Annotated in this window: 49 protein-coding genes and 1 pseudogene (1 of these 50 only partly in view); 26 read left to right on the top strand and 24 right to left on the bottom strand. The window is 66.9% G+C overall.

Annotated elements, in window-relative coordinates; translation table 11 throughout:
• Positions 1-3: 3 nt before the first annotated feature.
• The 5 genes from ACSQ3N_RS17775 to ACSQ3N_RS17795 form a co-directional block, all read right to left on the bottom strand.
• Complete coding sequence (locus ACSQ3N_RS17775) at positions 4-141, bottom strand: CcoQ/FixQ family Cbb3-type cytochrome c oxidase assembly chaperone (protein WP_056169607.1); 138 nt, start codon at positions 139-141, stop codon at positions 4-6.
• A gap of 29 nt (positions 142-170) precedes the next feature.
• Positions 171-803, bottom strand: coding sequence for a cytochrome-c oxidase, cbb3-type subunit II (gene ccoO, locus ACSQ3N_RS17780; RefSeq protein WP_436146981.1), 633 nt, complete (start codon positions 801-803; stop codon positions 171-173).
• A 17-nt stretch (positions 804-820) separates the two neighbouring features.
• Positions 821-2,260 carry a cytochrome-c oxidase, cbb3-type subunit I gene (gene ccoN / locus ACSQ3N_RS17785; RefSeq protein ID WP_056169613.1) on the bottom strand — a complete coding sequence of 480 codons (1,440 nt, stop codon included), beginning with the start codon at positions 2,258-2,260 and terminating at the stop codon, positions 821-823.
• A 64-nt stretch (positions 2,261-2,324) separates the two neighbouring features.
• Positions 2,325-2,462: a cbb3-type cytochrome oxidase assembly protein CcoS gene (ccoS, locus tag ACSQ3N_RS17790; protein WP_056169616.1), complete on the bottom strand. Its 138-nt coding sequence runs from the start codon at positions 2,460-2,462 to the stop codon at positions 2,325-2,327.
• Complete coding sequence (locus ACSQ3N_RS17795) at positions 2,462-4,882, bottom strand: heavy metal translocating P-type ATPase (protein WP_436147971.1); 2,421 nt, start codon at positions 4,880-4,882, stop codon at positions 2,462-2,464. The genes ccoS and ACSQ3N_RS17795 overlap by 1 nt, the downstream gene beginning before the upstream one ends.
• Before the next feature lie 107 nt (positions 4,883-4,989).
• On the opposite strand from ACSQ3N_RS17795, the gene ACSQ3N_RS17800 reads away from it, so the two are divergent.
• The gene (locus ACSQ3N_RS17800) at positions 4,990-5,433 is read left to right on the top strand and encodes a universal stress protein (RefSeq protein WP_436146982.1); all 444 of its coding nucleotides are present in this window, start codon (positions 4,990-4,992) and stop codon (positions 5,431-5,433) included.
• A gap of 84 nt (positions 5,434-5,517) precedes the next feature.
• Here ACSQ3N_RS17800 and ACSQ3N_RS17805 read toward each other — a convergent pair whose 3' ends face one another.
• The 6 genes from ACSQ3N_RS17805 to ACSQ3N_RS17830 all read right to left on the bottom strand — a co-directional run bounded on the left by ACSQ3N_RS17805 (position 5,518) and on the right by ACSQ3N_RS17830 (position 11,385).
• On the bottom strand, positions 5,518-6,249 hold the full coding sequence (locus ACSQ3N_RS17805) for an ABC transporter ATP-binding protein (protein WP_436146983.1): 732 nt from the start codon (positions 6,247-6,249) through the stop codon (positions 5,518-5,520).
• A complete protein-coding gene (locus ACSQ3N_RS17810; RefSeq protein WP_436146984.1) occupies positions 6,246-7,007 on the bottom strand; it encodes an ABC transporter ATP-binding protein in 762 nt (253 codons plus the stop codon). The genes ACSQ3N_RS17805 and ACSQ3N_RS17810 overlap by 4 nt, the downstream gene beginning before the upstream one ends.
• Complete coding sequence (locus tag ACSQ3N_RS17815) at positions 7,004-7,885, bottom strand: branched-chain amino acid ABC transporter permease (RefSeq protein ID WP_056418579.1); 882 nt, start codon at positions 7,883-7,885, stop codon at positions 7,004-7,006. The genes ACSQ3N_RS17810 and ACSQ3N_RS17815 overlap by 4 nt, the downstream gene beginning before the upstream one ends.
• 12 nt (positions 7,886-7,897) lie before the next feature.
• Positions 7,898-8,773, bottom strand: coding sequence for a branched-chain amino acid ABC transporter permease (locus ACSQ3N_RS17820; protein WP_436146985.1), 876 nt, complete (start codon positions 8,771-8,773; stop codon positions 7,898-7,900).
• Between the two features lie 104 nt (positions 8,774-8,877).
• Positions 8,878-10,098, bottom strand: a complete 1,221-nt coding sequence (locus ACSQ3N_RS17825) for an ABC transporter substrate-binding protein (RefSeq protein ID WP_436146986.1) — start codon at positions 10,096-10,098, stop codon at positions 8,878-8,880.
• 54 nt (positions 10,099-10,152) lie between these two features.
• On the bottom strand, positions 10,153-11,385 hold the full coding sequence (locus tag ACSQ3N_RS17830) for an amidohydrolase family protein (RefSeq protein WP_436146987.1): 1,233 nt from the start codon (positions 11,383-11,385) through the stop codon (positions 10,153-10,155).
• Between the two features lie 218 nt (positions 11,386-11,603).
• Here ACSQ3N_RS17830 and ACSQ3N_RS17835 point away from each other — a divergent pair, with 218 nt between their 5' ends.
• On the top strand, positions 11,604-12,569 hold the full coding sequence (locus ACSQ3N_RS17835; RefSeq protein ID WP_436146988.1) for a LysR substrate-binding domain-containing protein: 966 nt from the start codon (positions 11,604-11,606) through the stop codon (positions 12,567-12,569).
• A gap of 150 nt (positions 12,570-12,719) precedes the next feature.
• On the opposite strand, the gene ACSQ3N_RS17840 is transcribed toward ACSQ3N_RS17835, so the two are convergent.
• The 7 genes from ACSQ3N_RS17840 to ACSQ3N_RS17870 all read right to left on the bottom strand — a co-directional run bounded on the left by ACSQ3N_RS17840 (position 12,720) and on the right by ACSQ3N_RS17870 (position 21,191).
• Positions 12,720-13,691, bottom strand: coding sequence for an alpha/beta hydrolase family protein (locus ACSQ3N_RS17840; protein WP_436146989.1), 972 nt, complete (start codon positions 13,689-13,691; stop codon positions 12,720-12,722).
• Between the two features lie 195 nt (positions 13,692-13,886).
• The gene (locus tag ACSQ3N_RS17845; RefSeq protein WP_436146990.1) at positions 13,887-15,452 is read right to left on the bottom strand and encodes a malonate--CoA ligase; all 1,566 of its coding nucleotides are present in this window, start codon (positions 15,450-15,452) and stop codon (positions 13,887-13,889) included.
• Positions 15,453-15,585: 133 nt separating this feature from the next.
• Positions 15,586-16,407, bottom strand: coding sequence for an enoyl-CoA hydratase/isomerase family protein (locus tag ACSQ3N_RS17850; protein ID WP_436146991.1), 822 nt, complete (start codon positions 16,405-16,407; stop codon positions 15,586-15,588).
• Positions 16,408-16,546: 139 nt separating this feature from the next.
• Complete coding sequence (locus ACSQ3N_RS17855) at positions 16,547-17,560, bottom strand: Bug family tripartite tricarboxylate transporter substrate binding protein (RefSeq protein WP_056169651.1); 1,014 nt, start codon at positions 17,558-17,560, stop codon at positions 16,547-16,549.
• 172 nt (positions 17,561-17,732) lie between these two features.
• Positions 17,733-19,244, bottom strand: a complete 1,512-nt coding sequence (locus tag ACSQ3N_RS17860; RefSeq protein ID WP_436147972.1) for a malonyl-CoA decarboxylase — start codon at positions 19,242-19,244, stop codon at positions 17,733-17,735.
• A complete protein-coding gene (locus tag ACSQ3N_RS17865) occupies positions 19,244-19,912 on the bottom strand; it encodes a GntR family transcriptional regulator (RefSeq protein WP_056169658.1) in 669 nt (222 codons plus the stop codon). The genes ACSQ3N_RS17860 and ACSQ3N_RS17865 overlap by 1 nt, the downstream gene beginning before the upstream one ends.
• A 361-nt stretch (positions 19,913-20,273) precedes the next feature.
• Positions 20,274-21,191 (bottom strand): LysR family transcriptional regulator, encoded by a 918-nt coding sequence (locus tag ACSQ3N_RS17870; RefSeq protein WP_436146992.1) that lies wholly within the window; start codon positions 21,189-21,191, stop codon positions 20,274-20,276.
• Positions 21,192-21,297: 106 nt separating this feature from the next.
• Here ACSQ3N_RS17870 and ACSQ3N_RS17875 point away from each other — a divergent pair, with 106 nt between their 5' ends.
• Both ACSQ3N_RS17875 and ACSQ3N_RS17880 read left to right on the top strand, forming a co-directional pair.
• On the top strand, positions 21,298-22,215 hold the full coding sequence (locus tag ACSQ3N_RS17875) for a DMT family transporter (protein WP_436146993.1): 918 nt from the start codon (positions 21,298-21,300) through the stop codon (positions 22,213-22,215).
• Between the two features lie 27 nt (positions 22,216-22,242).
• Positions 22,243-22,674 carry a GNAT family N-acetyltransferase gene (locus tag ACSQ3N_RS17880; RefSeq protein WP_436146994.1) on the top strand — a complete coding sequence of 144 codons (432 nt, stop codon included), beginning with the start codon at positions 22,243-22,245 and terminating at the stop codon, positions 22,672-22,674.
• Between the two features lie 80 nt (positions 22,675-22,754).
• Here ACSQ3N_RS17880 and lgt read toward each other — a convergent pair whose 3' ends face one another.
• Positions 22,755-23,582: a prolipoprotein diacylglyceryl transferase gene (gene lgt / locus ACSQ3N_RS17885; RefSeq protein ID WP_436146995.1), complete on the bottom strand. Its 828-nt coding sequence runs from the start codon at positions 23,580-23,582 to the stop codon at positions 22,755-22,757.
• Positions 23,583-23,766: 184 nt separating this feature from the next.
• Here lgt and ACSQ3N_RS17890 point away from each other — a divergent pair, with 184 nt between their 5' ends.
• The 11 genes and pseudogenes from ACSQ3N_RS17890 (at position 23,767) to ACSQ3N_RS17940 (ending at position 37,757) form a co-directional block, all read left to right on the top strand.
• The gene (locus ACSQ3N_RS17890) at positions 23,767-24,246 is read left to right on the top strand and encodes a sigma-70 family RNA polymerase sigma factor (RefSeq protein WP_056418606.1); all 480 of its coding nucleotides are present in this window, start codon (positions 23,767-23,769) and stop codon (positions 24,244-24,246) included.
• A 38-nt stretch (positions 24,247-24,284) separates the two neighbouring features.
• Positions 24,285-25,253 (top strand): FecR domain-containing protein, encoded by a 969-nt coding sequence (locus ACSQ3N_RS17895; protein WP_436146996.1) that lies wholly within the window; start codon positions 24,285-24,287, stop codon positions 25,251-25,253.
• A gap of 184 nt (positions 25,254-25,437) precedes the next feature.
• Positions 25,438-27,930 (top strand): TonB-dependent siderophore receptor, encoded by a 2,493-nt coding sequence (locus tag ACSQ3N_RS17900; protein WP_436146997.1) that lies wholly within the window; start codon positions 25,438-25,440, stop codon positions 27,928-27,930.
• A gap of 120 nt (positions 27,931-28,050) precedes the next feature.
• The gene (locus ACSQ3N_RS17905) at positions 28,051-30,264 is read left to right on the top strand and encodes a TonB-dependent receptor (protein ID WP_436146998.1); all 2,214 of its coding nucleotides are present in this window, start codon (positions 28,051-28,053) and stop codon (positions 30,262-30,264) included.
• Between the two features lie 175 nt (positions 30,265-30,439).
• Positions 30,440-30,907, top strand: a complete 468-nt coding sequence (gene bfr, locus ACSQ3N_RS17910) for a bacterioferritin (RefSeq protein ID WP_436146999.1) — start codon at positions 30,440-30,442, stop codon at positions 30,905-30,907.
• Positions 30,908-31,388: 481 nt separating this feature from the next.
• A complete protein-coding gene (locus ACSQ3N_RS17915; RefSeq protein ID WP_436147000.1) occupies positions 31,389-31,742 on the top strand; it encodes a T6SS immunity protein Tdi1 domain-containing protein in 354 nt (117 codons plus the stop codon).
• 908 nt (positions 31,743-32,650) lie between these two features.
• Positions 32,651-32,968 (top strand): annotated as a pseudogene (locus ACSQ3N_RS17920) (transposase); the annotation flags it as partial.
• A 75-nt stretch (positions 32,969-33,043) separates the two neighbouring features.
• Positions 33,044-34,480, top strand: coding sequence for an IS1182 family transposase (locus ACSQ3N_RS17925; protein WP_056171779.1), 1,437 nt, complete (start codon positions 33,044-33,046; stop codon positions 34,478-34,480).
• Between the two features lie 459 nt (positions 34,481-34,939).
• Positions 34,940-35,188 carry a hypothetical protein gene (locus ACSQ3N_RS17930; RefSeq protein WP_436147001.1) on the top strand — a complete coding sequence of 83 codons (249 nt, stop codon included), beginning with the start codon at positions 34,940-34,942 and terminating at the stop codon, positions 35,186-35,188.
• A gap of 303 nt (positions 35,189-35,491) precedes the next feature.
• Positions 35,492-36,505, top strand: a complete 1,014-nt coding sequence (locus ACSQ3N_RS17935) for a GlxA family transcriptional regulator (protein ID WP_436147002.1) — start codon at positions 35,492-35,494, stop codon at positions 36,503-36,505.
• Positions 36,506-36,581: 76 nt separating this feature from the next.
• Positions 36,582-37,757: an MFS transporter gene (locus ACSQ3N_RS17940; protein WP_436147003.1), complete on the top strand. Its 1,176-nt coding sequence runs from the start codon at positions 36,582-36,584 to the stop codon at positions 37,755-37,757.
• Here the strand turns inward: ACSQ3N_RS17940 and ACSQ3N_RS17945 are convergent, their stop codons facing one another.
• Positions 37,758-38,726, bottom strand: coding sequence for a LysR family transcriptional regulator (locus ACSQ3N_RS17945; RefSeq protein WP_436147004.1), 969 nt, complete (start codon positions 38,724-38,726; stop codon positions 37,758-37,760).
• Between the two features lie 168 nt (positions 38,727-38,894).
• Here ACSQ3N_RS17945 and ilvD point away from each other — a divergent pair, with 168 nt between their 5' ends.
• On the top strand, positions 38,895-40,601 hold the full coding sequence (ilvD, locus tag ACSQ3N_RS17950; protein WP_436147005.1) for a dihydroxy-acid dehydratase: 1,707 nt from the start codon (positions 38,895-38,897) through the stop codon (positions 40,599-40,601).
• A 194-nt stretch (positions 40,602-40,795) separates the two neighbouring features.
• Here ilvD and ACSQ3N_RS17955 read toward each other — a convergent pair whose 3' ends face one another.
• Positions 40,796-41,038 (bottom strand): TIGR04438 family Trp-rich protein, encoded by a 243-nt coding sequence (locus tag ACSQ3N_RS17955; protein WP_436147006.1) that lies wholly within the window; start codon positions 41,036-41,038, stop codon positions 40,796-40,798.
• 115 nt (positions 41,039-41,153) lie between these two features.
• On the opposite strand from ACSQ3N_RS17955, the gene ACSQ3N_RS17960 reads away from it, so the two are divergent.
• Positions 41,154-41,459: a c-type cytochrome gene (locus tag ACSQ3N_RS17960; RefSeq protein WP_056169700.1), complete on the top strand. Its 306-nt coding sequence runs from the start codon at positions 41,154-41,156 to the stop codon at positions 41,457-41,459.
• Between the two features lie 149 nt (positions 41,460-41,608).
• Here the strand turns inward: ACSQ3N_RS17960 and ACSQ3N_RS17965 are convergent, their stop codons facing one another.
• Together ACSQ3N_RS17965 and acs are read right to left on the bottom strand one after the other, a co-directional pair.
• Positions 41,609-42,091 (bottom strand): hypothetical protein, encoded by a 483-nt coding sequence (locus ACSQ3N_RS17965; protein WP_056169702.1) that lies wholly within the window; start codon positions 42,089-42,091, stop codon positions 41,609-41,611.
• A 592-nt stretch (positions 42,092-42,683) separates the two neighbouring features.
• On the bottom strand, positions 42,684-44,678 hold the full coding sequence (gene acs, locus ACSQ3N_RS17970) for an acetate--CoA ligase (RefSeq protein ID WP_436147007.1): 1,995 nt from the start codon (positions 44,676-44,678) through the stop codon (positions 42,684-42,686).
• A 308-nt stretch (positions 44,679-44,986) separates the two neighbouring features.
• Here acs and ACSQ3N_RS17975 point away from each other — a divergent pair, with 308 nt between their 5' ends.
• The 8 genes from ACSQ3N_RS17975 to ACSQ3N_RS18010 all read left to right on the top strand — a co-directional run bounded on the left by ACSQ3N_RS17975 (position 44,987) and on the right by ACSQ3N_RS18010 (position 53,577).
• Positions 44,987-45,595: a TIGR00645 family protein gene (locus ACSQ3N_RS17975; protein WP_056169707.1), complete on the top strand. Its 609-nt coding sequence runs from the start codon at positions 44,987-44,989 to the stop codon at positions 45,593-45,595.
• 459 nt (positions 45,596-46,054) lie between these two features.
• Positions 46,055-47,098 carry a YiiG family protein gene (locus ACSQ3N_RS17980; protein WP_436147008.1) on the top strand — a complete coding sequence of 348 codons (1,044 nt, stop codon included), beginning with the start codon at positions 46,055-46,057 and terminating at the stop codon, positions 47,096-47,098.
• Positions 47,099-47,205: 107 nt separating this feature from the next.
• Entirely contained in the window at positions 47,206-48,123 is a 918-nt protein-coding gene (locus ACSQ3N_RS17985; protein WP_436147009.1) for an intradiol ring-cleavage dioxygenase, read from the top strand.
• Positions 48,124-48,374: 251 nt separating this feature from the next.
• Positions 48,375-48,668, top strand: a complete 294-nt coding sequence (locus ACSQ3N_RS17990; protein ID WP_056169719.1) for a hypothetical protein — start codon at positions 48,375-48,377, stop codon at positions 48,666-48,668.
• A 28-nt stretch (positions 48,669-48,696) separates the two neighbouring features.
• Positions 48,697-50,373: an ATP-binding protein gene (locus tag ACSQ3N_RS17995; protein ID WP_436147010.1), complete on the top strand. Its 1,677-nt coding sequence runs from the start codon at positions 48,697-48,699 to the stop codon at positions 50,371-50,373.
• Between the two features lies 1 nt (position 50,374).
• Positions 50,375-51,082: a response regulator gene (locus tag ACSQ3N_RS18000; protein ID WP_436147011.1), complete on the top strand. Its 708-nt coding sequence runs from the start codon at positions 50,375-50,377 to the stop codon at positions 51,080-51,082.
• 308 nt (positions 51,083-51,390) lie between these two features.
• On the top strand, positions 51,391-52,602 hold the full coding sequence (locus tag ACSQ3N_RS18005) for a DNA topoisomerase IB (RefSeq protein WP_436147012.1): 1,212 nt from the start codon (positions 51,391-51,393) through the stop codon (positions 52,600-52,602).
• Positions 52,603-52,785: 183 nt separating this feature from the next.
• The gene (locus tag ACSQ3N_RS18010; protein WP_056418659.1) at positions 52,786-53,577 is read left to right on the top strand and encodes a Crp/Fnr family transcriptional regulator; all 792 of its coding nucleotides are present in this window, start codon (positions 52,786-52,788) and stop codon (positions 53,575-53,577) included.
• Between the two features lie 104 nt (positions 53,578-53,681).
• Here ACSQ3N_RS18010 and fumC read toward each other — a convergent pair whose 3' ends face one another.
• Entirely contained in the window at positions 53,682-55,067 is a 1,386-nt protein-coding gene (gene fumC, locus ACSQ3N_RS18015; RefSeq protein WP_056169737.1) for a class II fumarate hydratase, read from the bottom strand.
• A gap of 469 nt (positions 55,068-55,536) precedes the next feature.
• On the opposite strand from fumC, the gene ACSQ3N_RS18020 reads away from it, so the two are divergent.
• Positions 55,537-56,571, top strand: the 5' portion of a protein-coding gene (locus ACSQ3N_RS18020; protein ID WP_056169740.1) for a putative bifunctional diguanylate cyclase/phosphodiesterase. 1,128 nt of this gene lie beyond the right edge of the window; the window shows 1,035 of its 2,163 coding nt (coding positions 1-1,035); its start codon is at positions 55,537-55,539; its stop codon lies off the right edge, out of view.

The following is a 56,571-nucleotide window of genomic DNA, read 5'->3' on the forward strand; positions in this document are numbered from 1 at the left end:
AGGTCAATCTTGTTCGAACGGCAGCTGTGCGGCCTCGTCGAACCGGGACTTGTTGCGGCCCATGTACGCCCAGACCCAGATACCGATGAAGCAAACCATCGATGCCAGGGTGGCGACGATGCGCATGGTGGTGATGTCCATGGCGGATCTCCTAAAGGGTTCTGTGTTGCTTACTTCAGCGCGCGGCCCATGACCTGCAGGTAGGCGATGAGGGCCTCCAGCTCGGTCTTGCCCTTGACGTCTTCGGCCGCGGCCTGGATCTGCTCGTCGGTATAGGGCACGCCCACGGTGCGCAGGGCCTTCATGCGGGGCGCCACGCCGGCGGGGTCCACAGCGTTCTTTTCCAGCCAGGGGTAGGCAGGCATGTTCGACTCGGGCACCACGTCGCGCGGGTTGTTCAGGTGGATGCGGTGCCATTCGTCGCTGTACTTGCCGCCCACGCGGTGCAGGTCGGGGCCGGTGCGCTTGCTGCCCCACTGGAAGGGGTGGTCGTACACGAACTCGCCCGCCACCGAGTAGTGGCCGTAGCGCAGCGTCTCGGCGCGGAAGGGGCGGATCATCTGCGAGTGGCAGTTGTAGCAACCCTCGCGGATGTAGATGTCGCGCCCCACCAGTTGCGTGGCGGTATAGGGCTCCACGCCCTTGACGGCCTCGGTGGTGGACTTCTGGAAGAACAGCGGCACGATCTCCACCAGGCCGCCAATGGCGATCACGAGCAGGATCAGCACGATCATCAGGAAGTTGTTGGTCTCGATCTTCTCGTGGGAGAAGCCGGTCGAAGGGTTGGTGTTGTTGTTGGACATGAATGGACTCCTTCGGCTCAGGCGTGCGCCGCAGTCACGGCAGGAATGGTCACCTTGACCGAACGGCCCGAGATGGCGGTCATCCAGACGTTCCAGGCCATCACCACCATGCCGCCCAGGTACAGCAGGCCACCGGCCACGCGGATCACGTAGAACGGATAGGTCGCCTTGACGCTCTCGACAAAGGTGTAGGTGAGCGTGCCGTCAGGGTTGATGGCGCGCCACATCAGGCCCTGCATCACACCGGCGATCCACATCGCGGCGATGTACAGCACGATGCCGATGGTGGCCATCCAGAAGTGCAGCTCGATCGCCTTGATAGAGTGCATCTTGTCGCGGCCGAACAGGCGCGGCACCAGGTAGTACAGCGAGCCCATCGAGATCAGCCCCACCCAGCCCAGCGCGCCGGAGTGCACGTGGCCGATGGTCCAGTCGGTGTAGTGGCTCAATGCGTTGACGGTCTTGATGGACATCATCGGACCCTCGAACGTGGACATGCCGTAGAACGACAGCGACACGATCAGAAAGCGCAGGATGGGGTCGTCGCGCAGCTTGTGCCAGGCGCCCGACAGCGTCATCACGCCGTTGATCATCCCGCCCCAGCTGGGAGCCAGCAGGATCAGCGAGAACACCATGCCCACCGATTGCGTCCAGTCCGGCAGCGCGGTGTAGTGCAGGTGGTGCGGGCCGGCCCACATGTAGGTGAAGATCAGCGCCCAGAAGTGTACGATGGACAGGCGATAGCTGTACACCGGACGGCCGGCCTGCTTGGGAATGAAGTAATACATCATCCCAAGGAAGCCCGCCGTGAGGAAGAAGCCCACCGCGTTGTGCCCGTACCACCACTGCACCATCGCGTCCTGCACACCGGCGTAGGCCGAGTAGCTCTTCATGAAGCTGACCGGAATGGCTGCGCTGTTGACCACGTGCAGCAGTGCCACGGCCAGGATGAACGCGCCGAAGAACCAGTTGGCCACGTAGATGTGCTTGACCTTGCGCACGCCGATGGTGCCGAAGAACACGATGGCATACGACACCCACACCAGCGTGATCAGGATGTCGATGGGCCATTCGAGTTCGGCGTATTCCTTGCCGGACGTGTAGCCCATCGGCAGGCTGATGGCCGCGGCCACGATGACCAGTTGCCAGCCCCAGAAGGTGAAGGCCGCCAGCGGCCCGGCGAACAGGCGGACCTGGCTGGTGCGCTGCACGACGTAGTAGCTGGTGGCGAACAGCGCGCAGCCGCCGAACGCGAAGATCACCGCGTTGGTGTGCAGCGGGCGCAGGCGCCCGTAGCTGAGCCAGGGAATGCCGAAGTTGAGCTCGGGCCAGGCCAGCTGGGCGGCGATGACCACGCCCACCAGCATGCCAACCACCCCCCAGACCACGGCCATGATCGAGAACTGCCGCACCACGGTGTCGTTGTAGTGCGCAGCCACTGTTTTTGGAGAATCCATCGGGCACCTCTTTGTATTGCGATCTGAGTTTCTTGCAGTCAGCACCGGTGCGCATTGACCCAAGTCAATCGTCCCGGAGAATCCGCTCGCCTTCTTGTTCGACGCTCTCGAACTGGCCGTGGTGCACGGCCCACCACAGCCCCGCCAGCACCATCAGCACCAGCACCACGGACAACGGGATCAGCAGGTACAGGATGTCCATCAGGCAGGCTCCAGGGGGTGGGTTGGCACGGGCGTTGCGACCGGGCCCTGCGCCAGCGGCGCGGCGTGGTCGGCCCCGCCCAGCGCCGGCAGCTCGCGCGCCAGGCGCGACGCGTTGAGCACCACCAGCAGCGAGCTCAGCGCCATGCCCAGCCCCGCCAGCCACGCGGGCATCCAGCCCGCCACGGCCAGGGGCACGCACAGCGCGTTGTAGAGCGCGGCCCACCACAGGTTCTGGCGCACCACGCGAAGGGTGCGGCGCGCCAACAGCACCGTCTGCGGCACCAGCGCCAGGCTGTCGCCCAGCACCACGAAGTCGGCGCGCGACTGTGCAAGCGGCACGGCGCGGCCAAAAGCAAACGAGACATGGGCCCCCGCGAGCACCGGACCGTCGTTGAGCCCGTCGCCCACCATGGCCACGTGGTGACCCTGTGCTTGCAATGCCTGCAGGGCGGCCAGCTTGCCCTGGGGTGTGCACTCGCCGCTGGCGTGCGCAATGCCGGCCTGCGCGGCCACGCGTTGCACCGCCGCGCCGCGGTCGCCCGACAGCAACTGCACAGCCACGCCCGCCTGCTCCAGGGCGCGCACCACCGGTGCGGCTTCGCTGCGCAGATCCTCGGCCAGATCGAAACGTGCAAGCTCTTGCAACTCCCCATCCGCCCGCTGCTCCGACAGCACCACCTGCAGCACGTCGCCAGCCGTCTGTGGCGCCATGCCCGCATGGAGGGCCGAGCCCAGGCGCAAGCGGCGTGTGGCCTGCCCTGCCCCCACGCACTGCACCGTGGCGGTCAGGCCGAGGCCGGCGTCCTCCTGCAGGTCCGTCACCGCCCATTGCAGGTTGCTTGTCGGCATGCGGGCGGCGGCCGCCACCAGCGCACGCGATGCGGGGTGCACCGACTGCACCGCCATGGCGGCAGCGAGGGCCAGTGCCTCGCCGGCCGCCATGTCGCCGGACGTACGCGTGTCCGATAGCGCCATGCCGTCGCGCGTGAGCGTGCCGGTCTTGTCGAACACGATGGTGTCCACCGCCGCCAGCGCCTCCAGCCCCTGCAGGTTGCGCACCAGCACGCCGTGGCGCGCCAGCGTGCCCGCAGCGGTGAGCATGGCGACGGGCGTGGCCAGCGACAGCGCGCAGGGGCAGGTCACGATGAGCACGGCCACGCCCACCATCAGCGCATGGCCGGGGGCGGACGGCCACCACCATGCCACCGCCAGCGCGGCAGCCAGCAGCACGGCGACGAGAAACGGCCGGGCGATGCGGTCTGCCAGCTGGGCCAGGCGCGGCTTTTGCAGCGAGGCGCTTTCCATCAGCGCAACGATCTGCGCAAAGCGGGTCTGCGCGCCGGTGCCCTGCACCAGCACTTCCACCGGCGACTGCAGGTTGTAGCTGCCGGCGGTGACTGTGCTGCCCAGCGGGCGCGCCACGGGCGTGGACTCGCCGGTGAGCAGGGCTTCGTCGGCCTGTGTGCTGCCGCGGGTGATGCGGCCATCCGCCGGAAAAGCCTCGCCCGGCAGCACGCGGATGGTGTCGCCGGGCACCAGGCGGCGCGTGGCCACGCGGGTGAAATTACCTTTTGCTCCGCGACGCTCCACACTGTCGGGCAGCCGGTTCATCACCGCCTCCAGCGCGCCGGCGGTGCGGTCGCGCAGGCGCAGCTCCAGCCAGCGCCCGGTCAGCAAAAAGAATACGAACATGGTCAGGGAGTCGTAGTACACCTCCCGGCCGAAGAGGCCCGTGGGCTCGAACGTGCCCGCCGTGCTGACCACGAAGGTGATGGCCATGCCCAGGGCCACCGGCAGGTCCATGCTCACGCGGCGCAGGCGCACGTCGCGCAGTGCGCTGCCAAAGAAGGGCCCGCACGAGAACACCACCATGGGCAGCGTGATGACCCACGACGCCCAGCGCAGCAGTTGCTCCATCTCGAGCGTCAAGTCGCCCGGCTGCGCCACGTACGCAGGCCACGCGTACATCATCACCTGCATCATGCAAAAGCCGGCCACCAGCCAGCGCCACAGCGCGCGGCGGCTCTCGCGCTGGCGCTGCTCGCGGGCCAGGGCGTCCATGGCGGGCATGGCGCGGTAGCCGGCCCGGTGCACCGCCGCCATCCACTGCGAGGGCAGCACCTGCCCGGGGTGCCAGACCACACGCGCCCGGCGGGTGGCCGCACTCACGTCGGCCTGCTGCACGCCGGGCACGGCGCGCAGGGCGTCTTCGATGGTCAGGGCACAAGTCGCGCAGTGCATGCCTTCGAGCACCACCTGCGAGTCCCAGCCGCAGGTGGCAGGGTCCTGCGGGATGCTGCCGGTCGGCGTGAGCGGCCGACCGAAGGCCGACCACTCCTGCGGGTCGTCCAGCAGCAGGGCCTGCGCGGCGGCAGGGGCATCCGCCGGGGGCAGAACCGGGGCGTCGGCTTGAAACATTGACATGGTTCAAGGCTATCGCCCTGCCCCGCACGCCACATTGACCTGGATCAAGTCGCGGAACATGATCGGTCCTAAGCTGATGGCGTCACTTCAAGGAGCACACCATGTACAAGCGTATCCTGATCCCCACAGACGGCTCGCCGCTGTCGGACAACGCAGTCAACCACGGCCTGGCGCTGGCGGCCCTGTCGGGTGCCACGGTGGTGGCGCTGAAGGTGGTGCCGCGCTACCCGCGCAGCTACTTCGAAGGCGGCATGTCGGTGGACCTGAACGATGCCCAGCGCATCGAGGCGCAGTGGGCGGCCGAAGCCCAGGCCATGGTGGACAAGGTGAAGGCCGAGGGCGGCGCCCAGGGCGTCACGGTGAAGGCCGTGGTCGCCAAGTCCGACCTGGTGGCCGAAGCCGTGATCTCGGCTGCCAAGAAGCACAAGTGCGACCTGATCGTCATGGCGTCGCACGGCCGCAAGGGCCTCAAGCGCCTGCTGCTGGGCAGCGAGACGCAGCACGTGCTGACGCACTCGCACATCCCGGTGCTGGTGCTGCGCTAAGGCCCCAAAGTGCTGCTACCGCTTGATGGAAAAGCGCCAGCAGCTATCAAATCAGTAGCAAACGCTCCACTGGCCGACATCCGGTCAGTGGTTGCCCAGGTAGAGCTGCGCCATGCGCTGATCGTCGAGCAGGCCCTGTGCCGGGCCATCCAGCACGCAGCGGCCCTGGTCCAGGATGTAGCCCTGCTGGCTGATGGTGAGCGCCTGGCGCGCGCGCTGCTCCACCATCAGCACCGCCACGCCCGCGGCGGGGAGCTTTCGCACCATGTCGAACACCTTGCCGACCAGCGATGGCGCGAGCGCCGCAGTGGGCTCGTCCAGCACCATGATGCGCGGCGAAGGCATCAGCGCACGGGCGAAGGCCAGTTGCTGGCGCTCGCCGCCCGACAGGTCGCTGGCGGGTTGCGACAGGCGCTCCACCAGCGCCGGGAAGTCGGCCAGCACCTCGTCCATGCGGCGCTTGACGTGCGGCACGCGGCGCACCACCAGCAGGTTGTCGCGCACGGTGAGCGACGGGAACACGTTGGCCACCTGCGGCACGTAGGCCAGGCCCGCGTCGAACCGGTCTTCGGCCGACAGCGTCGTGATGTCGCGGCCATCCAGATGGATGCTGCCCGTGACCCGCGGCAACAGGCCCAGCAGCGCCTTGACCAGCGTGGACTTGCCGGCCCCGTTGGTGCCCGCGATGGTGACGATCTGCCCTGGCGCCACGGCCAGGTCGATGCCGTGGATGATGTCCACGTCCGAGTAGCCGCCGCGCAGCTGCTCGATCTGCAGCAGATTGGTCTTATTGGTTTTGTTGTTCGCCTCGCTCATACCACCCCTCCCATGTAGGCTTCCTGCACGCGGGGATCGTCCAGTACCGTGTGCGGATCGCCCTCGGCCAGGATGCGCCCGCGGTCCATCACGATCATGCGGTTGGACAGCGCCTTGAGCGCCTGCAGGTGGTGCTCGATCACGATGAATGCGATGCCCTGGCCATGCAGCTCGCGCACGCGGTCGCAGATTTCTTCGATCAGCACCGGGTTGACCCCGGCGAAGGGTTCGTCCAGCAGGATGCAGCGCGGGTCCAGCATGAGCACGCGGCCCAGCTCCACCAGCTTCTTCTGCCCGCCCGACAAGCCGCCCGCCTGCACATCGCGCACGCGGGCCAGGTTCAGGAATTTCAGGACGCCGTCGGCTTTGGCGGCCAATTGCTGCTCGTGCTCACGCAGGCTGCGCGTTTGGAAGAAGGCATTGACCAGCCGCTCGCCCTGCGGGTTGGCGGCCGCGGCCAGCAGGTTCTCGTGCACGGTGAGGCTCTTGAACTCGCGCGGGATCTGGAAGGTGCGCACCAGGCCCAGGCGGGCGCGGCGGTACGGCGGCACGCGGGTGATGTCCTGCCCATCGAAGGTGATGCGGCCGGCGTCGGCCGGCTGCTGGCCCGCGATGGCGGCGAACAAGGTGCTCTTGCCCGCGCCGTTGGTGCCGGCAATGCCCAGAATCTCGCGGTCGGCCAGTTGCAGCGAGACATCGTCCACCGCCTTGAAGCCGCCGAACAGCCGCGTCACGGCCTCTACGTTGAGGAGTGTCATTTCGAAGGCCCTCCAAAAAGGCCGTTCGGCCGGTACAGCGTCACCAGGATCAGCGCCAGGCCCACCGCGGCCAGGCGCAGACTGGCCATGCCCACTTCGGACACGCCCGGCACCCAGTCCTTGGCAAAGCGCGAGCCTTCCAGGAACACCATCAGCAGCAGCGAGCCGAACATGGCGCCGCGCACCGAGCCCGAGCCGCCCATGACCAGCCCCATCCACACATAGAAGGTGATGAGCGGAATGAACTGCTCCGGCGTGATGAAGGTGATGAAGTGCGCGTAGAACGCGCCCGCCACGCCGGCCAGCGCCGCGCCCACCATGAACACCTGCACCTTGAACCAGGCCGGGTCCTTGCCCAGGGCCGACAGCGCCGCCTCGTCGTCGCCGATGGCTTTGAGCAGCCGGCCGAACGGGCTGCGCGTGAGCCGCACCGTGCCCCAGCACACGAGGCCCACGATCACCGCCAGCACGGTGAAGATCGCCACGTCGGACATGCCGCCGGCCAGATGGGCAAACAGCTTGGGCAGGCCCGGCAGGCCCTGCACGCCGTTCGTGAGCCAGCTTTCCTGCTGGATGGTGATGCGCACGGCTTCCGAAAAACCCAGTGTCACGATGGCCAGGTAGTCGTCGCGCAGCCTGAGCGACAGCAGGCCGATGGGCAGCGCGAGCAGCCCCGACAGCACGCCCGCCGCGATGAAACACACCACCAGCGGCACGCCCTGCAGCGACAGCAGCCCCGACGTGTAGGCGCCCACGGCGAAGAACGCTACGACGCCGAAGTTGACCAGCCGCGTAAGGCCGAACTGCAGGTTCAGCCCCAGCGCTAGCAGGCAGTAGATGAGGGCGATGATGCCGATGGCACAGAGATAAGCGATCATGGTCCGTACCCCTTAGCGCACCAGTTGCACGCGGCCCATGATGCCGGCCGGGCGCAGCAGCAGCACCAGCGCGAGCACCACGAACGACAGCACCAGCTTGTACGACGGCCCCAGCAGCGGCACCGACAGCTCTTGCACCATGCACAGCAGCAGCGCGCCCAGCACCGCACCCAGCGGGCTGCCGATGCCGCCCAGCACCATGGCGGCGAAGGCGGGGATCAGGCTCTCCCAGCCCATCTCGGGCGTGACCACGGCCTTCATGCCCAGCAGCACCCCGCCGATGGACGACAGCGCGCCCACCAGCAGCCACAGGCTCAGCATGAGCCCGCCGGCGCGGATGCCGCTGGCGCGCGCCAGGTCGGCACTGTCGGACACGGCGCGCAGCTGGCGGCCGAAGCTCGTGCGGTAGATGAGCGCGAACACCACCAGCAGGCACACCGCGGCGATGGCAGCGATGAGCAGGTCGGTGGGCAGGATGCGGATGCCGCCGAAGTTCCACGCGCGCACCAGCGGCATGTCGAAGGTGCGCTGGTCGTGCCCGGCAAAGAACGAGATCAGGCTGCGCAGCAAAAACCCGAGCCCGATGGCCGCGAGCATCGACGCGACCATGGGCCGCCCCACCAGCTTGCGAAAGATCAGCTGGTACGACCCGGCCGACACCACCGCGGTGATGGCCACGCTGGCAATGGCCGCCAGCCACAGCGGCAGGCCGCCCAGCATCTGCACGGCCACCGCGGCGTACGCGCCGGTCGTCAGGAAGTCGCCGGTCGCGGCATTGGGAAAGCGGTTGACGCCCATCACCAGGGTCATGGCCAGCGCAGGCAGCGCCACCACCAGGCCTTCGATCCATCCGTTGATCAAGAGGTTTGTGAAATCGATCCAGGTCATTGCGTCATCTCGTTCTTGCTCTCGTTCTTACCCTTGCGTTGCCAGAAAGCCCCCTGTGCCGCGACGACCGCAGCCGCCGGGGACGAACAGGGGGATGAGGGCCGTCACGCGGCGATGGACACCACGTCGCGGCGCACCAGCTGGCCCTTTTCGATGATGAACACACCGAAGTCGGGGGTGGCGTCGCCGAACTTGTCGAAGTCGAGCTTGCTGGACGCGCCTTCGTAGTTGACCTTGGCCTTCTTGCCCAGCTGGGCCTTGCCTTCGGCGAACGAGTACACGGCGGTGCCCGGGGCGTTGGACACCTCGCGCAGCTTGGCGTTGACCTGCTCCACCGTGGCCTTGGGGCCCGCGGCTTCCATGGCCAGGGCCAGCGAGATCACCATGTCGTACGCCATGGCGGCATAGATGTTGGTGGACGCGGCCTTGCCCGTGGCCTTGGTGAAGGCGGCATCGAACTGCGCGTACGAGGTGCTCTTTTCGTTGGAGACCGTCTCCACCGAAATGATGCCTTCGCACACTTCGGGGCCCAGGGCCTTGACCAGGTCGGGGTTGGCCGCCCAGCCGGGGATGACCCATTGGTTGTCGGCGCCGGACTGGAACCATTCGCGCAGGATGATGGTGGTGTCGGGCAGGTACGAGCCCATCACGATCACATCGGGCTTGGCCGCCAGGATCTTCTGCAGCTCGCTGCGGTAGCTGGGGCGGCTGGGCTCGTAGGTGACGTGTGCGGCCACCTTGCCGCCGCGCTTTTCCCACACCTTGGTGAAGCCTTCGACATTGCCCAGGCCCGAGGCGTTGTTGAACGCCATGGTGGCCGGGCGCTTGAAGCCGCGCTTGGCGCAGATCTCGGCAAAGGCCGCGCCGAAGCGGTCGTTGGTGGCCTGAAAGCGCCACACCAGGTCCTTGGTGTCCTGCGTGGAGATGGCGGGCGCACCCGAGACGTTCATCTGGATGATGCCGGCCGCATCGGTCAGCGGCATCACTGCCAACGTCACGCCCGAGGCCCAGGTGCCCAGCACAGCCTGCACCTTGTTCACTTCGATCAGCTTCTTGGCGGCCAGCACGGCGGCGTCGGGCTTGGTCTGGTCGTCTTCGGTGAAGAGTTCGAGCTTGCGGCCGCCCGCGCCACCGGCGGCATTGACCTCGTCCACCGCGAGGCGGATGGCCTGCTGCATGCCCGGGCCGTACGGGCTGCCCGCGCCGGTGATGGGCGTGAGCGAGCCGATGCGGAAGACCTCGCCCTGCTGGCTGAAGCCGATGGAGGGAAGGCACTGCAGGGCGGCTGCTGCGCCGCCGAGCTTGACGAAATTTCTACGTTGCATGGTGTTCTCCGGTCAGGTCAGGTCAGGTCAGGGGGGAATGTGGAGGGGTCGGGGTCACAGGGTGTTCTTGGCGAACGCGCCGTCCTTGACGATCGCGCGGATGTGCTCGCCCTGGTTGAGCAGGCAGGTGATGTCGGTGAGCGGGTTGCCATCGACCAGCAGCAGGTCGGCGATGGCGCCCGCCGTGACTTCCCCCAGCTGGCCTTGCTGGCCCAGGATCTCGGCGCCGATCAGCGTGGCCTGCTGCAGCACCGGGCCGTTGCCCAACACGTCGGCACGCAGGCGCAGCTCGTCGGCCTGCAGGTAGTGCGTTTCGGCCAGCAGGTCGCTGCCCAGGCCCATTTTCACGCCGGCCTTGGCCAGGATCTCGATGGCCGCCTTGCCCTGGCCGCGCACCGAGTCGATCTTGGCGATGGACACGGCCGGCAGGCCGTAGCGCTCGCCCTCGTTGGCCAGGCCTTCGTAGGTGATGAGCGTGGGCACCATGAAGGCACCCAGTTCGGCCATCAGCTCGGCCGTGGGGGCGTCGACCAGGTTGCCGTGTTCGATGGTGCGCACGCCGCAGCGCACGGCGCGGGCGATGGCGCGGGGCGTGTAGGCGTGGGCCATCACGTAGGTGTTGGCGTTGGTGGCCTCTTCGACGATGGCGCGCAGCTCGGCCTCGGAATAGCCCAGATTGTTGATCGGATCGTTGGGCGAGGCCACGCCGCCCGAGGCCATGACCTTGATCTGCGTGGCGCCCTTCAGGATCTCTTCGCGCACCGCCAGGCGGCAGGCGTCCACGCCATCGACCACTCGGCCGATGTTGCCCAGCTTGTACGCGCACGAGCACACGTCCAGGTTGTCGTTGCGCTCACGAAAGTCCGCATGCCCGCCCGTCTGCGACAGCGCCTTGCCCGAGGGGAAGATGCGCGGGCCCTGCACCAGGCCCGTGCGCACCGCCTCGGCCAGCGACCAGTCGCCGCCGCCCGCGTCGCGCACCGAGGTGAAGCCGCGCGCGAGCATGCCCTTCATGATGGGCAGCGAGCGCAGCATGGTGAACACATTGGGCATCCGCGCCACGCTGCCCAGGTTGAACGAGGAGGCCACGACGTGCACGTGGCAGTCGATCAGGCCGGGCATGAGCGTCATGCCGCGCGCGTCGATGCGGTGCGCGCCCTCGGGCGCCTGCACGTCGGCACCGACGGCGGCAATGCGCCCGTCCTGCACCAGCACCGAGAGACCGTCGCGCAAGCTCAGGCCATGGACATCCAGCACGCGGCTGTTTTCTATCAACAAGGTGTTCATGAAATCGATGAAGAGGTCAAAACGGGAGGATCTCAAATACTCATGCCCAGCAGGCCGTCCGCATGGGCGGGCCGAACATCCCAAAAATGGTGCATCGCATCACTTCCCGAAGGAGGAATCTGTCACGCTGCCGTCACGGGTTGCATTTAACGGGCCAACCGGGTGCCACTGCAACACCTAAAATCTCACCATCCCATGACCTGTACTCATACCCCCACATGCGCCGCCTGTGCCCGACCATCTCTGAGCTGAACGCCTTTCACTCCGCGGCCAAGCACCAGGCCTTCACCATGGCCGCCAAGGAGCTGTGCGTGACGCAAAGCGCCATCAGCCGCCACATCGCCGCGCTGGAGGACTACCTGGGCCAGAAGCTGTTCATCCGCAAGGCGAGCGGGCTGGAGCTGACCGATGCGGGCGCCACCTATCTCAACGCCACGCGGCCGGCGATGGCCGCGCTGGAGTCGGCGACCTCGCAGCTCATGTCGTACGGTGGCAGCGGCGGCGCGCTGAACCTGTCGGTGCCGCCCACGTTCGCGGCGCAATGGCTCTTTCCGCGGCTGGGCCACTTCAAGCGCACGCTGCCCCAGGTGTCGCTGAACTTCGTGCGCTACCAGCACGCGCACGACTTTGCGGTGCCGTACGAGTTCGACGCGGCGATCCAGTATGGCTACGGCAACTGGCCCAGCGCCAATGCGCGCTACCTGATCGGCAAGGAGACGAGCATCGTCTGCAGCCCGCAGCTGCGCGACGCCCTGCCCCTGCGCACGCCCGCCGACCTGCAGCAGGCTACGCTGCTGCAGCACATCGAGGTGCCCCTGGCATGGCATGACTGGATGGAGGCGAACCAGTGCGACACCAGCGGCAGCCGCTTCGGGCCCGGGTTCAACCTGTACTCGCTGATCATCCGCGCCGCGGTGTCAGGGTTCGGCGTGGGCATCGTGCCGACCTGCCTCGTGGAAGACGAGCTGCAGGCGGGGTCACTGGTGGAGCCGCTGGGCGAGCGTTTTCAAAGCCCGCTGGGCTACTACCTGTGCGCCCCCACCGCACGCACCAATCTGTCGGTCTACAAACTGGTGGCCGCGTGGCTGGAGCATTGCTGCAGCCATGGGGCGGTGGAGAGCGGGGGCGTTGCGGTGCCCGCCGCAGCGTGCATTTTTTGCGCCGACGAACCCAAGGCGGTGTGAGGGCACAGGGGGTTGAGAGCGACCGCGCCCGCGACAGCAGGCGCTGCGCAACCCCGCCGAAGTAGCCGTTGTGGCCCTCACGCCCGGTGGAGGCCGGTGTGAGTTCGACCGGTGCAGGTCCTCCGTGTGTCCGGTGTCCGGTGTCCGGTGTCAATCCTCACCGTTGTCCTGAGGGGGCGCAGTCTTTTCCGGCTGCAGCTGTGCAGCAGGCGCCCGTGCCGAAGGCGCCGGTGCAGGAAAGCCGTTGCGGTCCAGAAAGTCAGCCACGCGCGGTTGCCACAGTTGCGGTGCGCGGGAGAAGACCAGGTGCCCATCCTCGCCGTGCGGAGGGAACTGGATGAACTCCCCCGTTCCCCCCGCTGCGCGAAAGGCGGCGAACCACTCCCGGGGGTGCGTGGCGCCCATGTAGAGATCGTTTTCCGTGTAGACCCAGAGCGAAGGGATGCGCAGCGTGGCGCCGTACCGCGCGAACATCTGCTCCAGCTGCTGCGGTGCACAAGGCCTGCCGGGCTGCGTCTCCGGGTTGCCGCCGCCACCGCCTGCAAAGTTGATCACGGCCTGCACTCCGGCGGGCTGCAGGGCGCCCACCGCAATGGCGGTAGCCCCACCGTAGGACTGGCCCATCACCACCGCTTTGTCCTTGGCGGCGTCCGGCCTCTGGCGCACCACCTGCAGCACTTGCAGCGTCTGCTGCGCGGCAGCGGCGTACCCGGGCGAGTAGCGTTTGCTCTGGCACGGGCCGCTGTTTTCGATGTCTTCACCGCCGCTGACGCCATAGCCCACGCGGGTGGGCACAGCCACGATGAAGCCGCGGCGTACGAAAAATGCCGACTCCTTGGACAAGCGTGCGCGGCCCAGGCCGGCGCGCTTTTCGGGCTGGGCCGACCGGCCATGGCCCAGCACCATCACGGGTGCCGGGGTCGGGTTGGCATCGTCCGACCACACGGTGACGCGGATCGGCTGCGCGATGCGCTTGCCGTAGCCATCGACCACCTCGACGGGCACGTCGATCTGCGATTCCTGCAGCCGCGCGTGCACCGGCTGTGCAGCCAGTGCCACCGTGAGCAGTGCCACTGCTGCCAGGCCAAGGGACGGGGACGGGTGTGCGCGCAGGAAGGGCATGGTGGCGGCTCGATCAAATGGTGGTGCGATGCGCGCCACTGTAGAGCTCCGTCAGCGAAACGCCGATGCAAAAAACGGCGCCGTGCGAGTCATTCGCAGCGACGCCGTTCCTTCTTCAGCACACCACGCTGCCCGCAGCGTGGTAGGCCAGGCCGCCTGGTGCGGCGTCAGCGGGCTGCCTGGCGGATCAGCCGATCAGGCGAACAGCCCCTTGTGCTGATCGCGCAGCAAGTTCTTCTGCACCTTGCCCATGGTGTTGCGCGGCAGCTCGGTGGCGACGAAGCAGCGCTTGGGGATCTTGAAGTTGGCCAGTTGGGTCTTGAGCTTGGCCACGATGGCGTCGCCATCGAGCTGCGCGCCGGGCTTGGCAATCACCACCGCCACGCCCACCTCGCCGAAGTCCGGGTGGGGCACGCCGACCAGAGCGCTTTCGGCCACGCCGGGCATGTCGTTGATGTAGCCCTCGATCTCGGCGGGATAGACGTTGTAGCCGCCGCTGATGATCAGGTCCTTGCTGCGGCCGACGATGCTGATGTAGCCGCGCTCGTCCACCTTGCCCACGTCGCCGGTCTTGAACCACTTGCCGCCCTGTTCATCGGCGGTGAATTCCTCGGCCGTCTTCTCGGGCATGCGCCAGTAGCCCTTGAACACGTTGGGCCCCTGCACCTGGATGGCGCCGATCTCGCCCACGGGCAACGGCTGGTTGGCGTCGTCCACCACGCGCAGGCCCACGCCGGGCAGCGCAAAGCCCACGGTGGCTCCGCGCCGCTCGCTCTGGCCGCCGTGGCGGGCGTCGGCCGCATACGGGTTGGAGGTGAGCATGATGGTCTCGCTCATGCCGTAGCGCTCCAGGATGGTGTGGCCGGTGCGCTGCTGCCATTCGTTGAAGGTCTCGATGAGCAGCGGCGCGGAGCCCGCGACGAACAGGCGCATGTTCTTGGCCGCCTCTTTCGTCAGGCCCGGCTCGGCCAACAGGCGCACGTACAGCGTGGGCACGCCCATGAAGACGGTGGCGCGGCGCATGGCGGCCAGCACCGCCTTGGGGTCGAACTTGGCGAACCAGATCATCTTGCTGCCGTTGATGAGCGCGCCGTGGATGGCCACGAACAGGCCGTGCACGTGGAAGATGGGCAGCGCGTGGATGAGCACGTCGCCAGACGTCCAGCCCCAGTACTCCTTGAGCACCTGCGCGTTGGACAGCAGGTTGCCGTGCGTGAGCATCGCGCCCTTGCTGCGGCCGGTGGTGCCACTGGTGTACAGGATGGCGGCCAGGTCGTCGGCCGACCGGGTCACCGGCGTGTGCACGTCGCTGTGGTGCGCGGCGCGCTCCAGCAGGCTGCCCGTGCGGTCATCGCCCAGCGTGAACACATGGCCCGTGCCCTGGGTGAACGCGATCTTGCTGACCCAGCCGAAGTTGCCGGGCGTGCAGACCACCACGGCGGGTTCGGCGTTGCCGATGAAGTATTCGATCTCGGCGCTTTGGTAGGCGGTGTTGAGCGGCAGGAACACGTAGCCCGCGCGCAGCGTGGCGAGGTACAGCAGCATGGCCTCGACCGATTTTTCGACCTGCACGGCCACGCGGCTGCCCTCGGGCAGCTTCAGCGATGCGAGCAGGTTGGCGATGCGGGCGCTGGCGCGCTCCAGGTCGTCCCAGCTGTAGACCAGCTCGGTGCCGTCCGGCGCCGTGGTTTCCACGGCGGCGCTGGCCAGGTCGGAGGGAAAGGCGGCGCGCAGCGCGCTGAAAAGGTTGTGTTGGCTCATGGCAGTCAGGCGAAGTTGTTGGATTGAATCGGTCGAGTTGTCAAATCGTAAATTCAGGCAGTTCAGGCAGTTCAGGCAAGTCTGGTTTGGTCAGAAAAACTTGTGAGACGCATGCGGGCCGACAGTGCTGCCTTCAGAACGCGGGCGGGCGTTTTTCAAGAAAGGCGGTGATGCCCTCGCGGTGCTCGGCACTGTCGGCATAGGCATACGGTCCAGGCAGGGAATTCACTATGTTTTCGATAGCTGGTGGCGCTTGTCCGTCCAGCGGTAGCGGCGTTTTCAATGCCCGAAACGTCTGCTTGTTCATGCGCGCGGCGCGTGGCGCCAGGGCGGCGATGCGGTGAGCGCTGGCCAGGGCTTCGGCAGCCACCAGGTTATCGGGTACGACGCGGCTCAAGAAGCCACGCGCCAGCATGTCGGCAGCACTGAAAGTGGCGGCCTCCAGCAGCATCTGGCGCGCCGTCACATCGCCCACCGCGGCGGCCACCAACTGCGCCTCGCGCGGGGCCATCGGAAACCCCAGCTTGGCAATCGGCGCCCCGAAGCGCGCGGCCTGTCCGGCAATGCGGATGTCGCAGCAGGCGGCAATCTCCACCCCCGCCCCCATGCACGCCCCGTCGATGCGCGCCACGATGGGGACGTCGCACGCCAGCATGGCGGCCAGACCGCCCCACACATCGTTCTCATGGAAGTCGCGCAAGGCAGCGGCATCAAAACGGAACGCCGGGTACTCGGAGATATCGCCCCCCGCGCAAAACGCCCCGCCCTCTCCCGCCACGATCACGCAGCGCACGCTGTCGTCACCACCCTCGGCCCGCTGCTGGATGCCCACAAACACCTCGCGCAACTGCCGCCACATGGCGCGCGACATCGCATTCAGGCGCCCGGTGTGCCGCAGCGTGACCTGCACCACGCCGCGCTCATCCGCATCCGCTACCACCGCTTCACCCGACATAGTGCAAATCCATCACGTTGTACAAGCCCCTTGGCCTGGAAAACCGGCGCTACGCCATCGCCAGCGCCACCGTGGAACCGGCTTCGCCGGGCCACCGGAGGCGTCCCCCTTGGGGGAAGGCGCGCAGCGCCACAGGGGGTTAGTCGAGTTTCGCTCCGGAGGCCTTCACCACCGCCGCCCAGCGCTTGACCTCGCTGCTGACCATCGCCGCGAACTGCTGCTGCGACAGCCCGCCGTAGTCGGCACCGTTGTTCGCCCAGATGGTTTTCAGCTCGTCGGCCATGCCCAGTTTGCGCACCTCGTCCACGATGCGGGCCTGCAGGTCGGCGGGCGTGCCCTTGGGGGCCCACAGGCCGTACCAGGTGGTCACGGTGTAGTCGGGCAGGCCGACCTCGGCGGCGCAGGGCACGTCGGGGAAGGCGGGGTTGCGCTTGGTGCCGGACACCATCAGCGCCTTCACACGGCCGCCCTTGATGTGGTTGGCCGAGGAACCCAGGCCGTCGAACATCATGTCCACCTGGCCGCCGATCAGGTCCTGCAGCGCAGGGCCGGCGCCGCGGTATGGGATGTGCGTGATGAAGGTGTTGGTCTGCTGCTTGAACAGCTCGCCCGCCAGGTGGTGCGAGGTGCCCGCGCCGGCCGAGCCGTAGTTGAGCTTGGCGGGGTTGCGCTTGACGTATTCCATGAACTGCTGGAAGTTGCTCACCGGCACGTTCTTGGGGTTGACCACCAGCACCTGGGGCACGTTGGCCAGCAGGAACAGCGGGACGAAGTCTTTCTCGATGTCGTAGTCGAGCTTGGGGTACATCGACGGCGCGATGGCATGGTGCACGGCGCCCATGAAGAGGGTGTAGCCATCGGGCGCGCCCTTGGCGGCAAAGCTGGCGCCCACGGTGCCGCCTGCGCCGCCGCGGTTGTCGATCACCAGCGTCTTGCCGGTGGCCTTGGCGAACTGGGCCGCCAGCGGCCGTGCGAATGCGTCGGTGCCCCCGCCGGCCGGAAACGGCACCACCAGGTTGACGGGCTTGGTGGGCCAGGCCGATGCCTGGGCCCAGCTGCCGCCACTGGCCAGGCCCAGCCCTGCGGCGGCGGCGCCCACCAGCAGGCTGCGGCGTTGCACCGCTCGGTCGTGGAATTGCGTTGTCTGAGTCATGTCTTGTCTCCTGTCGTCGTTGTAGAAATGGAAAGCCGGCACCGCGCACGCCGTGGGTGTCGCTGCCGTCCGCAGCCTGCACTTCTACCAGAACCGTGCCTTGCGGCGCGGGCCATCGGGTCGATGTGCAGGCGGTGGGCGGCAGTCGGGCCCCACGTTGTCCAGCGTGGTGTCAGCCGCGGCACAAGGTGTCGATGTCCCCCGACACCGGCACCTTGCCCTGCGCCAGCAAGCTGCGATGCTTGTCGATGCGCTTCAAGTCGTACAGGTAGTTGACCATCAACCCGTACGATTGTTTGACGCCCTTGGTGGACGGATCGCCCGCCCAGTTCAGCCGCTCCACGCGGGCACCGTTGCCCAGGTGAAAACGTGCCACCGGGTCCACGGGCTTGCCCTCCAGCAGCTCGCGGCCCAGGTAGTGCGCGGCGCATTCGAGCAGCATCTGGCGCACGGGCGACTTGGCGTCCAGCTCCAGTGCCTTGTCGATGGCGGCCAGCAGGTGGGTGGGCTGCGGCGGCTCGAAGCCCACCGCGCGGCCCAGCTCGGCGCGGCGCTTGTCGTCCAGGCGCTCCAGCATCGCACCGGCGTGCTTGCCCAGCCAGGCGCGAAAGCCGGGAATGGGCGACAGCGTGGCAAAGGTGCGCAGGCGCGGGAACTCGGCGTTCAGCGTCTCCACCACGTGCTTGATGAGCGAGTCGCCAAAGCTCACGCCGCGCAGGCCCGTCTGGGTGTTGCTGATGGAGTAGAAGATGGCGGTGGTGGCGCGGGTGATGTCCGCAGGCGCCGCCGCTTCGTCCAGCAGCGGCGTGATGCTGGACGAGATCTTGTCCAGCAGCGCCACCTCGACAAAGATCAGCGGTTCGTCGGGCAGGCGCGGGTGGAAGAAGCCGTAGCAGCGGCGGTCGCTGTCCAGCCGGTTCTTCAAGTCAGCCCAGCTGCGGATGTCGTGCACGGCTTCGTACTTGATGAGCTTTTCGAGCAGCGAGGCGGGCGAGTCCCACGACAGGCGGCGCAGCTGCAAAAACGCCACGTCGAACCAGGTGGAGAACAAATGCTCCATCTCGGCATCGAGCGCCAGCAGGCGCTTGTCGGCCTTGAGCAGCGGCAGCAGCTCGGCCCGCATGTCCACCAGGAAGCGCATGCCTTCGGGAAACACCGCAAAGCGCTGCAGCAGCCGTGTGCGCGGCGTGACCATGGCGCGGCGCAGGCTGATCTCCGCCTGGCCCTCTTCGGCGGTGCCGGCCGCGGCCTCGTAGCGCTGGCGGGCCGACTTGAAGCGCGTGGCGTCGGGCGCGAACTGCTCGCACATCAGCAGCCACATGTCGCGGCGCTCTTCGGGCTCGGCCTTGGCGTACCACTCGGCCACGGCCTGGGCGCGGCGCCCGCCTTCGATCTCGCTCACCTGCGGGGCGATGACCTCCTGCAGGTCGGCCAGCAGGCGGCGCAGCGCGCGCGGCGACAGGGACTCCTGCCCGCGCCGCAGCGTGGCCTGCAGCCGCTCGTGCGTGGAGCGCGGCGGCGCGACCTTGGCGACCACGTCGGTCACGGTCTTGTCGATCGCGGCCTTGGACGTGGTCTTGTCGGCAGCCTTGTCGGCGGCCTTGTCAGTGGCCTTGTCGGCCGCAGGGGCCGTCGTGCGCAGGCGCGAGACGCTGCGGGCAATCCATTCAGGGGTGGTGTTCATCATGGTGTCAGCCTCGATTGCTGGTTGCGGGCTACGTCGCGCAGCGCATCGCGCTGGCGCAACAGATGGGTGCGCATGGCCTCTTCCGCGGCGTCGCAGTCGCGGGCCTTGAGTGCAGCGAACACGGCCAGGTGCTCGGCCAGGCTTTGCTGCAGGCGGCCGGGCGCGTGCAGCGTCTGCAGCCGGGCCAGGCGCAGGATCTTGCGCAGGTCGCCGATCACCTGGGCCAGCCAGCGGTTGTCGGCCAGCGTGATGAAGGCCTCGTGGATGGCGTAGTTGGCTTCGTAGTAGTCGGTGATGAGGCCGTCGGCTGCGCACTGCTGCAGGCGCTGGTGCAGCGCCTCGAGCGCCGCCACGTCGGCGGCGCCGGCCTTGCGCGTGGCCTCGTGGGCGGCACGGCCTTCGAGCAGCGCGATGACGGGGAACAGGTCGTCCAGGTCGCGCTCGGTGATCTGGGCCACAAAGCAGCCCCGGCGCGGCTCGTGGCGCAGCAGCCCTTCGGCCACCAGCACCTTGAGCGCCTCGCGCAGCGGGGTGCGCGAGATCTCGAGCCGCTCGCACAGCGCAGCTTCGTCCAGAAAGCTGCCGGGAGGCAACGCACCCGCAAAAATCTGCTCCCGCAGCCGCGCCGCGGCTTCGTCATGCAGGGAATTGGGGATGGGGCGCATGGTGAAAACAGCTAAATGGTGGGAGCAAGCGGTTGAACCGTGGGTTTCTACCTAGTGGCGCTGTCGGCATCTGGAAGCCATCGTTGTTTAAAAAACAGCCAACCGGATGGTTCCTTCGACAACTCGCATAATTTTCCATAATTATGAGAACGGTTGCGAAAAAACACCAGCACAGAATGCTGTGCACCGTCAAAAACCTGTTTTGGGGTGAAAACGCGACATCCGCGGCACCCATTCGCACTGCAGTGACGCCCGCCTATATCGCCGGCAGCTGTCGGGCTGTCTGCCCGCTGGACTCCCACTGCATTGGTCCCGCGCCAGCTGACACCTTGCTCTCTTGCCAGGTGCGCACGGGCCCACGTCACACAACGTGTTCGAAGCCCTGCACCAGGTGGTCGATCCACACCCGCAGCTTGGCCGGCAAGAAGCGGTTGGGTGGGTACAGCAACCAGGCCATGCCGGCATACGCTGTCTTGTGATCCCAATCGGGCAGCACCTGCACCAGGGCGCCGCTGTCCAGCGCCGCGCGCGCTGCAAAGCCCGGCAGGCTGGCAATGCCCAGGTGGTGCAGCGCGGCCTCCAGCCGCACTTCGCTGTGGTTGGCCACATAGCGCCCGCGCACGGCCACGGTGGCCACATCGGCGCCCCGTTCAAAGCGCCAGTGCCGGTCGCGCTCGTCTTCGCCCAGATAGATGCACGCGTGCTGCTCCAGGTCGCGCGGGTGCGCCGGGTGGCCGTGCGCCGCCAGGTACTGGGGGCTGGCGCACACGATGTGCGGCAGCGGGGCCAGGGGCCGGCCCGCCAGGCCGGGGGGCGGTGTGTCGGTCACGCGCAGGGCCAGGTCGATGGGGTCTTGGAACAGGTCCACCACCCGGTCGGTGATGAGCAGTTGCACATCCACCTGCGGGTACTTCTGCAGAAACGACAGCACCAAGGGGTGCACCAGTTGCCGCCCCACGGCCTTGGGCATGCTCATGCGCACCATGCCGGTGGGCTCGCCGGTGTGGGTGTCGCTCAGCGCCCACACCTCGCGGGCGGCGGCCACCATCGACTGGCAGCGGCTGTAGGCTGCCGCGCCCCCGTCGGTGAGCTTGAGCTTGCGGGTGGTGCGCTCCAGCAGCCGCACGCGCAGGGCGCCCTCCAGCCGGGCCACCTGGCGGCTGACGGCGGATGGGGTGAGGCCCAGTTGCCGGGCCGCGGCCGAGAAGCTGCCGGCCTCGACCACCCGCGCGAACACGGCCATATCGGAGAGGCTGTCGAGAGGTTGATTGATGCTCATGACGCACAAGTGATGTTCTGCAGCAGCGATTATCAATGTGCAGGCGCAAATGAATAATCGCCCGAGCGTCTTATTTATCTGCCCGCCTGCGTAGGCACCCTGCCCCATGACCACCGTGACCACACTCACAGCCCCGACCCATTCCCCTCTCGCACCCCGGCTGGCCGATGCCGCACTGCTGCTGGTCGCCGTCGTCTGGGGCACCAGCTATGGCGTGGCCAAGGGGGCCCTGGTGTTCTACCCGGTGTTGGGCTTTCTGGCGGTGCGGTTCGGGCTGACCTTTGTGTTGCTGCTGCCGGCGCTGCTGCGCGCCAGCCGCGCGGAGCGGCGCGATGCGTTGGCGGCGGGTCTGCCGCTGGGCGGGTTGCTGATGGGCATCTTTGTGTGCGAGACCTTTGGGTTGGCGCTCACCCAGGCCAGCAATGCGGCGTTTCTCATCAGCCTGTGCGTGGTGTTCACGCCGTTTGCCGAGTGGGCGCTGCTGGGCCAGCGGCCCGCGCGGGCGATGTTCGTGTTTGCCGGGGTGTCCCTGGTGGGCGCTGCGCTGCTCAGCGGCGGCCTCAACGGCCACTGGGGCTGGGGCGACGCGCTGATGCTGGCCGCCGCCGTGCTGCGCGCCATCACCGTATGCCAGACCAGCCGCCTCACCCGCCGCCGCAACGCACCGGTGCTGGCCCTGACGGCCGTGCAGGCCGGCGTCATCGCGCTGGGCAGTGTGGCGCTGGCCTTTGCATTACCCGGCGGCCTGCCACCGCTGCCTGGCGACACCGGCTTCTGGCTGGCCTGCATCTACCTGGTGTTGGGCTGCACGGTGTTCGCCTTCGTGATGCAGAACTGGGCCCTGCGCCACAGCTCGCCGTCGCGCGTCGGACTGCTGATGGGCAGTGAGCCGGCGTTTGGTGCGCTGTTTGCCGTGCTGTGGCTGGGCGAGAGCCTCAGCATCGCGGGCTGGGCCGGGGGTGCGTTGATTGTGGCGGCGGCGTTGTGGACGATGCTGCGGCGCGGGGCGACTGCACCGAACTGATCACCTACCGCGCGCATACTCGCGACGATGCTCTCCCACCTGACCTTTGCACCGCCGACCGACGACGATCTGCGCGACGGCACACTGGGCCGCCAACTGCGCCAGTACAACTATCGCTTCGTCGGCGAATACCCTGCCCAGCAGCCCGTGCGCCGGGATGCACGCGATGCGCAAGGGCGACTGGTGGGCGGCATCCGTGGCTTCGTGTTCGTGTATTGGCTGAACATCGACGTGCTGTGGGTCGCCGACGACCACCGCGGTCAAGGCCTGGGCACTCTCCTGCTGGGCTGGGCAGAGGCGCAAGGGCGCACGCTCGGTGCGCACCACGCCAGGCTCGACACCTTCGAATGGCAGGCGCGGGGCTTCTACATCCAGCAGGGGTACACAGAGTTCGCCCGCATCGAGGACTACCTTCCCGGGCAGTACCTGGCCTTCATGAAAAAGCCGCTGGCCTCATGAGCGCCCAGCGGCTTTGTTTTCGAATTTGCTATCCAATTGATAGCTGCTGGCGCTTTACCATCAATCGGTAGAGGCCATTTTTACCTTGCAGCCAGCGCCACCACAGGCTGGCGCTGCGCCCACAGCCACAGCGCAATACCGCCCACGATCATCGGCACGCACAGCCACTGGCCCATGCTCATGCCCAGCGACAGCACGCCCAGGAAGGCGTCCGGCTCGCGGAAGTATTCGGCGATGAAGCGGAAGACCCCGTAGCCGAACAGGAAGGCGGCGGCCACCTGGCCTTGGCGGCGTTCCTTGCGGGCATACAGCCACAGCAGAACGAACAGCAGCAAGCCCTCCAGCAAGAACTGGTAGACCTGTGACGGGTGGCGCGGCTGCATTGATCCGCTGTGCGCGAATACCATGCCCCAGGGCAGGTCGGGGCTGGAAAAGCGCCCCCAGAGTTCGCCGTTGATGAAATTGCCCACCCGCCCGGCCGCCAGGCCCGTGGGCACGCAGGGCGCCACAAAGTCGGCGACCTGCAGCCAGGGGCGCTTGCGCGAGTGTGCGAACCAGATCATCGCCACGATGACGCCCAGCAGCCCGCCGTGAAAGGCCATGCCGCCCTGCCACACGGCAAGGATCTCGAGCGGGTGGCTGAGGTAGTAGCCCGGCTTGTAGAACAGGCAGTAGCCCAGCCGGCCGCCTACCACCACGCCCGCCACACCGAGGAAAAGGATGTCCTCGACATCCTTGCGCGTCCAGGCGCCCGGGCCGGTGATGGAGGCAAAGGGTTCGTGGCGCAGGCGCCGGATGCCCAGGAACATGAACAGGCCGAAAGCCGCCAGGTAAGTCAGCCCATACCAGTGAATGGCCAGCGGGCCGAGCTGCAGGGCGACGGGGTCGATGTGGGGGTAGGTCAGCATGGTGGCCGGTATTGTGCCCGCCCGCGCGGGGGCTCCGCGCGAATGGCAACCCCGTGGGGCGTGGGGACAGGCATAATTGATACTGATAGTAGTTCTCATTAGCATCCCGCAATGCCAGCGGCCCCGTGCCGGATGGCATTGCCGCCCTGTTTCGACCCTCCCCTGTGCCGCGCGCGCCCGTACCTTGCAGAGCCTTTACCTGGACCACCACACCTGGCTGCAGAGCCTGCTGAGAAAGCGGCTGGGCAACCGTGACGATGCCGCAGACCTGGCGCACGACACCTTCGTGCGCGTGCTTCGGTCGGACACGCCGGTGGAGGAGATCCGCGAGCCGCAGCGCTACCTGGCCACGGTGGCGCGCGGGCTGGTGGCCGACTTTTTTCGGCGCCGCTCGCTGGAGCAGGCCTACCTGGACTACCTGGCCGTGCTGCCCGAAGACATGGCGCCCTCGCCCGAGGAGCAGGCCATCATGCAGCAGACCCTGATCAACGTGGACCGCATGCTCGGCAGCCTGCCGCCCAAGGTGCGCGAGGCCTTTGTGCTGGCGCAGTTCGAAGAGCTGACCTACCCCGAGATCGCCCAGCGCCTGGGCATATCGCTGCGCAGCGTGAGCAACTACCTCACGCGGGCCATGGAGCACTGCGCCCTGGTGTTGGAAGATTGAGTGCCCCCGCGACCGAAAGATCGAAGGGCGCCAGCGCCGTGATCAGCCACCCGACCGACGCCGAACGCCGCGCACTGCGCGAGGCCGCCGCCTGGCACACCCGCCTGCGCGACCAAACCGCCGCTGCCGCCAACGACCACCGTGCCTGGCAGGACTGGCACGCGGCCGACCCGGCCCACCAGCGCGCCTGGCAAAAGGTGCAGGCAGTGGGCGCGCAGCTGGGCCGCATCCCGGCGCCGCTGGCGCGGCAGGCGCTGGGCGAGCGCAGCCGGCCGCCCCGGCGCGCCGTGCTGCGCAGCCTGGCCGCGGGGGTGGGCGTGGGCTCGGCGGCGCTGCTGTCGTGGCGCACCCTGCCCTGGCAGGAATGGCAGGCCACGCACCGCACCGCTGTGGGCGAGCGGCGCGACATCACCCTGCCCGATGGCTCGCTGCTGGCGCTGGACACCGGCACGGCGGTGGATGTGGACTTCACCGACCGCGAGCGGCTGCTGCGCCTGCGCACCGGGCGCATCCTGGTGGCCACGCAGCCCGATGCACAGGGCCGCCGCTTCAGCGTGGTGACGAGCCAGGGCCGCGTCGTGGCGCTGGGCACGCGCTTTTCCGTGCAGTTGCAGGGCGACAGCCAGTGCCACGTGAGCGTGCAGGAAAAGGCCGTGCGTGTGCTGCCGGCAGAGGGCATGCCACGCGAGCTGCAGGCCGGCGAGCAGACACGCTTCACCCCGCTGACGGCAGAGCCCCCCGTGGCCGCCGACCCGTTCGACGCCAGCTGGCGCGACGGCGGGCTGATCGCGGTGGACATGCCGCTGGGCACCCTGATCGCTGCGCTGGCCCGCTACCGCCCCGGCCACCTGGGCTGCGCGCCGGAGGTGGCGGCCGTGCGGGTGTCGGGCGCCTTCCCGGTGAACGACACCGACCGCGCGCTGGCGGCATTGGTCAGCCGGTTTCCGCTGCAGCTGCGCAGCCACACGCGCTACTGGGTGCGGGTGGAGGCGCTGGAACGGCTTTGACCGCCCGGCGCCCAGGGCCGGCATTGCTACAAAAATAGTAGCTGCAAAGCATTACCAATCAAGCGGTAGGCACCTTAAATGGCATTGACTGCATACCTCGCGAAATTTTTTTGACCCCGGGTTTGCAGGTTTGGCGTGCCTTGAGCGGCATACCAATGAACCCGCTGAGCGCCCAGAAGAATCCATGCCATCCGCCACCCCTGCCTGCCTGGCCCGCGCCGCGCTGCTGAGCGCTGCGCTGTGCGTGGCCGTGGCCGGCCCGGTGGCCCAGGCCCAGCCGGCCCCGGCCGCAACTGCAGGCCAGGCGCCCGGCGGCGACACGGCGCGCGCATATGCCATTGCCCCCGGGCCGCTGGCCGTGGTGGTAAGCCAGTTTGCCAACGCTGCTGGGGTGGCGCTGTCGTTCGACGCGGCCCAGCTGGGGCCACAGCGATCGCCCGGGCTGCAGGGCCAGTACACGGTGGAGGCCGGCTTTGCCCGGCTGCTGGAGGGCAGCGCCCTGCAGGCCGTGCGCGCATCGAGTGGCGTCTATACCCTGCGCGCCATGCCACGCGCCACAGCACCCGAGGTCAGCGGCGCGCAGGTGCTGGCCCCGGTCACGGTGACGGCCACCGCGCCCACCGCCCGCACCGAGCAGTCGGGCTCGTACACCGCCAGCACGGCCACAGTCTTTGCGGGCCCGCAACCGGTGCGCGGCATAGCGCAGCCGGTCACCGTGCTCACGCGCCAGTGGCTGGACGACCGCGCCCTGCCGGACCTGCACGCGGTGATGCAGCACACCCCCGGCATCACGGTGGACTACACCGACAGCGAGCGTGTGAACTACTACGCCCGGGGTCACCAGATCGATGCGCTGCAGGTGGACGGCATGGCGCTGAGCCAGAACACCTCGGCCTCGATATTCATCCAGCCCGACACCGCAGTGCTCGACCGGGTGGAAGTGCTGCGCGGCGCGGCGGGCCTGCTGCGCGGCGCGGGCAACCCATCGGCCACCGTGAACATGGTGCGCAAACGTCCTGAACGCGAATTCCAGGCGTCTACCGGCGTGGTGCTGGGCTCGTGGAGCCGCCGCCGCATCGACGCGGACCTCTCCGCCCCGCTCAACGATGCGGGCAGCCTGCGCGGCCGGCTGGTGGCCGTGGCCGACAGCAAGAAGTTCTTCCAGCAGGCGCGGGCCGAAGACCGCAAGCTGCTCTACGGCGTGGTGGAGGCGGACCTGGCCCCTGGCACCACGCTCACGGCGAGCCTGCAGCACACCGAACTGGATGCGACCGGCGCGTGGGGCGGCCTGCCCGCAGGCATCGACGGCACGCAACTGCACCTGCCGCGCAGCACCTACCTGGGCACCGACTGGAACCGGTGGGACCGGCACAACGACCAGGCCTTCATCGAGCTGGCGCACCGCGCGGGCAACGGCTGGAGCACGCGCCTGAGCGCCGCCCACAACCGCCTGCGCAGCGACGGTTTCAAGCAGACCTCGTTCACCAGCGCGAGCAGCACCGACCCATACCTGGTCGACGTGAGCACCTCCATCTACGGCGCAGAAGCCAGCGACCAGAGCGCCCTGGCCCTGTCGGCCACCGGCCCGTTCGAGCTGCTGGGCCGCACCCACACCTTGAGCCTGGGCGCCGACACCCTGCACATCCGCACCACCGGCACCAGCGGCCATTGGGGCGTGAGCCCGCTGCAGGGCGTGGACCTGCGCACCTGGAACCCCGCCACCAGCTACCCCGAGCCCTTCTACAGCCCCGGCAACGGCACGGCCTACACCGCGCCGTCGTCGCGCACAGGGCAGCAGGGCGCATACGCCATGGCCCGCCTGTCGCTGGCTGGCCCGCTCAACGCCATCGTCGGCGCGCGCGTCAGCGGCTGGCGCTACCGCGTGCCTGCAGCCCCTGCCAGCAACTACAGTGTGGCGCACGAAGTCACACCCTACGCAGGCCTGGTCTACGACCTGGGCGAGCACTTGAGCCTGTACGGCAGCTACGCCGAAACCTTCACGCCGCAGGACGCCAAGGGCGCGGACGGGCGGCTGCTGGCGCCCATCCGTGGCAAGGACGTCGAGGCGGGCATGAAGGGCGAGTTCATGGACGGCCGGCTCGCGGCGTCGCTGTCGCTGTTTCGCATCCACCAGGTGGGCCGGGCCATGGACGACCTGGGCAGCCCGCAAGGTTGCCCCAGCAACCCCGCCGGCCACTGCCAGGTAGCAGGCGGCAAAACACGCAGCCAGGGCCTGGAGCTGGAAGTGTCAGGCGAGCCGAGGCCCGGCTGGCAGGTGCTGGCGGGCTACACCCACACCCGCACCTGGTACCTGCGCGATGCCGACCCCGCCAACACCGGCCAGCCGCTGCGCAGCATCGACCCGCGCCACGCGCTGCGGCTGTTCGCCAAGCACCGGCTGGACGGCGCACTGCGGGGCTGGAGCATCGGCGCCGGCGCGCGGGTGCAGAGCGATGGCTATGTGACCGCTGGCGACGTCACGTCGCGCCAGGGCGGGTATGCGGTGATCGACGCCATGCTGGGCTACCGCATCGACGCCAGGTACTCGGTGCAGGTCAACGTGAACAACGTTCTGGACAAGGTGTACTACGCCAAGTTCGCGCCCAACGCCCGCTACTTCAACAACTACTACGGCGACCCGCGCAACGTGGTGGTGTCGCTGCGCGCCAACTTCTGACACGGGGACTGTAGACCACCACCCTCCCCCTCCCCCAGCATCCCTCATCCCGGTTGCCGCTCTGGCACCTCTGACCGCGGCCGTCCCCATTCCGTTTTCTTCAACCCAACCATGACTGTCATGAACCACCCTTCACACGCCCGCCACGCCCGCCGTGCCGACCTGCACTTCGCCCCCAACCGCCTCGCCCGCCTGGTCCGGCAATGCCTGGGCGCGGGCTTTGCCATCGCCGCGGTCGGCGTGGGCGCGCAGACCGCCAGCAAGACGGCCATGGACGAGGTGGTCGTCTCCGACCAGGCCGAGGCCATCGGCGGCCTGCAAAAGACCTACTCCGGCGGCCAACTGGCGCGCGGCGGGGACCTGGGCCTGCTGGGCAAGGTCGATCTGATGAACGTGCCCTTCAGCACCACCAACTACACGTCCGAACTGATCCAGAACCAGCAGGCACAAAGCGTCTCCGACGTGGTGATGAACGATGCCTCGGTGCGCCCCATGGCGTCGCGCGGCGGCTTCGGCGACGATTTTCAGGTTCGCGGCTTCACCGTGGGCAATGGCGACCTCGCCATCAACGGCCTGTACGGCCTGGCCCCGTCCACGCGCATTCCCCTCGAAATGATCGAGCGCGTGGAAGTGCTGAAGGGCCCCGGCGCGCTGACGAGCGGCGTCGGCCCCAATGGCAGCGTGGGCGGCAGCATCAACACCGTGCTCAAACGCGCGGGCGACGCGCCGCTCACGCGCCTGACCAGCACCTACATGAGCAAGTCCAACTTTGCAGCCCACCTGGACGTGGGCCGCCGCTTCGGCCAAGACAACGAATGGGGCGTGCGCCTCAACGGTCTGGTGCGCGGTGGTGAAGGCACCACCGACAACGGCAAGCAGAACCTCAACCTCGGCTCCATCGCGCTGGACTACGCGGGCGCACGCACCCGCTGGTCGCTCGACGCCACCGCCACGCGCGGAGAGACCGACAACTTCCGCAACCACATCACGCTGCCCACCGCCGGCGGCATCCCTGCCGTGCCCGACACGCGCTCGGTCTGGTACCCAGGCACCGAACTCAAGGACAACTTCAAGCTGGTGACCTCACGCCTGGAACACGACCTCAACGACAGCACCACGGTCTACGGCAGCGTGGGCTGGTCCAAGCTGGATTACATGCAGGACTTCCCCGGCGGTTCGGGGCTGACCGCCAACGGCAACTTCAATGTGCGCAACGCGTGGTACGACCAGTACACCGACTCCAAGGCCGCCGACGTGGGCCTGCGCAAGCGCTTCAACACCGGCGCCGTCAAGCACACCGTGGCCATTGGCATGAACTACATGGCGCAGGAGACCGGGTACTTCTATGCCACCTCGGCCGGCACCAATCCGTCCAACCTGTACAACCCCGTTCCCGCCCCGGCCATGACGGGCGTGCGCGGCGCACCGGCCAAGAGCGTTGACAACCACCAGCACAGCTTCGCCATCGCCGACACCATGGGCTTCTTCAACGACAGCCTGCTCGTGACCGTGGGCCTGCGCCGGCAGACGATGGACTACGAAGGTTTCAACGTGGCAACGGGCGCATCGACCAGCCAGTACAAGGCCAGCAGCACCACGCCGTTGGCAGGCGTGGTGTTCAAACCCGCCAAGAACATCTCTGTCTACGCCAACTACACGGCCGGCCTCTCGCGCGGCAGCAAGGTGTCCGAGACAGCCACCCCCGCCTACGACAACGCAGGACAGACCATTCCACCCTTCAAGTCCAAGCAGATCGAAATGGGCGTGAAGGCGGACTGGGGCCGCATCACCACGCAGGCCGCGGTCTACGAAATCAAGCGACCCAGCGCCTACACCACGACGTCGGCCATCGATCCGAGCCTGAACCACTACGGCTTTGACGGCGAGCAGCGCAACCGCGGCCTGGAGCTGACGGCTTATGGTGAGGTGCAGCGCGGCCTGCGCCTGATGGCCAGCGTCGCCTTCACCGACGCCAAGCTCACCCGCACGCAAGGCGGCGTCAACCAGGGCAAGAAGGTCTCGGGTGTGCCTGAGCACAACTTCAACCTGGGCCTGGACTGGGACACGCCCTGGATGCAGGGCCTGAGCCTCAATGGCCGTGTCGTCAGTTCCTCGTCCGTATACCGCAACGCCGACAACACGCTCAGCACGCCGTCCTGGACGCGGCTGGACATCGGCGCACGCTACACCACCAAGCTGTCGGGCAAGCCGCTCGTGCTGCGCGCCAATCTGGAAAACGTGAGTGAAAAGGCGTACTGGATCACCGGCATCAACGGTTACTCCACCACCGGCCTGCCGCGCACACTGACACTGTCGGCCCAGATGGACTTCTGAGCACCCGGTTCGACCGAGAAACTCAGCTGAGGGCCACTGCTTGACCTGGTGGAGGCAGCGGCCCAATGCGAACGCTTCTGATCCCCGTACGCATGCAAAGCGCAGGTACGGGGACATTGCATCGAATGACGCCTTCTGGCGCGATACTCCCTGCCCTGAATCCAAGGACAACAACATGCAGGGAAACCCCCAAGTCATCGACTATTTCAAGGATCTGCTGCGCGGCGAGCTGGCCGCGCGCGACCAGTACTTCGCGCATTCGCGCATCTACGAGGACCAGGGCTTCACCAAGCTCTTCACCCGCCTCGACCACGAGATGCAGGAAGAAACCCAGCACGCCGACGCCCTGCTGCGCCGCATCCTAATGCTGGGCGGTCGCCCCGACATGCGCCCCAAAGAGTTCACGCCCGGCGAGACCGTGCCAGACATGCTGAAGAAGGACCTGGCCACTGAATACGAAGTGCGTGCGGCCCTGCAGCAGGGCATTGCACTGTGCGAAAGCGTGCGCGACTACGTGAGCCGCGACCTGCTGCTGCTGCAACTGCGCGACACGGAAGAGGACCACGCTTACTGGTTGGAGAAGCAGATTGGTCTGATCGACAAGGTGGGCTTGCAGAACTATCTGCAATCGCAAACGGTTTGATCTGCCGCCGGGCGCATGCACCTCCCGATGATGGACCCAGGGGAGCGATGACATTGATTTTTCGGGAAAGTCATCAACACCCAAACTGAGGAAGCGCCCGAGTTTCCGACATTGAAAGTTGGATTCGCGCGCCATTGCAGATGCGTTTGTGCAGATTGCTCCACTGATCTTCAGGCCCTGTTGGAGGTTCGGCGTGGGTCTTGAACAAACAGCAATGCCGACGCCGATGCCATGACTCAGATCGGCCAGCGGACACAGCAAAAGCCTGTCCAAATTGGACGCCAAGGGCGATCCTCTTTCCACAACCGAGCGAATACCATTCGCCCGCAAGCAGTCATTGACAGGATAGGTCTCGCATGTCGGTCGCTTGGTCTTCGCTCACATTCACTCCTCCGCTCGAGGCCCTCCAAGAACTCGCAGTGTCGTGGGGCTGGCTCCTTCGCGAGCCGTTCATACCGGGCTCTTTTCATCGCTCGGCGACGTGTTCATCGAGCCCGATTCCGGGGGCGTGTGGTGGTTGAACACAGGTATTGCCGAGCTGACGCAGGTAGCCGACTCCGTCGAGCATTTCGAAAGCCTTCTGAAATCGGAGCTGGCGGACGAGTGGTTCCTGCCGAACTTGGTCGAGCAGCTCCACGCTGCCGACAAGGTGCCCGGACCTGGCGAGTGCTACACGTTCGTCACCATGCCGATCTTCCGCGAAGGAAAGTACGAAGTTGACAATCTCAACCCGGCCCCAGCGCGCGAACACTACGGACTTACCGGCTCAATGCACAAGCGGCTGCGCGAGCTCGTGGACGGCGCGCACGTGCAAGTCAAGGTGGCCACGTCGTGACAAGTGTGATGACCAGCCGGCCGGCAGGACGCTGACAGAAGTAGCCGGTTGCGGCTTTTTGGTGCATCAAGTTGGAGGATCTGCTCGTGCATGATGCCAATGCCTGACGTTCGAGGTCAGCGGACGCTCGGGGCGGTCCGCTGCAACGCCCGGTTAGGTTTCGGGCTGCCGAACACCCTCTCGTGCCAGTACATGTGCGGCGCAGCAAACCAATACTCGTTTTTGGATGTCTGAAACTGAGCAAGCTGCCCCATCGGAATCTCGTAGCGACTGAACAATGAAAGCAGATCTCGCAGGGAGGCCTCGGACAGCCGAGAGCGAATTACCAAGATGTCTTGCTCCCAGCGCAAAAAGCCGGGGATCTCCGCAGCCCACTGGAAGAGGTGTTTCTCATCCAACTGTGAACCGAACCATATACCAGAGCAGTCTAGGTGAACCATGCGAAACCTAAGATGATGGGCGGCTACGAAGACCAGAATCGGCCAGGAGCAGCCGGAGGCGTGCGGGGGCCTTCAATCCCTCAAGCCTTTTGGCATCACGCTCGGATGCTCAGCGTAGATTGGGTCAAGCAACTCATGAGACAGCTTGCCAACATGTATGCCGATCAAGCGCCTGAAGGACTCAAGAGCCCGGTCATCCAAACGTGCCTCCGCTTCCAGTAGCGCCATCGAAAGTTGGCCTATAGCGGCTTCAAGAGGGGCAGCTATTGCTGCTGCGTCGCGTTGATCCATATTCGGTGCAAGGTTTGATGTGGCACTAGCGCGGAGCCTGCGAGGATACCTCCCTGCACAATTTGTGGCGCTATCCTCGGCCAAGACGTCTGCTTTGGGCCGAGGCTGTGTGAAAACCCCACCCACGATTGCGGCTCAAAACTAAAATCATGGGCACCCGATTCAAGCGAGGCGCCCATGAAGCGATTCATCGAAGGCGAAGACCGGCAACAGGTCACCATGCTACCGGAGTGCCTGGACGACTACATCACAGAGGACAACCCGGTGCGCGTTGTCGATGTGTTTGTCGGCGAACTGGATCTTCGGGCACTTGGTTTCGATGGGATCAATCCTGCGGTCACTGGCCGGCCTGCGTATCACCCGGCCGTACTGCTCAAGCTCTACATCTACGGGTACTTGAACCGCATCCAGTCGAGCCGCCGCCTGGAGCGAGAAGCCCAGCGCAATGTCGAGCTGATGTGGCTGACCGGGCGCCTTGCACCAGACTTCAAGACGAGGCTGTGTGAAAACCCAACCCTAAACCGCTGCTAAAAATTAAAATAACGGCACCCGATTCAAGCGAGGTGCCCCATGAAGCGATTCATCGAAGGCGAAGACCGACAACAGGTCACCCTACTGCCGGAGTGCCTGGATGATTACATCGCAGAGGACAACCCGGTGCGCGTTGTCGATGTCTTTGTCGAAGAGTTGGATCTTCGGGCCCTGGGCTTCGATGGGGTCAATCCTGCGGTCACTGGACGGCCTGCGTATCACCCGGCCGTACTGCTCAAGCTCTACATCTACGGGTACCTCAACCGCATCCAGTCGAGCCGCAGGCTGGAGCGCGAAGCCCAGCGCAATGTTGAGCTGATGTGGCTGACCGGGCGCCTTGCGCCGGACTTCAAGACCGTTGCGGATTTCCGCCGAAGCAACGGCACGGGCATCCGCAACGTCTGCAAGCGCTTCATCGCCATGTGCCGAAAGTTGAACCTTTTCTCACAGGCAATCGTGGCCATCGATGGCAGCAAATTCAAGGCCGTCAACAGCCGTGACCGCAACTTCACGCCCGGCAAGATCGAGGCCCGCCAGCAGCAGATCGAGCAGAGCATCCAGCGCTACCTGGACGCGCTGGAGACCGCTGACCGCACACAGCCCGCAGAGGTGGAAGCCAAGACGGAACGACTGCAGGAGAAACTAAAGAAGCTGCGCGATCAGATGCGGCGACTCTATGGTCTCAAGGAGCATCTAAAGAGCCTGCCCGATGGCCAGATCTCCCTCACTGATCCCGATGCGCGTTCGATGGCCACCCAGGCCAAGGGATCGGGCCTGGTGGGCTACAACGTGCAGACCGCCGTCGATGTCAAGCACCACTTGATCGTCGCGCACGAGGTGACGAACGTTGGCAATGACCGTGCACAACTGCACAACATGGCCTGTGCCGCAGACCAGGCTATGGGGAGCCAGGGCTTGCAAGCCTTCGCCGACAGAGGCTACTTCAGCGGCCCGCAGCTCAAGGCCTGCGAAGACGCTGGCATCACGACCTTCGTGCCCAAGCCGATGACATCGAACGCGAAGGCTGAGGGCCGCTTCGACAAAGGCGACTTCATCTACGTCGCCAAGGATGACGAGTACCAATGCCCCGCAGGCGAACGTGCGATCCACCGATTTGCAACGACGGAGAAGGGGCTACACCTGCACCTGTATTGGTCAAGCGCCTGCCCCAAGTGCCCGCTCAAAGCACAGTGCACGACCAGCAGCAATCGGCGCATTCGCCGCTGGGAGCACGAAGAGGTGCTGGAGCGCGTGCAGCAACGGCTGGACAGCAATCCCGAGGCGATGACATTGCGCAGATCAACGGTGGAGCATGTCTTCGGAACGCTCAAGCACTGGATGGGCTCGACGCACTTCCTGATGAAGACCCTCAAGCACGTGGGCACCGAGATGAGCCTGCACGTGCTGGCCTACAACCTCAAGCGGGTGATGAGCGTGATGGATATCGCGCAGACGATGCGGATGGTGAAGGCGTGAGGCCTTTGTTGGCTTTTACAGGCTGAAAAAGCCTTTAGGAAGGCGTCAAAAGGCTCCAGGTGCGCAAGAAACGGCCCTACAGCAGTGCTGCTGGAAAATGAGGCCCAGTGACGCGGTACGGGCTGGTTCACATGCTCATTGCGCGTTTCCACACAGCCTCGGCCCTAAGCCGACAGTAGCCATCCCGTCCCTAAAGCAGCCATTGATTCAGATTGATCGGCGCCCAAAGCGTACAGAAGGCGGGCAAGGTCAGCCTACTGGCACGCTATAGTTTGCGGACTTAACGCTTGCCGGATTTCGCAGAAGTTTTATAACTGGGCATTTAAACGGGTGCTTGCTTGCAAACCCATGCTGTAAGCACTTCCCGGAGGAATCAATGTCCAGAATATCCCGCACGGTCCAGTTTATCTCGCAGGCTTTGCGGGGTACGTCACGTTGGGCCTACTGCGCAATGCGAAGATGAACACAGCGCTTGCCACCTTTCTGGCGTCTGTTCTCACGATGGTGACCACCTTCGTGGCAGTTATTGCGCTGATCTCAAAGCCCCCACGGATGGAGCATTGGAAAGTCTGTACTTTGTCAGCAGCAGTGGTAGTTGCTGTCTGGGCCGCCAAAGGCATGGCGGACGGTACCGGGGCGATCAATTCGATTGCTTCTGCTGGCGGAATGCTTTTCCGTTTGTTGCCCGCTCTTTTGCGTTCGATATGAAGGGTGATCTGTGAAATTCAAAATTTGCGCGAGGCCCCACCCTTCACTCAACGGGACGCCTTACGGCGCCCCTCACGTCAGACGTTGAGCGTCCGCTTTCATCTGCCTCCTCAGACCGCTTCTGGCCGCTCCTGGCCGATAGCGGAAGTCTAGCCCCATCGCACGCCTGCAGGCGGCACCAACTAGGCGCCGACGCGTCGCGAGGCCGCTTTATTCTGGGTATGCCCTCGCTAGGCTGAATCTGGCCAAATGTGTGGGATGGTTGTCATTGCAGCCAATGGGGCAAACACCGACACTGATTCCATGCCCCCATCCATCCGCACCGTGGCGTGCCTGATCTACCCTGACGTCATGAGCCTGGACGCAGTCGGCCCGCTGCAGGTCTTCGGCTCAGCCAATGCCGAGCGCGCGGGCCACGGCCTGCCGCCGGCGTATGCGCTGCACTTGGTGGCGGAGGCCGCCGGGCCCGTCACCACATCGGCAGGGTTTGCGCTGGTGGCGGATGCCGGCTGGGCCACGCTGGACCTGGCGCAGCTGGACACCGTGCTGGTCGCTGGCGGCGATGGCGTCATGGCGCAACTGGACAACACCACACTCCAGCAATGGCTGCGCGGCGCAGAGCCGCAGGTGCGCCGCATGGGCTCGGTGTGCTCGGGCGCGCTGCTGTTGGCGCATGCCGGGCTGCTCGACGGGCTGCATGCCACCACCCACTGGTGCCGCACCGACCTGATGCGCCGCGACTACCCCGCGGTGCAGGTGGACGATGACTGTCTGCACACCTACGATGCGGCCAGCGCGGTGTACGGCCACCTGTTCACATCGGCCGGCGTCACGGCGGGTATTGACCTGGCGCTGGCGCTGGTGGAGGCCGACCTGGGCCGGCCCATGGCGCTGGCCGTGGCGCGGCGGCTGGTGATGTTCATGCGCCGCCCGGGCGGGCAGGCGCAGTTCAGCGCCCTGCTCGCGCCCGAAACCCGGCATGCGCCGCGGCTGGCGGCGCTGCTGGAATGGATCCCTTCGCAGTTGGGCGGTGACCTGTCGCTGGATGCGCTGGCCGAGCAGGCCTGCATGCCGCCGCGCACGCTGACGCGCGTGTTCCAGCGCGAACTGGGTACCACGCCTGGGCGCTATGTGGAGCGCGTTCGGGTCGAGGCCGCCTCCAACCTGCTTTCGCAGGCCCAGGCATCGGTCTCCACCGTCGCGCGGCTGTGCGGCTTCGAGCACCCCGAGAACCTGCGCCGCAGCTTTCATAAGCACCGAGCCGTGAGCCCGCAGGCGTATGCGCAGCGCTTTGGCGCGGGGGCGCTGCTCGACTGACTCTCGCCCCACCGCGCCCTCTCTACCCCACCGCCCTTGCTTTGCGCCCCTGCGGCGCGCCACCGAAAGTCGATCCATGCTGCTCTTGCGCAATGCGTCCGTTCGCCTGCTGTTTGCGGGCCAGGCCCTGTACTGGGGCTGCTCCATCATCGGCATCACGCTCACCTCCATCGTTGGCGCGCGGCTGGCGCCCTGGCCGGTGCTGGCCACGCTGCCGCTGGCGCTGCTGGTGCTGGGCAACCTGGTGGCGGTGCAGCCGCTGTCGCTGTTCATGCAGCGCCGGGGGCGGCGCGCGGGGCTGCAGGCCGGCGCGCTCTTTGGTGTGGCGGGCGGGCTGGTGAGCATGGTGGGCGTGCAGTGGGGCAGCTTTGCGGTCTTCTGCGCGGGCACGCTGGCCATCGGCGCGTACCAGGCCTCGTCGGGCTACTACACCTATGCGGCGCTGGAGGCGGTCGACCCCACGCAAAAAGGCCGTGCTGCAGCCTGCGTGGTGGCGGGCGGCTTGTGCGCGGCGGTGTTTGCGCCGCCGCTGGCGCTGTGGTCGCGCAATGTGCTGACCACGCCGCTGGCGGGCGCGTACCTGGCCATTGCGGTGCTGGCCGCGCTGGGCTGGGCGGTGATGGCGCTGCTGCGCGAAGGCGTGGCGCCCAAGGCGGCGGCGGGCGGCATGGCGGCGATGCGCAGCCTGCTGGTGCGGCCCGGCCTGCGGGCGGCGGTGGTGATGACGGCCATCGGCCACGGCCTGATGATCCTGGTGATGAACGCCACGCCGCTGGCGATGGAGGTGTGCGGTTTTTCCGCAGCATCGGCCGCGCAGGTGATCCAGTGGCACGTGATCGGCATGTTCGCACCTGCGCTGTTCTCGGGTGTGCTGGTGGACCGCTTCGGCAGCCGCAACGTGGCGGCGGTGGGTGCGGCGTGCCTGGCAGCGAGCGCGGTGGTGGCGCTGTCGGGCATCTCGTTCACCGAGTTTCTGGCCAGCTCGTTTCTGCTGGGCACGGGCTGGAATCTGATGGTGATCTCGGGCACCACGCTGCTGGCAGAGAACCATGCCCCCGAGGAGCGCGGGCAGGCCCAGGCGCTGATGCAGCTGGCCAACGGCATCGTGGCGGCAATGATGTCTTTTGCCTCGGGCGCGCTGCTCAGCGGCGTGGGGTGGACGGCCATCAACGCGGTGGCGCTTCCGCTGCTGGCTGTGGCTGCAGGGCTGCTGTTTGTGCGGGGCCGGGGCGCTCCTGCCGCCGCGGGCTGATCAAGCCGCCGCCGAACGCTCGCGCACGAAGTCGATGAACCGGGCCAGGGCCGGGTTGTTGAGCGCGGCGGGCCACACCAGGCTGGTCTCGCACACGGGCAGCAGGGGCTCGGGCGCAACCTTCGGCGTCTTGACCCGCGCCCTGCCCGTGGCGGCCGGCCCGAACGCATCAGCCGCGCGGTACACGACGCCCTCGCGGCGGAACTGGGTCACGCTCTCGGGCACCCAGGCCACGCCCAGGCCGCCCCACACCAGGTTAACGATGGTCTGCATCTGAATGGCCTCTTGCGCCACCACGGGCACGCGCCCGGCCGCGTGGTAGAGCGCGAAGACGGTGTCGTGCAGCGAGGGGACGATGCGGCGCGGGAAGATCACCAAGGGCTCGGCCAGCACCTCGGGCAGATGCAGGCGCGGCGCCAGCGCCAGGGGGTGGCGTGCCGGCAGCGCCAGCACCAGCGGTTCCTCGGCCACGGTCAGGCGCGCGAGTTCAGGGGGCGCGAATCCGGGCGAATGCAGCATCAGCCCGGCATCGAGCTCGCCCCGGGAGAACAGGGCACGCTGCACGTCGCCCGTGGCCTCTACCAGCTCCAGCGACACCTGCGGGCACAGCACCCGAAAGTCGCGCACCCATTCGGGCAGCCGCTCGAAGCCGATGGTGGAGACGAACGCCAACCGCACCCGCCCCACCTCGCCCGCCGCTGCCGCACGCGCCCGCACCGGCAGCGCCTGCGCGCGCTCCAGAAAGTCGCGCACATCGGGCAGCAGCGCCTCGCCTGCCGGGGTCAACGCCACGCGGCGCCGCGTGCGGTCGAACAGCATCACGCCCAGTGATCGCTCCATCTGCGCGATGGCTTGGGTCAGCGGCGGCTGGGTCATGTGCAGGCGAATGGCGGCGCGGCCGAAGTGCAGCTCTTCGGCCACAGTCACGAACTGGCGCCAGGCGCGCACGTCGATGAGTGCTTCTTTCATTGCGGTGATGATCGATTGATATATTTTATATATTACTGAAGCCCGCGAAAGGGATTGGAAACGCCCGTCCAAACCTCGCATACTTGCACCCCGACAGCCGAAGACCCGTGCGCCCTCCCTGCGGCGTCTTCCCATTACAACGACTCACTCCCCACCAGGAACAACGCCATGGCAGACAGCAAGACCATTCCGATCCAGCCCATCAACCACCGCAGCGCCAACATCACGCAAGGCAAGTCGCGCGCGCCCAACCGGTCCATGTACTACGCCATGGGCTATGAAGAGGGCGACTTCGTCAAGCCCATGGTCGGCGTAGCCAACGGCCACAGCACCATCACCCCCTGCAACAGCGGCCTGCAGAAGCTGGCCGACGCGGCCATCGCCGGCATCGAGGAAGCCGGCGGCAACGCCCAGGTGTTCGGCACGCCCACCATCTCGGACGGCATGGCCATGGGCACCGAAGGCATGAAGTACAGCCTGGTGAGCCGTGAAGTCATCAGCGACTGCATCGAAACCTGCGTGGGCGGCCAGTGGATGGACGGCGTGCTGGTGGTCGGCGGCTGCGACAAGAACATGCCCGGCGGCCTGATGGGCATGTTGCGCGCCAACGTTCCTGCCATCTACGTGTACGGCGGCACCATCCTGCCGGGCCGCTACCAGGACAAGGACCTGAACATCGTGAGCGTGTTCGAGGCCGTGGGCGAGAACGCCGCCGGCAAGCTCAGCGACTTCGATCTGAAGGAGATCGAAAAGCGCGCCATCCCTGGCACCGGCTCGTGCGGCGGCATGTACACCGCCAACACCATGTCCAGCGCCTTCGAGGCCCTGGGCATCAGCCTGCCGTATTCGTCCACCATGGCCAACCCGCACGACGAGAAGATGAACTCGGCCAAGGAATCGGCCAAGGTGCTGATCGAGGCCATCAAGATGGACCTCAAGCCCCGCGACATCGTGACCAAGAAGGCCATCGAGAACGCCGTGGCCGTGATCATGGCCACCGGTGGCTCCACCAACGCCGTGCTGCACTTCCTGGCCATCGCCCACACGGCGGGCGTGGAATGGGACATCGACGACTTCGAGCGCATCCGCAAGCAGACCCCCGTGCTGTGCGACCTCAAGCCCAGCGGCAAGTACCTGGCCGTGGACCTGCACCGCGCAGGTGGCATTCCGCAAGTGATGAAGGTGCTGCTCAACGCCGGCCTGCTGCATGGCGACTGCATCACCATCAGCGGCAAGACCATTGCCGAAGTGCTCAAGGACGTGCCCGATGTGCCGCGTGCCGACCAGGACGTAATCCGCAACATCGACAACCCCATGTACGCGCAGGGCCACCTGGCCATCTTGAAGGGCAACCTCAGCCCCGAAGGCGCCGTGGCCAAGATCACCGGGCTGAAGAACCCTGTCATCACCGGCCCGGCCCGCGTGTTCGATGACGAGCAATCTGCGCTGGAAGCCATCCTGGCGGGCAAGATCGTGGCCGGCGACGTGATGGTGCTGCGCTACCTGGGCCCCAAGGGCGGCCCCGGCATGCCCGAGATGCTGGCCCCCACCGGCGCGCTGATCGGCGCTGGCCTGGGCGAAAGCGTGGGCCTGATCACCGACGGCCGCTTCTCCGGAGGGACCTGGGGCATGGTGGTGGGCCACGTGGCGCCTGAAGCGGCGGCGGGCGGCACCATTGCCTTCGTCAACGAAGGCGACAGCATCACCATCGATGCGCGCCAGCTGCTGCTGGAGCTGAACGTGGCGGAAGAAGAAATCGCCAAGCGCCGCGCCGCTTGGACAGCCCCCGCCCCGCGCTACACCCGCGGCGTGCAGGCTAAGTTTGCTTTCAATGCATCGAGCGCGAGCAAGGGTGCGGTGCTGGACGCTTACTGAACGTTATCGATGGATGTGCGGTTAGGCAGGTCTGGGAGTCAGCCCGCCTCGCCCCTCTGAAACAACAAAACGCCCATGGCACGTTGCCATGGGCGTCTTGTTTTTGGCAGCCTGAGGCTGCAACCTATCAGCTGACCCTGGGCCAGCAGCCTGCGCGACGGACGCACAGCCCCAGAGCCAGGCCGTGGCACGCCTCAGCGAGGCTTGCGCGGACGGATGCCCAGAGCTTCCTTGTGCTTGTTGATGCGGTCCTGCTTGCGCTGCTCCATCTTTTCCATCTCTTTACGTTTGGTATATCCGAAGGAATCAGCCCAGGCCCACCATAGGGTTGTCGCGGCTAAGCAACCCAGCGGCCACCACCAGGACATGGTGGCGAAGGGGCCGATTTCGAAGTACTTCAGCGCCAGCAAGATGAGTGAAAGGCCTAGCAGATACATCGCAGTCTCCAAAAATACCGTCAAACGCTCGATTGACCCGAGACACCGCCATGTCAACCCGAGTCACTACAATTCCATTAAAAGAACTGTAACCCAACCCACAGGAAAACCCACCATGAAGCGTACCCTCATCACTCTCGCGATGACACTGTCGGTTGCGGCCCCCGCGATGGCCGACCAGGCGCTGGCCACCGCCAAGAACTGCATGGCCTGCCATGCGGTGGACAAGAAGCTGGTGGGCCCCTCGTACAAGGACGTGGCGGCCAAGTACGCCGGTCAGAAGGATGCTGTGGACAAGCTGGCCGCCAAGATCATCAAGGGCGGCGCGGGCGTCTGGGGCCCGGTCCCCATGCCCGCCAATGCGCAAGTCAACGACGCCGATGCCAAGAAGCTGGCGGCCTGGGTGCTGACGCAGAAGTAACCACGACTGCCGGTCTGACGGCCACTTTGAGCCCGACGGCCTGAACCTCAGTTAAAAAAACAGCCGCGTCACTTGAAAAGGTGACGCGGCTGCTTTCATTGTGATTGGCCATGTTTCGGCGGCTGGCTGCTGGCCAGCTTCGCCTGCGGCTACACGATGGGTGTGACCACCTGATGGGCTTGATCACGCGTGCGAAGTTGATGCTCCAGCTGGCCCACATAGGCGGCGGTGGCGTTGTCTGACTCTTCAACGCGGGTGGCCAGGCGCTGCTCCAACGTATCGAGACGCGCCAGCACAGCGGTGTGGGCCTGGCCCTGCTGGATTTCCAGGAAGTGCCGCAGTTCAGTGAAGCGCGAGGCCTCGGCTTTGTCGGCCAGTTCACGCTGGACCTGCATTTCCTTGGTGTGGCGGCGTGTCTCCAGCAGCACGGAGCCCTGCAGCGACAGCACATAGGCCACGAAGAAGATGGCGAGCAAGGTGGTGAGGCCGAGCATCAGCAGACCCAAAGGCGCCTCGACCGTGGTCAGCCCGAGCGACACAGTGGTGGGGACGGCCAGCATCGGCCAGTTGAGGAAGGCCAGTGCGGCGATGGCCAGCACGACGAGGAACAGGACGGCAGAACGAAAGTGCATGGTGAAATCTCCGGTAGGCAGCGTGCGGCCTTGCCAGAATGGGCGGGCCGGTCACGCGGTGCCGCCGTTGTAACGCATGCCAATGGGGTTGGCGTGGCCGGGCCGGCGATTTCAGATGGTGTCCTACAGGGGCAGCGGGATGTGCCGGTTGTGAAGCTCCGACATCGCGCTTTTCGATCACATTGGCAGCGGCGTCGACCACTGGCGGTGGGTGAGCGACCGGGGTTTTGTGCCACTTCACATCGCTGCGCGATATGAGTGTCCACAAACCCCGCAAGCGCTGCGCGCTGGCGCCGTTACACGGCGCCTTCCGAATCGATTTGCCGCGGCTTCGATCACCGCTGGTAGGTGATCGACCCGGGTTTTGTGGCCACATCACATCGCTACGCGATATGAGTGGCCAAGAATCCTGCAAGCGCTCTGTGCGGGCGCCGTTGCACGGCGCCCTTCTCGATCAGTTGGCTGCAGCTTCGATCACGGGTGGCGGGTGAACTACTGGGATTTTGTGGTCACATCACATCGCTGCGCGATATGAGTGCCCACAAACCCCGCAAGCGCTGTGCGCTGGCGCCGTTGCACGGCGCCTCCTGGATCAATTGGCTTTGGCCAATTGGTCCAGGATTGCGGGGTTTTCCAACGTACTGGTGTCCTGCGTGATGGCCTCGCCCTTGGCGATGCTACGCAGCAGCCGGCGCATGATCTTGCCGCTGCGGGTCTTGGGCAGGTTGTCGCCGAAGCGGATGTCCTTGGGCTTGGCAATCGGGCCGATTTCCTTGGCGACCCAGGCGCGCAGTTCGTTGGCGATCTGCTTGGCTTCCTCGCCGGTGGGGCGCGAGCGCTTGAGCACGACGAAGGCGCAGATGGCTTCGCCGGTCACATCGTCAGGGCGGCCCACCACGGCGGCTTCGGCGACCAGGTCGGTCTTGGAGACCAGGGCCGACTCGATCTCCATCGTGCCCATGCGGTGGCCCGACACGTTGAGCACGTCGTCGATGCGGCCGGTGATGCGGAAGTAGCCGCGGTCGGCACTGCGCACCGCACCGTCGCCGGCTAGGTAGTAGCCCTTGAGCTCTTCGGGGAAGTAGGCCTTCTTGAAGCGTTCAGGGTCGTTCCAGATGGTTCGGATCATGCTAGGCCACGGCTTCTTGATCACGAGGATGCCGCCTGCGCCATTGGCGACGTCGTTGCCCGTTTCATCCACGATGGCGGCTGCGATGCCGGGCAGGGGCAAAGTGCAGCTGCCAGGCACCAGCGGTGTGGCGCCGGGCAGCGGGGTGATGACGTGGCCGCCGGTCTCGGTCTGCCAGAAGGTATCGACGATGGGGCAGCGCTCGCCGCCCACATTGCGGTGGTACCACATCCACGCTTCGGGATTGATGGGTTCGCCCACGCTGCCCAGAATGCGCAGGCTCGTCAGGTCGGAGCGCGCGGGGTGCACCGCAGCGTCGCCTTCGGCGGCCTTGATGAGCGAGCGGATGGCCGTGGGTGCGGTGTAGAAGATCGAGACCTTGTGCTTCTCGATCATCTGCCAGAAGCGGCCAGCGTTCGGGTACGTGGGGATGCCTTCGAACACCACCTGCGTCGCGCCCGCTGCCAGCGGGCCGTAGGCCACGTAGGTGTGGCCGGTGATCCAGCCGATGTCGGCCGTGCACCAGAACACATCGTCGGGGCGCAGGTCGAACGTCCAGTCCATGGTGAGCTTGGCCCACAGCAGGTAGCCGCCCGTGGCGTGCTGCACGCCCTTGGGCTTGCCGGTGGAGCCGCTGGTGTACAGGATGAACAGCGGGTGCTCGGCACCCACGGGCACAGGGGCACACTCGGTGCTCTGCCCGGCCAGGATCTCGTCGAAGGTCTTGTCACGCCCGGCCACCATGTGGCACGCCGTGGCGGTGCGCTGGTAGACGAACACGTTGCGGATGGTGTCGCAGCCGCCGGCGGCCAGGGCTTCGTCGATGATGGCCTTGAGCGGCAGTTCCTTGCCGCCGCGCATCTGGTAGTTGGCGGTGATCACGGCGACCGCGCCCGCGTCGATGATGCGCTCCTGCACGGCCTTGGCACTGAAGCCGCCGAACACCACGCTGTGCGTGGCGCCGATGCGCGCGCAGGCCTGCATGGCGATCACGCCCTCGATGGTCATGGGCATGTAGATCAGCACGCGGTCGCCCTTGGCCACGCCATGGGCCTTGAGCGCGTTGGCGAACTGGCTCACGCGGGCCAGCAGTTCCTTGTACGTGATCTTGGTGACCGTGCCGTCGTCGGCCTCGAAGACGATGGCGGTCTTGTTCTCGGTGGGCGTACCGATGTGGCGGTCCAGGCAGTTGGCGCTGGCGTTGAGTTCGCCGTCGTCGAACCATTGGTAAAACGGGGCGTTGGATGTGTCGAGCGTGCGGGTGAAGGGCTTGCTCCACTGCACGTTCTCGCGCGCCAGGCGGGCCCAGAAGCCTTCGAAGTCCTTGTCGGCCTCGGCGCACAGGGCGTCGTAGCCCGCCATGCCCGAGACGCGGGCGGCTTTGACGATGGCGTCCGACGGCGGGAACACGCGGTTCTCAACCAAAACGGATTCGATCGCGGATGTGGGCGCACTCATGGTGTTGTCTCCTGGTTTTTGATGGAATGGTCTGACAGGCACCGGCCGGCGGGAGCGGCTTTGCGCGCTCCGCGTCGCCTGCCCGCCTGTCTTTTCTGTGAATTGGGCGGTACTGTCGGACGCCGCACTTACAAGCCACTGACTGGCACGAAGCTTACAGAAAGAGCGCCCCCTGCGCGCCGCACCGCCATGAAAACTGCGTTGTGGCCTTCGCTGCCTGCGCCTTCGCCGCCAGCCGCTATCCCAAGGCCGGCGAGCGGTCATGCGCTTCTTCTAGAATCGCGCGACCCGATCCAACCCCACCTCCCATGTCCCTCCCCAAAAAATCCGGCACGCCGGTCGCTATGCGTCCCCTTCCTTCCTTGATCTTTGCCAGCCGCTGGCTGCAGCTGCCCCTGTACCTGGGACTGATCCTGGCGCAGGCGGTGTATGTCTTTCACTTCTGGGTGGAACTGGTGCACCTGATCGAGGCGGCGTTCGGCGACACCGCCGCGCTCAAATCGCTGGTGTCCAGCATCGGCTACAAGAGCGACTTCGAAGTCACCGCGCTCAACGAAACCATCATCATGCTGGTGGTGCTGGCGCTGATCGACGTGGTGATGATCTCCAACCTGCTGATCATGGTGATCGTGGGTGGCTACGAAACCTTTGTCTCGCGCCTGCACCTGGAAGACCATCCCGACCAGCCCGAGTGGCTGAGCCACGTAAATGCCTCGGTGCTCAAGGTCAAGCTGGCCACCGCCATCATCGGCATCAGCTCCATCCACCTGCTCAAGACCTTCATCAACGCCGCCAACTACGACACCAAGGTGCTGATGTGGCAGACCATCATCCATGTGGTGTTCCTGCTGAGCGCGCTGGCCATCGCGGCGACCGACCGGCTGATGGCGCACTCCGCGCCGCCGGCACGCCATTGAATTGAGAGACGGCGAGGTCCCTGGGGCTTGCAATCTTTCGGGGCAAGAGCAAGAGCAAGAGCAAGAGCAAGAGCAAGAGCAAGAGCAGGAGCAGGCGCTGGCGCTTGCTCCCTCGCAAAGCGCGAACTGAGCGGGAAGCCCCCCCGCTTGCCAGGCTCAAACTGCAACAGAACGCTTCACTGCCATCAAGTTTTAGATTTCGAGCTAGGCCCGTCATACCAGGCCGGCACTCTCACCGACACACAGCGATGCCTTGAATCCGGAGGCGCTGTCGCAAGCCTCCCAGTCGTTGCGCAGCGCATGAACCCGCGCGAGTTGCCGTACATCTGATTACGCATTGGCAGCCGACGAGAGGAACTTTGAGCCTTCCTCAACGCAGAATTCTGGCGCCACGCCAATGACCATTGGACGTGGGCACGCGGCACCCGCCAAACTTTTCTGCGCTTTTCCTCGAATCCCATGCACACCACGTTTTCTGCCCAGCGTTTCCTGGGTTTAGCTCCGCTTTTGCTGATCGCCTTGTTGGGATGCGGCCCCAAGCCGGACGCGGCCACAGCCGACGCCCCGGTGGCCCCTGCCGCCAACGCTGCCGCTGCCAACCCGGCAGCAGGCGACACTGCCGCCGAACCCGCACCTCCCGCTGCGGCAGACAACCTCAATGCCAAGCTGCAGACATACATCAACTGCTACAACCGGCTGGACGAGCGCGCCCACCGCACCATCAGCCGGTATGCCAGCTGGGTCAAGAACATGGCGGCAGGCCCCACCGGCAACGAAATGGTGGTCTATGGCCTGTATTCCATCTCCAGCGACGACGTGACCGCCTGCGCGGCCCAGTTCACGCAGGCAGCCGCCCTGTCCCCGGCCCTGCCCGCACTCGACGCCGCCGGCAAGAACTACATGGCCTCGCTCTCGGCCATGGACAAGCTGGTGGCCGACGCCTACACCTACTACGACCGCGAAAATTACAAGGACGACAAGTTCGCCAAGGGCAAGGCCATCCACGCCCCCCTGGTGGCCAGCTTCGAAAGCTTCGACCAGGCCAGTAGCGTGTTCTCGAAAGCGCTGGACGCCGAAAACGACAACCTGCTGGCCGCCCAGCTCGCACAGATCGAAAAGACCCAGGGCCGCAAGCTGCCCTACTACCAGATGGCGTTGATGAACAAGGCCAAGGGCTTGGCCGATGTGCTGGGCGACGAGACCTTCGATGCCTCCGCTGCCGCACCGCGCCTGCAGGCCTATGAAGCCATGGCCGACGAAGCCATGGCGTTCGCCAAACCGAACAAGGACGAGTTGCCCAGCGGATGGTCGAGCTTCGAGCGCAGCGCCGAAGACTTCCGCAAGGCGTCGAAAGAGCGCTTTCGGCGCGTGCGCGACAAGGTGCCCTACAACGACGGCGAGCGCATGATGCTCAAGCCCGGCAGCGGCTGGATGGTGGAAGGCAGCAGCGAAAAGCTGGTCAAGGCCTACAACGACCTCGTGAACGCCAGCAACGCGCTGTAGCCGCAGCACCCGGGCCGGGCACCTGCGCACGCGGGCGGCCCGGCTCCAAGATTTCTCCGCAATCGGTGGGCACAGTGCAGGCCATACCCACTTGCAGGAGAACTACCATGGCCCGATTTTCTGCCGCCATTGCGCCCACCACCACTTCGTCATCGCCGGCCGCGACAGTCGCACCACCGAGTTCAACACCCGCCAGCCGCCGTTTCGCCCTGAACGCCCTGGGCTCGCTGGGCATGGCCACCTTGCTGGGCTGTGGCGGCGGGGGCAGCGACAGCGATTCCACCGACACCGCCGGTAGCGGTAGCGGCACCAGCACGGGCACCGGCACGGGAACGACCACCGATACGGGCACCGGCACGACAGGAACGGGCACCACGACCACCTGCTCGGTCGTGCCGGAAGAGACCGCCGGCCCCTACCCGGCCGATGGCTCCAACGCCAGCAACAACACCTACAACGTGCTCGCGCTCAGCGGCATCGTGCGCTCGGACATCCGCACCTCCATCGGCTCGTCCACGCCGGTCAGCGGCGTGCCGTTCACCATCACCATCACGCTGACCAACACCAACGCCAGCTGCGCCGCGCTGTCGGGCTACGCCATCTACCTGTGGCACTGCACGCAGGACGGCAACTACTCGGTCTACAGCTCCAACAACATTGCCGACAACTACCTGCGCGGCGTGCAGGCCACCGATGCCAACGGCACGGTCACCTTCACCACCATCGTGCCAGGCTGCTATGCGGGCCGCATGCCGCACATGCATCTGGAGGTCTACCGCAGCCTCTCTGCAGCAAGCAATGCCAGCAACAAGATCAAGACCACGCAACTGGCCTTCCCCACCGCGCTGCTCAGCACCATCTACAACGCCAATGCGGGCTACAGCGCCAGCGTGCGCAACCTCGCGTCCATGTCGTTCGCCACCGACAACGTGTTCAGCGACGGCACCACGCTGGAGATGACCACCATGCAGGCCAACAGCGGTGGCGGGTACTCGGCCCATATCACGATCTCTGTGGCTGCATAGGCTCCCCCTGAGTCGCCTTCGGCCCCCCCGGAGGGCGACGCGCCCGATCGCCCGGCAATGCCGGTTCCATGGGTGCACGTGGCTGGGGCGCGCCGGTTTCGACCAGTGCGCGGAGCGTGCGGACCGTCGCTCCTCGCCAAGCGTCGCCAGCGCCGCTGCCGCCCACAACGGCTCACCAGTTCACCAATCCATGCGGGCCGCGACGGTCTCGCCTTTTTTCTTTTCTTCAACCACCTCAAGGAATCTGCACCATGCTTCTTCGTTCTCTTCACCACCGCAGCCTCGCCCGCGCAGCGCTCGTGGCCGTGCTCGCCGCAATGTCCGCGACACCGGTGCTCGCGCAACCCCAGGGCCGCCAGGGTCCGCCCGCGCCGCCGCCCGAGGCGTATGCCGCCTGCCAGGGCAAGGCCGAGGGCGCCAGCGTCACGCTGACCATGCCGGACGGCAAGTCGCTCGCGGGCACATGCCGCACAATGGACGGCACCCTGGTGGCCATGCCTGCGGGCGGGCCCGGCGGTGCAGGCGGCCCGCCGCCCGCACGCTGACCTCCTTTGAAGCCGTTTCGCTGTCCCGATGCCTTCACTCACCCTGCACCGCAAAGCCTTTCTGGCCCTGGCCGCCTTGCTGGTGGCCTTGCTGCTGATCTTTGCGGGGTTTTCGCGGCTGGGGCTGCAGCGCGGGCTGGGGCCGTACGTGGCCGAGATCGAACTCGCACGCATGGACTGGCTGGCAGAGCGCCTGCAGGCACACTACCTGCAGGTGGGTGGCTGGGACACGCTGCGCAACCAGCCCGGCCTGTGGGGCCGGCTCAGCCACCCGGGCGGCGGCCAGCGCAGGGCGGGTGGTGGCGCGGCCGACGGCTTCGCCCCGCCCCCGTCCATGGGCAACGCGCCCTCCGGCACCACTTCGTCGGCCGAGAGTGCCAACCCATTTGCGGGCCCGTACGGCGGCCCTCCCCGCGCCGCCACCGGCGAGCGCAGCGGTGGCTGGCAGCCCCCACCCCAAGGCGCCGCGCCGCCGGACGGGCCACCGCCCGACCAGCGCGGCAACAGCATGGGAATGATGGGCCCGTCGGCCGACGGCCGCCCGCCCCTGCCTCCGCAGCGCCACCCTGACGACCTCTACCCTCGCCTGGGCCTGGTCGACGCACAGGACCGGCTGGTCGCAGGCAGCGCACCGCAGCCGGGCGGCGCCCGCCTGGCCTTGCGGGGTGCCAACGGCGCGACCATCGGACACCTGGTGCTGGCGCCTCCCCAAGGGGTGCGCAGCGAAGCGGACCAAGCCTTTCTGGCCCAGCAGCTGGGCTTTGTGGTGTGGACGGGCCTCGCCGGCCTAGTGCTGGCGCTGCTGCTGTCCGGCTGGCTGGCACGGCGCTGGCTGGCGCCGGTCGATGCCCTGGCCAGCGGCGCCCGCGACATTGCACAGGGCCATCTCCACACCCGCGTGCCGGTGCACGGCCACGACGAAATGGCCCAACTGGCCCGCACCTTCAACACCATGGCCGAGCAGCTCGGCAGCATCGAGGCCTCGCGCCGCCAGTGGCTGGGTGACGTGGCGCACGAGCTGCGCACGCCCCTGGCGGCGATGCGCGCAGAGATCGAGGCCGTGCAGGACCGCGTGCGCACGTTCGACGACAAGACCGCGCTGCGCCTGCACCGACAGGTGATGCGCCTTATCCAGCTGGTGGGCGACCTGCGCGCCAGCCTGGACGCAGCGGGCACCAGCGCGCCGTCGGCCCAGGTGCCGGTGCACCCGCTCTCGCTGCTGTCCGAAGCCCTGGCCTCGATGCGCCCGCGCCTGGCGCAGGCCCGCATCGCCGTGGACACCATGGGCCTCGACGCGCTGGCCACGCAGTCGCCCGCGCCGCTGGTGCGGGGCGACGCGCAGCAACTGCACCAGGTGTTCCTGAACCTGCTGGAAAACAGCCTGCGCTACACCGATGCGGGGGGCCTGCTGCGCATCGCGGCGTTCGAAGCCGAGGCCCCGGGCGGCGCACCGCTACTGCGCGTGCAACTGGACGACAGCGCGCCGGGCGTCGCCGCACACGAGCTGCCCCGCATCTTCGAGCGCCTGTACCGGGCCGACACCTCGCGCAACCGCGACCACGGCGGCTCAGGCCTGGGCCTGGCCATCTGCCGGGCCATCGTGCTGGCGCATGGCGGCACCCTGGCGGCCGAGGCGTCGCCCCTGGGCGGCCTGCGCATCACGCTGGACCTGCCCCTGCTGGACAACTCCCCATCCACCCCGTGACATGACCCACCGCATCCTCGTCGTCGAAGACGAACCCGACATCGCCACCATCGTGGTCGACTACCTGCGCCACGCGGGCTACGCCGTCGAGCACCACGCCGACGGCCGCACGGCGCTGGCCAGCATGCTGGCGGCGCCGCCCGCGCTGACCCTGCTGGACATCATGCTGCCCGGCATGGATGGCCTGGAGGTGCTGCGCCAGGCCCGCCGCCACACACAGCACCCCATCATCATGCTGACCGCCCGCGTGGAAGAGGTGGACCGCCTCATCGGCCTGGAGCTGGGCGCCGACGACTACATCTGCAAGCCGTTCTCGCCGCGCGAGGTGGTGGCCCGCGCCAAGGCCGTGCTGCGCCGCGCCGCGGCCGCGCCGCCGCCGCCGCCGGGCACCACCACCACCGTGGCGGCGCTGGTACTCGACGAGCTGCACTGGCAGGCCACGCTGCACGGCACGCCGCTGGGCCTCACGCGGCGGGAGTTTCGGCTTCTGCAGGTGCTGGCCCGCCACCGCGGGCGCATCTTCTCGCGCGCGCAGCTGCTGGACCAGGCGTACGACGACACGCTCGATGTGAACGAGCGCGCCATCGACAGCCACATCAAGAACCTGCGCAAGAAGCTCAAGGCCGCCAGCGCCGACGGCAGCGACTGGATCCGCTCGGTGTACGGGGTGGGCTTTGCGCTGGACCCGAGCGCGACTGCGGGTGAGTGACAGGGCGCGCAGCGGGACGCACAGGCCGCGGCATGCGGGCAGGAGCGCCCGCGCAGGGGCTGCTTACGCAGACCCGCCAACACCGCACGCATCCCATCGACGCTGCCGCATCCCCAGTTGCTATCAATTAAATAGCTGGTAGCGCCCGTCCATCAAGCGGCAGGGCCATTTTTTACTGGGATGGATGGCGCCATCAGCCAAGAGTCCGGCCGATGTCTCACTTTGCCGCACGCAGCGCACCTACACCGCCGCAGACCAGGCACGGGTTTGATCGGACCACACATTGGTCCATCCTCCATACCGCCCCGATGCCCGCTACATCCTCTTCGACCCGCGCATCTGCGCCCCCCAAAGCCACAACCCCCCGCCAGCCCAGGCTGCCCGGCGGCCTGGTGTACGTCACGCCCGACATGCCCGGTCTGTCGCGGGTGCCCAGCGGCGAAAAGGCGTTTCGCTACCGCCAGCCCGACGGGCAGTGGCTCAAGGATGCGGAAGAGATCGCCCGTATCCAGCGCCTGGCCATCCCGCCGGCGTACACCGACGTGTGGATTTGCCCGCGGCCCAACGGCCACCTGCAGGCCACCGGGCTCGACGCGCGCGGACGGCGCCAGTACCGCTACCACGCGCAGTGGCGCGCGCAGCGCGACGAGGGCAAGTTCGAGCACATGCAGGCCTTCGGGCGTGCGCTGCCGCGCATCCGCGCCCGCGTGGCACGCGACCTGGCCGCGCACCGCAGCGGCCAGCCGCTGTCGCGCACGCTGGTACTGGCCACACTGGTGCGCCTGCTGGACACCACCTATCTGCGCGTGGGCAATGAGGAATACGCCGCCACCAACAAATCGTACGGCCTGACCACGCTGCGCACGCGGCATGTGCAGGTCAAAGGCAGCCAGCTGACGCTGCGGTTTCGCGGCAAGAGCGGTGTGCAGCAGGAGGCCGAGCTGAGCGACCCCCGCGTGGCACGCGTGGTGCGGCACTGCCAGCAGCTGCCAGGGCAGGAGCTCTTCCAGTACGAAGATGAGGACGGCACCCCGCGCACCGTGGGCTCGGGCGACGTGAATGACTACCTGCGCGAGATCACGCACGGCGCGTCCGACACCGACGGCGATCACTTCACCGCGAAGGACTTTCGCACCTGGCACGGCACCACGCAGGCGCTGGAGCTGACGCGCCTGGCGTGCACACAGGCCGACGCCGCAGACCCCGCCGACAAGAGCGTGCGCTACACCGCCAAGACCATCCTCGCCGAGGTGGCGCGCCAGCTGGGCAACACGCCCGCCGTGTGCAAGAAGTCGTACGTGCATCCCGCGGTGCTGGAGCTGGGCTCGCGCCTGGCATCCGACGCCGGGCCCGGCATGCAGGACGTGTGGGACCGCATCGGCGGCAGCGCGTCGCCACGCGGCCTGAGCGCGGCAGAGCGCCGCTTGCTGGCGTTCTTGCGCAAACCGCGCAAGACACCCAAGACGCCGAAAGCCTCCAAAGCCGGCAAGGTACAGGTGCGCGCACAAGCCAAGGCATAGGTGACACGCGGGAGGCAGGCACGCAGGCAATTTTCGTCAACAGGCTGCGGGGTGTCGCGCAGGTGCCGCGCGCCCCCTGATGCCGCAAGCCGCATCGCTAAACTGCGAAGCTGCGCTTTTCTCCACCGCCCTTCAGCCCGGCCCTGCGCACAGGCCGGCTCCGTTCATCTGCAGCCTGCCGCCATGTCCACAGACACGCTTTCCACGCCAGAGTCCGCGAATCTCCTGGCCGACCGCCACCAGCAACGCCCCTTCCTGAGCCTGCCCGAACGCGAAGCCATCAACCGCGGCCGCTGGTTCGCCGCGCTCACGCCATCGCTGCGGCACGACATCTTTCGGCTGGGCCGCGTCACACGCTACACCCACGGCCAGATGATCGTAGAGCAAGGCGACCTGGCGCAGGACTGGTTTGCGTGCGCGAGCGGCGCCATCCGGTTTCGGCGCACCACGCCGTCGGGCAAGCAGGTGACGCTGGCCTATGTGGAGCCCGGCATCTGGGTGGGCGAGGCCGAGGTGCTGCACCGCGGCCCCAACACCTACGACGCGCACGCCCATGGCCCCACCACGGTGCTGAGCGTGGCCGAGGGCGTGTTCCGCCAGTTGCTGCGCGAACATTCGGAGTTCGGCGAGGCGCTGCTCACGCTGCAGGCGCGCCGCATGCGCTACCTGTACTGGATGATGGAAGACATGGCCACCCTGCCCCTGCGCGCGCGGCTGGCCAAGCAGTTGCTGCACGTGCTGCGCCGCTTCGGCGAGCGCGCCGCCGTGCCCGGCCAGCGCGGCGCCATCGGGCTGTCGCTGGTGCAGGACGAGCTGGCGCAACTGCTGGGCGGATCGCGCCAGCGCATCAATGTGGAATTGAAGTGGATGGAGCGCGAAGGCATCATCGGCATCCACCAGCGCAGCATCGTGGTCTACCAGCAGGAGCAGCTCGAAGCGCTGGCGCAGCAGGAAGCGTCGCAGCACGGTGACTGACGGTCACGGCACTGCACGAACGCAGGACTGGCGAGGATGACGGATATCGGGCCAACAGTGTGCGGCCCCGATACTCTGGCGCTTGTTGCGCCCCCGGCCTGCGATCAACGCCCGACCATGTGGCCCGGCACCACCCACTGGTCGAACTGCTCGCCCGTGACGTGGCCCGAGGCCACAGCCGCTTCGCGCAGGCTCGTGCCTTCCTTGTGCGCCTTCTTGGCAATATAGGCCGCCTTGTCGTAGCCGATGTGGGTGTTGAGCGCGGTCACCAGCATGAGCGAGCGGTCCACCAGCTCGGTGATGCGCTCGCGGTTGGGCTCGATGCCCACGGCGCACTGGTCGTTGAAGCTCACCATGCCGTCGGCCAGCAGGCGCACGCTCTGCAGGAAGTTGTGGGCCACCATGGGGCGGAAGACGTTGAGCTCGAAGTTGCCCGAGGCACCGCCGAAGTTGATGGCCACGTCGTTGCCGAACACCTGGGCAGCCAGCATGGTCACCGCCTCGCTCTGCGTAGGGTTGACCTTGCCGGGCATGATGGACGAGCCAGGCTCGTTCTCGGGGATGCTCAGCTCGCCGATGCCGCTGCGCGGGCCGCTGGCCAGCCAGCGCACGTCGTTGGCGATCTTCATCATGCTGGCCGCCAGCGTCTTGAGCGCGCCGTGGGCGTGCACCAGGCCGTCCACCGAGGCCAGGGCCTCGAACTTGTTGGGCGCGGTGACGAAGGGAAGGCCCGTGAGGCGCGCCAACTCTGCGGCGGACTGCTCGGCATAGCCCTTGGGCGCATTCAGGCCCGTGCCCACCGCCGTGCCGCCCAGCGCCAGTTCATACAGGTGGGGGAGCGCGGCGCGCACATGGCGCTCGCCATGGTCCAGCTGCGCCACGTAGCCCGAGAACTCCTGGCCCAGCGTGAGCGGGGTGGCATCCTGCAGATGGGTGCGGCCGATCTTGACGATGCCATCGAAGTCCTGCGCCTTCTTCGCCAGCGTGGCGCGCAGCTTGGCGATGGCGGGCAGGAGCTTGTGCGTGAGGGCCTCCACCGCGGCCACGTGCATGGCGGTCGGGAACACGTCGTTGCTCGACTGGCTGCGGTTCACGTCGTCGTTGGGGTGGACCAGGCGGCTTTCGCCGCGCTCGCCGCCCAGGATCTCGCTGGCGCGGTTGGCCAGCACCTCGTTGACATTCATGTTGGTCTGCGTGCCCGAGCCCGTCTGCCACACCACCAGCGGGAACTCGCCCGCGTGCTGGCCGGCGATGACCTCATCGGCCGCAGCCACGATGGCGTCGGTCTTCTTGGCATCCTGCAGGCCCAGGGCCTGGTTGACCACGGCCGAAGCGCGCTTGACCTGGGCCAGCGCCTTGATGATCTCGCGCGGCTGCTGCTCGCCCGAAATGTCGAAGTTCTGCAGCGAGCGCTGCGTCTGCGCGCCCCAGAGCTTGTCGGCAGGGACCTCGATAGGGCCAAAGGTGTCGCGTTCGGTACGGGAGGTCATGGGCAGCGGTTCTCCAAGAAAAAAACAGAAAGCGGGCGGGCAGACGGCGGGGCCCCGGCGAGGCCGCGATGGGGACCGGGGGGAGGGCTTGCGTCTGACGCCCAAGAGCAGCCGGAACACCGGCGCGCCCGGCAGCATAATGCAAAAACGAACCATTCTCATTTGTTAGCCTGGATGGCCTGTGCACGAGCATGGCGCGGCCAGTGTGCGGCAAGCCCCGCCGCAGCGGGCAGCCGACCGCGCCGCCACCACTGCTGGTGGGGGCATGGTCGGCGAACGGTCCCTTCAGCACCACCCAGCCCGCCAAGCCCCCACGCCAGCGCACCTTCGCACCGGTCTATACACTCCGACGTGCGCGACCGTGCCCTGCCCCCTGCATGGCGCTGCCGCTGCGTATCTGCCCTGGGCCCCTTGACGGCGCCGCGCGCCCGATGCACCCTGCCCACTCCATCACAGCTTTCTTCGCACCATGAACACGTTCATGCCCTCCAGCTACAACCTGTTCGTGGTGGCCGCCTCCTTTGCCATTGCCATGCTGGCGTCTTACGTGACGCTGGACCTGGCGCGCCGCGTGCGCACGGCACAGCGCCGCGTGGGGCTGGCCTGGTGGGCCGCAGGCTCCATCGTCATGGGCACGGGCATCTGGGCCATGCACTTTTTGGGCATGCAGGCGTTTCGGCTGCCCATCGAGATCGGCTTTGCCGGCGGCCCGACCCTGCTGTCGTGGCTGGCCGCCGTGGCCGCGTCGGCCATGGCCCTGCAACTGGCCAGCCGCGAAAACTTTGGCCGTGTGCAACTGGCCATGGGTGCGCTGGTGATGGGCGCCGGCATCAGCGGCATGCACTACATCGGCATGGCGGCGATGGAGATGGCGCCGGGCATCGTGTGGGACCCGCTGCTGGTGGCGTTGTCGGTGCTGATCGCGGTGCTGGCATCGGCCACGGCCTTGCTGATCTTCAAGCTGCTGCGCCGCGTGCAGCCCGGGCAGCGCCTGGCGTACCAGGTGGCCGCATCGTTCGTGATGGCGGTGGCCATCTGCGGCATGCACTACACCGGCATGGCGGCGGCCAGCTTTGCCAAGGGTGCGGTGTGCCTGAGCGCGGGCCAGCTCGGCGGCCCGGGTCTTACGGCCATGGTGCTCATGGCCACGGGCATGCTGTTGGTGAGCACGCTGTTCACCTCCATCCTGGACGCGCGCCTGCAGGCCACGGCCGAGCGCCTGACGAAGTCGCTGACCGACAGCAACACCCGCCTGCAGGCCGCCAATGACGAGCTGCAAAAACGCGCTTTCGCCGATGCGCTGACCGGCCTGCCCAACCGGCTGCTGTTCGAGGACCGCTTGATCCATGCACTCCTTCGGCTGGACCGCACCAACCACCACCGCGTGGAAGACCGCCTGGCGGTGCTGTTCGTGGACCTGGACGGCTTCAAGCCCATCAACGACTCGTTCGGCCACGCGGCGGGCGACGTGATCCTGCGCAGCGCGGCCGAGCGGCTGCAGCGC

Origin of the sequence: Acidovorax sp. LjRoot194 (genome assembly GCF_964253015.1) — a bacterium.
GTDB lineage: Bacteria > Pseudomonadota > Gammaproteobacteria > Burkholderiales > Burkholderiaceae_C > Acidovorax.

What these genes read in the sequence shown, in the direction of transcription:
- ACSQ3N_RS17775 (WP_056169607.1), bottom strand. Translation starts at nt 141, where the DNA reads ATGGACATCACCACCATGCGCATCGTCGCCACCCTGGCATCGATGGTT.
- ccoO (WP_436146981.1), bottom strand. Translation starts at nt 803, where the DNA reads ATGTCCAACAACAACACCAACCCTTCGACCGGCTTCTCCCACGAGAAG.
- ccoN (WP_056169613.1), bottom strand. Translation starts at nt 2,260, where the DNA reads ATGGATTCTCCAAAAACAGTGGCTGCGCACTACAACGACACCGTGGTG.
- ccoS (WP_056169616.1), bottom strand. Translation starts at nt 2,462, where the DNA reads ATGGACATCCTGTACCTGCTGATCCCGTTGTCCGTGGTGCTGGTGCTG.
- ACSQ3N_RS17795 (WP_436147971.1), bottom strand. Translation starts at nt 4,882, where the DNA reads ATGTTTCAAGCCGACGCCCCGGTTCTGCCCCCGGCGGATGCCCCTGCC.
- ACSQ3N_RS17800 (WP_436146982.1), top strand. Translation starts at nt 4,990, where the DNA reads ATGTACAAGCGTATCCTGATCCCCACAGACGGCTCGCCGCTGTCGGAC.
- ACSQ3N_RS17805 (WP_436146983.1), bottom strand. Translation starts at nt 6,249, where the DNA reads ATGAGCGAGGCGAACAACAAAACCAATAAGACCAATCTGCTGCAGATC.
- ACSQ3N_RS17810 (WP_436146984.1), bottom strand. Translation starts at nt 7,007, where the DNA reads ATGACACTCCTCAACGTAGAGGCCGTGACGCGGCTGTTCGGCGGCTTC.
- ACSQ3N_RS17815 (WP_056418579.1), bottom strand. Translation starts at nt 7,885, where the DNA reads ATGATCGCTTATCTCTGTGCCATCGGCATCATCGCCCTCATCTACTGC.
- ACSQ3N_RS17820 (WP_436146985.1), bottom strand. Translation starts at nt 8,773, where the DNA reads ATGACCTGGATCGATTTCACAAACCTCTTGATCAACGGATGGATCGAA.
- ACSQ3N_RS17825 (WP_436146986.1), bottom strand. Translation starts at nt 10,098, where the DNA reads ATGCAACGTAGAAATTTCGTCAAGCTCGGCGGCGCAGCAGCCGCCCTG.
- ACSQ3N_RS17830 (WP_436146987.1), bottom strand. Translation starts at nt 11,385, where the DNA reads ATGAACACCTTGTTGATAGAAAACAGCCGCGTGCTGGATGTCCATGGC.
- ACSQ3N_RS17835 (WP_436146988.1), top strand. Translation starts at nt 11,604, where the DNA reads ATGCGCCGCCTGTGCCCGACCATCTCTGAGCTGAACGCCTTTCACTCC.
- ACSQ3N_RS17840 (WP_436146989.1), bottom strand. Translation starts at nt 13,691, where the DNA reads ATGCCCTTCCTGCGCGCACACCCGTCCCCGTCCCTTGGCCTGGCAGCA.
- ACSQ3N_RS17845 (WP_436146990.1), bottom strand. Translation starts at nt 15,452, where the DNA reads ATGAGCCAACACAACCTTTTCAGCGCGCTGCGCGCCGCCTTTCCCTCC.
- ACSQ3N_RS17850 (WP_436146991.1), bottom strand. Translation starts at nt 16,407, where the DNA reads ATGTCGGGTGAAGCGGTGGTAGCGGATGCGGATGAGCGCGGCGTGGTG.
- ACSQ3N_RS17855 (WP_056169651.1), bottom strand. Translation starts at nt 17,560, where the DNA reads ATGACTCAGACAACGCAATTCCACGACCGAGCGGTGCAACGCCGCAGC.
- ACSQ3N_RS17860 (WP_436147972.1), bottom strand. Translation starts at nt 19,244, where the DNA reads ATGAACACCACCCCTGAATGGATTGCCCGCAGCGTCTCGCGCCTGCGC.
- ACSQ3N_RS17865 (WP_056169658.1), bottom strand. Translation starts at nt 19,912, where the DNA reads ATGCGCCCCATCCCCAATTCCCTGCATGACGAAGCCGCGGCGCGGCTG.
- ACSQ3N_RS17870 (WP_436146992.1), bottom strand. Translation starts at nt 21,191, where the DNA reads ATGAGCATCAATCAACCTCTCGACAGCCTCTCCGATATGGCCGTGTTC.
- ACSQ3N_RS17875 (WP_436146993.1), top strand. Translation starts at nt 21,298, where the DNA reads ATGACCACCGTGACCACACTCACAGCCCCGACCCATTCCCCTCTCGCA.
- ACSQ3N_RS17880 (WP_436146994.1), top strand. Translation starts at nt 22,243, where the DNA reads ATGCTCTCCCACCTGACCTTTGCACCGCCGACCGACGACGATCTGCGC.
- lgt (WP_436146995.1), bottom strand. Translation starts at nt 23,582, where the DNA reads ATGCTGACCTACCCCCACATCGACCCCGTCGCCCTGCAGCTCGGCCCG.
- ACSQ3N_RS17900 (WP_436146997.1), top strand. Translation starts at nt 25,438, where the DNA reads ATGCCATCCGCCACCCCTGCCTGCCTGGCCCGCGCCGCGCTGCTGAGC.
- ACSQ3N_RS17905 (WP_436146998.1), top strand. Translation starts at nt 28,051, where the DNA reads ATGAACCACCCTTCACACGCCCGCCACGCCCGCCGTGCCGACCTGCAC.
- bfr (WP_436146999.1), top strand. Translation starts at nt 30,440, where the DNA reads ATGCAGGGAAACCCCCAAGTCATCGACTATTTCAAGGATCTGCTGCGC.
- ACSQ3N_RS17925 (WP_056171779.1), top strand. Translation starts at nt 33,044, where the DNA reads ATGAAGCGATTCATCGAAGGCGAAGACCGACAACAGGTCACCCTACTG.
- ACSQ3N_RS17930 (WP_436147001.1), top strand. Translation starts at nt 34,940, where the DNA reads ATGAACACAGCGCTTGCCACCTTTCTGGCGTCTGTTCTCACGATGGTG.
- ACSQ3N_RS17935 (WP_436147002.1), top strand. Translation starts at nt 35,492, where the DNA reads ATGCCCCCATCCATCCGCACCGTGGCGTGCCTGATCTACCCTGACGTC.
- ACSQ3N_RS17940 (WP_436147003.1), top strand. Translation starts at nt 36,582, where the DNA reads ATGCTGCTCTTGCGCAATGCGTCCGTTCGCCTGCTGTTTGCGGGCCAG.
- ACSQ3N_RS17945 (WP_436147004.1), bottom strand. Translation starts at nt 38,726, where the DNA reads ATGAAAGAAGCACTCATCGACGTGCGCGCCTGGCGCCAGTTCGTGACT.
- ilvD (WP_436147005.1), top strand. Translation starts at nt 38,895, where the DNA reads ATGGCAGACAGCAAGACCATTCCGATCCAGCCCATCAACCACCGCAGC.
- ACSQ3N_RS17955 (WP_436147006.1), bottom strand. Translation starts at nt 41,038, where the DNA reads ATGTATCTGCTAGGCCTTTCACTCATCTTGCTGGCGCTGAAGTACTTC.
- ACSQ3N_RS17960 (WP_056169700.1), top strand. Translation starts at nt 41,154, where the DNA reads ATGAAGCGTACCCTCATCACTCTCGCGATGACACTGTCGGTTGCGGCC.
- ACSQ3N_RS17965 (WP_056169702.1), bottom strand. Translation starts at nt 42,091, where the DNA reads ATGCACTTTCGTTCTGCCGTCCTGTTCCTCGTCGTGCTGGCCATCGCC.
- acs (WP_436147007.1), bottom strand. Translation starts at nt 44,678, where the DNA reads ATGAGTGCGCCCACATCCGCGATCGAATCCGTTTTGGTTGAGAACCGC.
- ACSQ3N_RS17975 (WP_056169707.1), top strand. Translation starts at nt 44,987, where the DNA reads ATGTCCCTCCCCAAAAAATCCGGCACGCCGGTCGCTATGCGTCCCCTT.
- ACSQ3N_RS17980 (WP_436147008.1), top strand. Translation starts at nt 46,055, where the DNA reads ATGCACACCACGTTTTCTGCCCAGCGTTTCCTGGGTTTAGCTCCGCTT.
- ACSQ3N_RS17985 (WP_436147009.1), top strand. Translation starts at nt 47,206, where the DNA reads ATGGCCCGATTTTCTGCCGCCATTGCGCCCACCACCACTTCGTCATCG.
- ACSQ3N_RS17990 (WP_056169719.1), top strand. Translation starts at nt 48,375, where the DNA reads ATGCTTCTTCGTTCTCTTCACCACCGCAGCCTCGCCCGCGCAGCGCTC.
- ACSQ3N_RS17995 (WP_436147010.1), top strand. Translation starts at nt 48,697, where the DNA reads ATGCCTTCACTCACCCTGCACCGCAAAGCCTTTCTGGCCCTGGCCGCC.
- ACSQ3N_RS18000 (WP_436147011.1), top strand. Translation starts at nt 50,375, where the DNA reads ATGACCCACCGCATCCTCGTCGTCGAAGACGAACCCGACATCGCCACC.
- ACSQ3N_RS18005 (WP_436147012.1), top strand. Translation starts at nt 51,391, where the DNA reads ATGCCCGCTACATCCTCTTCGACCCGCGCATCTGCGCCCCCCAAAGCC.
- ACSQ3N_RS18010 (WP_056418659.1), top strand. Translation starts at nt 52,786, where the DNA reads ATGTCCACAGACACGCTTTCCACGCCAGAGTCCGCGAATCTCCTGGCC.
- fumC (WP_056169737.1), bottom strand. Translation starts at nt 55,067, where the DNA reads ATGACCTCCCGTACCGAACGCGACACCTTTGGCCCTATCGAGGTCCCT.